Origin of the sequence: Winogradskyella pulchriflava, from assembly GCF_042434315.1 — a bacterium.
Classification (GTDB): domain Bacteria; phylum Bacteroidota; class Bacteroidia; order Flavobacteriales; family Flavobacteriaceae; genus Winogradskyella; species Winogradskyella pulchriflava.
On sequence record NZ_JBHLTQ010000007.1, the window covers coordinates 173,015 to 230,685 of the forward strand.

A 57,671-nucleotide genomic window follows, 5' to 3' on the forward strand; every position below is an offset into this window, starting at 1 on the left:
TACTATCTGGAATAAAACTAACCTTAGTTCCTTTTCTACGTGTTGTTTCCTCTAAAAACTCTTCATCCTTTAGCTCGCCTAATTCAAATTCTGCTGAAGCTGATTTTCCATCACGCGTAGATTCAACTCTAAAATAGGTGGACAACGCATTTACCGCTTTTGTACCAACTCCATTAAGTCCAACAGACTTTTTAAAGGCTTTAGAGTCGTACTTACCACCAGTATTCATCTTAGAAACCACATCAACGACCTTACCAAGCGGAATACCACGTCCATAATCCCTAACAATAACACGCTCGCCTTGTATTGAAATTTCAATGGTCTTACCAGCACCCATTACAAACTCATCAATAGAGTTATCCAGAACTTCTTTTAGAAGAATGTATATACCATCGTCTGGCGACGAGCCATCACCTAACTTTCCGATATACATACCTGGTCGCATTCGGATGTGTTCTTTCCAATCGAGTGAGCGTATATTATCTTCAGTATAGTTTGTTTGTTCTGCCATATAGATTAGGTCGGAATTTTTGATGAAACGCTAATATAACACTATACCTTAAAAAATGAAATACGGTTTACGTAAAGTAATTAACAAGTTATGAGAAGTCAAACTTGAAGTTTTCCGACTATAGCTTTTCATTTTGAATGTTCTAGGGATTCTTGATGGAAATCAATATTACGAGATAAATCAAAGCAGGTTTTTAAATCTGCATTGATTAGTGTATTGATTTCTATTGTTGGTATATCAAGATTAAATAGAAATCAAGTTTACAGATAAACGCTTATACGAATAAACGTTATTACACATTAAACAAGAAATGCATCACATCTCCATCCTTAACAATGTAATTCTTTCCTTCTACACGCATTTTACCAGCTTCTTTTACTTTGGCTTCGCTTCCGTATTGCACATAATCGTCGTAAGCAATGACTTCTGCTCTAATGAAACCTTTTTCAAAATCGGTATGAATAACTCCAGCAGCTTGTGGTGCACTAGCGCCAACACTTACGGTCCAAGCACGCACTTCCTTAACTCCTGCAGTAAAATAGGTTTGTTGATTTAATAACTTGTAAGCCGAACGAATTAATTTTGCCGAACCTGGTTCATCTAAACCTATGTCTGCTAAAAACATTTGGCGTTCTTCATAATCGTCCAATTCGTTGATGTCCGCTTCCGTTCCTACAGCTAAAACTAAAACTTCTGCATTTTCGTCTTTAACAGTTTCTCTTACTTTTTCTACGTAAGCATTACCTGTTGTTGCAGCACCTTCATCTACGTTACACACATACATTACAGGCTTATCGGTAATAAATTGCGAAGGCTTTACATAGTCTGCATAATCTTCATCAGAAAATTCCAAAGCTCTCACCGAAGTACCAGCTTCTAAGCCCTCTTTTATTTTAAGCAACACAGCTTCTTCTTTCTGCGCTTCCTTGTTACCCGTTTTTGCAGCACGCTTTACTTTGTCTAGCTTCTTCTCTACCGTTTCCAAGTCTTTTAATTGCAATTCCATATCAATGGTTTCCTTATCTCTGATAGGATCTACAGAACCATCAACATGTACAATATTATCATTATCAAAACAACGCAATACGTGTAGAATAGCGTCAGTTTCTCTAATATTTGCCAAGAATTGATTGCCTAAACCTTCACCTTTACTTGCTCCTTTTACCAAACCAGCAATATCCACAATTTCTACCGTTGCAGGCATAACACGCTCTGGGTTTACCAATTCTTCTAGTTTTGCCAATCTTGGGTCTGGCACATTCACCACACCAATATTAGGCTCAATGGTACAAAACGGAAAGTTAGCACTTTGCGCTTTGGCATTAGATAAACAGTTAAATAAGGTTGATTTTCCTACGTTTGGTAATCCTACAATTCCAGCTTTCATATTCCTATCCCTAGCCCTTTCCAAAGGAAAGAGAACTCTTAAGGGTAATTAAAATTAAACAATTAAAATCCTATCGTAACCTCCTTGCCTTTGTGAAGGAGTGAGGATGGGATTTTTGCGAGTGCAAATGTAATTAATTAGTGGAATAGTTGAATCATTATTTTTTGAAATGATCTTTCTGTCGCTTAAGCTTATTTTGAAGTATTCTGAAAAGTATTGAAACTAACGAAATTAATCCCTTACACTCCATATTTCATGAATAGGATCTCCTTTACTTGACAATCCTGAGTGATGCCATTTACCATCGATTAATTCATAATTAAATTTTAGACTAAGTCCAACTTTGGCATCATCTCTCGAAAAGAATTCAATATTTTCTACATAATCACCATCGTTGGTAGTATAAGTACCACCTCCAGTGCCCATAAATTGTTTGGTCTCTGTATTATAAGCTATCCATTGAAAACGTGTGCCAGATAAAATTTTCATGGTTTTTCTGGGACGATTGGTATCGCGCTCCTGCGTTTCGCCATTTCTAATTCTACCAGACATTAACCATGCGCCTTGCAATTCTCCAGGTGCACCACTATCTATTCGTTTGTAAGTATGGTCTCCAAAACCCTTTAATTGCTCCTCTGAAACCGTAACATTATAACTAGATGCTGTACCTACAAGTTCAGCATTTTCGGTGTTAAACTCAGTGGTTTGTGTTAAAGTTTCTCCGTCCATATTCCAAGAACCACCTTGGGTATTGATAAATTTATCTGTAGTAGTGTTATACGTACTTATGGCAAGGTAACCATCCGCAAAAATCACAACGCTTTTTATCTGGTCTCCATTTTTAGCTGTGGAAACGGTTTCCCACGCTCCAATAAGACTTTGTGCGTTGACAACAAATGACATTAAAGTAAAAACGAATACTATGCTTAATCTTTTCATAACTTGATTTTTTAAACTTGAAAACATCCTTTAATAGACTTATTATTAGTGGTTTTAGTATTGAATAAGAGCATAACCAAATTTAAATAATTTAAGTTGTATTGGCAATTTGATTTGGAAGGATTTAACATAAAGGACAAGATTGACACTTTGCTCCTTGGTATTAGGTAAATAGTTGAAAATAAGGTTGTTTTAGGCTTGTGCTTATTGGTTTTGGCTATGAGTAGTGCGTGGTTTAGCACTTAACTTTGCAAGTACGCACCAAACTGAAAATCCTCACGGATTTTCAGAAGTAGGCGATAACAAGCAATTACTTATAGCCATTGTTGTGCCTAGTTAATTTCAATGTTATCAAGATTCACTTTTGTCTTCTTTATTTTTTCAACAATTTCTGATTGATTAATATAACCATCAAATAGTTCTAGATAATTTTCAGTAGTTCGAAAGTGAGTTTGTAGTTCTCTGATGTTTCCTGATAGGTTATGAGTATTTATAATGCTATTTATAAAAGCTCCTTTATTACTAAACTTACTTGGTTCATAATTAGTTTTTGATACTATTTCTACTAATTCATATATAGCATTGTTAATGACTTCGTTAGTTACTAGTTTAAAGTCTCCTTCCAACTCGTCATCGATTAGTTTGTAAAGCAGGTAAACTATATATTCTTCACCTACATTCAATAAATTATCAAATTTTGTAGAAAATTCAGAATCTACAGAGTCTTGACTTTTTCTATATTCCGACTTAAAAATTTCTATTAATGAATAAACAAAAAACAATTGACTATAGAAAGGTGAATCAATATCACCTTTTAAGATTTCATATAATTGGTGTTCCGATTTATTTGTTGCTTGAAAAACCTCTTTATACATAAGTTTTGGTGCACTTAATGCAATGTGTGGTGATTCATAAAACGCAGAATACCACAAGGGAATTAAGGATGTGTTGTGAATTGTTTTGGTAAGTGTATCACTATTGTTTACGAATACTTCACCTCGCTTAGTTATATATCCAATCCCTTTATTTTCGAAAAGCTCTTTCGCATAAATGTTGAATTTCTTATTACTAATTTTGTCCCTAAATCCAATTGCACTTTGCGTGTTGGTCGCATCAGTAATTAGTTCAACGAGTTCAGGATCTTCAGTTTCATATAAACGAATAGTAATGTAAACATCATCAAGTATGTTCTCGTCTTTTAAGTATTCTTGATAAAGAATATATGTAGTTTGTAGACCATTAACAATTACAGGATTTTTGGTTGGTAAATTATAAGTTCCTAACTGCGGATTGTAAGGTAAAGTAAACTCATTACAGATAATTGTTATTCCGTTATTTAGGAAAGGAAAATAAACGTTTTTATCACTGTTTATTGTTTCGAGTATTTTTTCATTCGTTAAATTCTTTTTACCTAAAAAGCCCCTGATATTTTCTGCAAATATTTTTTCAAATGTGTCATTTTTCGATTTCTCAAGGTCAAGTAATTCACATAATTGTTTTGCAGGAATTCTGAAAATAGCTGCTTTTACTTGATAAATAGAAAAACTAATTAAACCCTGATTGTCTTTTTTAGAAGTTATATTAGAGTTTTCTGGTTTAAAAACAAAATTGATTTGTTTTCTTTTGTTAAGAGATGTGACTAATCTCCTTATTTTTTTATACAAATCATTAGAATCCCAAATTTCAAATTCATCTTCAATATGAAAATTATCTGTCAACATTTTATTTGAGGCATATTTAGAGTCATCATATTTTCCGTTGTAAACAAAATATTGCTTACAATCTATCATCTTACCAGAAGTAATAATATGGCTAAACCTTTCTATTGATTTGTCAAGTCCTGATATATGCAGTTTATTTGATTTGTTTCCGTTGAAAAATATTTCTCTAAAATCATTTCTAAACTTTTCTATTTGATTTTGTCCAACTTTTTTTGAGTTTTTACATTGAAAAATATGCATTGTATAGTTACCATAATCTTCACTGAAAAAAATTCCATCAATACCTCCGTCTTCGTTCCCTTTAATTAATATGTTGTCATAAACTTCATCAAAACTTCTGTCTAGAATTGCAGAAATGGAAAAAACTTCAAACGCATCATCTAGGTTGATGTTGAATTTTTTAGATATTTTATTTAAATAACTATCGATAAAAAGTTTACAGTTCATATTTTTTTTCTAATTAGGCACAACGTTCATGGATATGAATCCGTTTCAATGATTTATATCCACCGTTACTGAAACTAGTTCAGCACAAGTAAGCGAAGTTAAACTTTTTAAAACAGAAAATCAATACGTAGAACTACGCAATTCATCTAAGGATTGCCTTCATTAGCTTTTTCCTTTTATTCTTTTTTAAACTATTATAGCACTAGTAGTTACTAGAATGTTGCAATATTATGTTACAAAAAATGTATTCTAAAATTATAAAAGTAGGAAAAACACCATCTTAACTGTTTCATATTTAGAAAGATGTAACGCAACCCTTTTGCCTTTTACACATCTTATGAGTATATTAAACCAATTAATCCAATCATAATGAAAAAATCAATCTCACTTCTATTTGCCCTCATTCTTATTGTTGCCTGCTCTAAAGATAAGCCAGATGGTGAGGCTTCTGGAGATTATAGCATCTCAGGAAAGTTTGTAACACCAAACGGTTTAGACGCAGTCTCTAAAGCTAATGTAAAACTGTTTAAAGATGATGTTCTAGTTAAAGAAGCTTTTACTGATAGTGAAGGTAAATTTACACTTAGCGAACTTGCAAAGGACGATTACGAGCTTACCATTTCTAAAGGTGCATTTAGAACCTCTACAATGGTTACACTTGCAGATCTTATTGATGCGTTGACTTTAGATTTGGATAGTATTCCAATTTCAGAATTGCCTTCTATTGCTGTAGTAACAGGTAGTTGGGACCACATTGAAGACGTGCTATACAATATTGGTTTGGTAGATCCTGTAACACAAGAACCACTTTTTGATATCATTGACGGATATGATGTTTCGGATCGTAATTCTAACCACAATCATCATCGTGAAAACGCAACTGCAAATAGAAACAATCCATTCCTACAGCCAAACGTAGATTTTGGATTTGGAGATTTTATTGAGTCACCAGCACTTTTAGCTAATTATGATATTATATTCTTAAACTGTGGACTTAATGAGTCTAAAACAGACTATAGCAACAACCTAACCGATTATGTAAACAATGGTGGATTACTCTATGCTACGGATTGGGCTTACACCTATTTAAATGACATTACAGTTGGTGGCAATCAATACATGAGCTTTTATGACCCTTATAAAAGCGGAAGTTCACTTTCTACTGATGCTCAAATTCTTAATGAAGACCTTATAGACTGGATTGCACTTAACTTTAATATTCAAATTCCAAACGGTACAGTAACCATTGATGAGTTTTTAGGAGGTTGGCAAGTTGTAGATACTTACGACCAAGCTACAGTACTTCCTTGGCTTTACGGACCTGTTGAATATGATGGTATAAGCGAAGACAAGCATTTAGCTTACACGTTTTTACATGGAGATGGCGGAGTATTATATTCTTCATTTCATACTGAAAATAACACAACAGACGCTACAACCGTAGAACGCTTAATGCAATATATGGTGTTTGAATTGGCAGATATGAAAGTACCTGTTGAATAAATTGATTTTTTAAATTACAACAAATAAAAAACCCGAAGTGAAAGCTTCGGGTTTTATGTTTTATAGATTCAGTATTAATGAAGCTCTTCACAATAAAAACCGTGCATACCTAACAATCCCAAAACTGATTCTGGCTGTAGATGGCTGGTTTCTACTCTAAGAATATTATCACAATCATCTAAATCGAAATTAAAGACATCACTTTTCTTCATTAATTTATTTAAAAGTGGATTAAGCTTTCTTACCTCTTCATTATTTGAGATAGACGTCTTAAATACTAATACTGTTTTCATTTATCCTGAATTTATATAATTTAAAAAACTAAAAACTAGTCGCGTACAAAAAACAGTGGTGGCTCAATGCCTAGAGAACGAAGATACACGTAAGCTTGTGCTCTATGGTGTATTTCATTATCAATAAAGTAAGAGATTTGTGAATACACTGTACCTTCGTATTGGCCAAACAATGTAATGGTTTCCTTAAATTGCTCTGGTTTAATTTTTGCCCAAAGCTCATTAATTGCTTCAGTAGCCTCATCCCAAAGTCTTAGAAACGTTTCTTTTTTGTTATCGTGTTTAAAGTCTTCATCAAAGTGCTCCGAAGTACCATGAACAATTTCCTTAAGTCCTGGCTCTGCAATCGCTAAAAGTTCCATTACCATTTTGTAGAAAGGACGCATACCACCAATAGTATGATTAAAAAAAGCCTCTTCTGGAAAAGCCTCAATCGTACGACGCGTTACACGTCTGTGACCTTGCCAATGCTCTAATAATTCTGTTGGCGAAATAATTTGAGATACACTAATGTTTGCTGTAGTTTCCATAATATTTTGATTTATTAATTATTGATACAGCAAATGTAAACGCACCTTGTGACAGCAGTATGTCAGTAGTAATTTTGAATACTACAATTTATTTTAAATCAATTCATTTACAGCGTATTAACCAAATAATTAAAACTCTGTTTTTACCTACTGACAAAGGGTTGTCACCTAGACTTTAGTTCTTTGTAGTAATCAACCAATAGCATTAAAAAAAGTGTAGTGCTATGATGAAACTGAAGAACCATTTAAAAAAACAAATAAATCTTAAATCCTATCTTTGGGAAATATGTTATGCCATTATGAGTACAGACACCATTAAACGATTCGATCGTATTGTTGCTATCCTAGTACAGTTGCAATCTAAGCGTATTGTTAAGGCTCAGGAATTAGCCGACAAATTTGATGTAAGTCTACGTACCATTTACAGAGATGTTAGAACGCTTGAAGCCTCTGGTGTTCCTATTATAAGCGAAGCTGGTGTTGGCTATTCTATAATGGAAGGTTACCGCTTACCTCCTGTAATGTTTACAAGAGAAGAAGCGAGCAGCTTTGTCGCTGCCGAAAAATTAATGCAAAACTATGTGGATAAATCCCTTGGCAGTTACCACGAGTCTGCCATGCTGAAAATAAAATCTGTATTAAGAGGCAGTGAAAAGGATTGGATTTCTACGTTAGAAAATCAAATCACTGTAGATCCTTCGCAGGAATTATTTAATAAAGATTTGCCCAATGCCTTAGAAATTTTGTTTGAAAGCATTGCAGAACGCAAGCAGTTTTACTTAAAATACCATTCCTTACAAAGCGAACATCCTTCTGAGCGACATATAGAACCTGTAGGTTTATATCACGAAAATAATTTTTGGTACCTCTTAGGTTTTTGCCATTACCGAAATGATTACCGACAGTTTAGAACCGACAGGATGCTAGATATTAAAAGAACTGCTATTCCATTTACTAAAACGCATGGTAACTTAGAGGACCATCTAAACAAATCTCAAACTGAATTACCCAAGACTAAGGTTGTGATATTAGTGGATAAATCAGTAGCTAGGTTTATTAGCAACCAAAAAGCAAGGCATGGTTTTATATCAGAAAAAACTATTGGCAATCATGTAGAAATGACTTTTATGACACCTTATGTTAAAGACGGTTTTGCAAGATGGTATATTATGTTTGCTGATTATGCGGAAATCGTTGAACCCGAAAGTTTAAAACAGGACATTAAAGCTATTTTAAAAAGAGCTGCTGAGCGACTTTGAATAAACACCACTTAATTATTTAATATTTCAACCAATTCAATAGCACAACCCCAAGCCACAGTAAATCCTGCACCTCCATGTCCATAATTATGAAAAATATTGGGAAAGTGTTTGTCAAATTCAAAACGTACAGCACTTCTTTTAGGTCTTAAACCTACAATTTCTTCAATAATAGTTGGTGCTTTTTGAGATTGACTAATATTTAAGAAACGCTCTTTTATTAATTCAGTATCGTTAAGATCTACATTGATATTCCAATCATTATCATAATCTGTACCACCAAGAATGCAGTCTTCACTCCTATTAATAATGTAGCTTAAAGCCCCTTTTTTAGTTGAATCTGCATAAGACGGAATATTCATTTTTTTACAACGTAAAATTTGTCCACGCATGGGTTGTAAATCCTTGTCGTTGCATAATTGCTTAGCACCTAAGCCAGTACAGTTAACAACTAACTCATCTAATGCTGCTGCTTCTTGAAGGCTAGTGACTTTTTTTTCTTTAAATACACCTCCATTATCTAAAAAACGTTGAAACAAATAAGGTAAATATAACTGTGGTTCAGCCAGCGGAACGATTGAAACAAAAGCTTTTCGTATACCTTTCGGCAACTCAGAAGATGAAGCTTCTTTAACAGATGCTTTAGGTAACTGATGTACCCAATCTGTATTACTATGATCATTATAGCTAGTAATAAAGGGTATAAAAGCAACTCCATTACCATCTTTTACATCATCTTGATAGGTTTTATAAGCAAGAGCTGCCCATCGATTGGCTTTTTCTTTTGGTTGTATCTCAAAAGGAAACCAAATTGCACCTACTTTATGAGATAAGGTATTTTTAAAACTTTCTTTAGCTACAATGGTTACCTTAAGTTTATTTTCTTGTAGTTTAATCGCAGATGTTAAACCAATAATACCACAACCTATGACTGTAGCAGATTTCATAATTTAACTGCACTTTTTATGGCCTTTCCAGGAAATACTCCAGATTGCATTTCACCATTTTCTATAAGAATTTCACCATTTATAATTACATAATCCATTCCTGTAGATTTCACAAAACCATCACCATAAGTAGCATTATCTCTAACCTCATTAACATCAAAAAGTAACAAATCAGCATAACATCCTTTTTGAATTCTTGCTCTAAGTTTCATATCTGGAACTATAGATTCTATGACTCCAGCTGGCATTATAGTCATTTTCTTAATAGCAGAATTAATGTCTAACAATTTGTCCTCATTCACATATTTCCTAATTGTTTTACAAAAAGTACCAGAAGATCTAGGATGACCAGTTGGTGAATAACCTCCACCATCACTTGCAATCATTGAAACTTCTGATGCCATCACTTTATCAATCCAGCTTTCCTTCATCATGTGTACAATTACAGATCCTCCTTGTTTTCTATAGAATTCGAACGTTTCTGGAGTTAGGCGTTCATTAGTTGCTACCCATTGCAAATCTTCGTAAGTACAACCCAAGCGCTCTTGCCAACCTTCATTAAAAATTGCAGAACCTATTTCTGTGTTTCCAGCTGTATATGGATATAATTCTGTTGTAATTGAAAACCCTAAAGCCTGAGCTTTTTCGATTGCTTCTAAACAAAAATCAACATCCTTCCTTGCCATACTGGTAAGATGACAAATATGCAACTGCGTATTGTTTAATATCGCATCTGAAATAGCTTGTTGAAAAGCAATAGCACCACCTTCTCTAACATGAGAAAAAACTGGGACATTAATTTCACCTGCATAAGCATACACATCTGTAATTTCTTCTATAGATGCATTAGGCAAATAACCAACAGGAATACCAATACCTATAGCTCCGTGAGTAATAGCTTCTTTTAAACGATTCCGAAGATTAATAAACTGGTGTTCTGGTAAAGCTTGTTCAGCAACAGAGTCCTGAAGTTCTTCATAAATAGTCTCATAAACTCGATCACTATTGGCAATAGTCTTATTTCTATAAGCCAGTTGGCAAGCGGAAGCTCCATAATTTAATAAGGCGTTACCTTTTCTAGCTTTATAAAATTGTGCCAAGGTGTCCACACCAATTTCTAACTCTAAAGCCGTTGTAACACCATCAAAAGCCTGATATTCATTTTCTTTATTGGTTTGTCCATGAGCATGAAGGTCAATAAATCCTGGTGATAATATTTTACCTGTGCCATCAATCACTTTTTTACCAATAAGCTTATTCTTACTTATTTCTGCTATTTTATCATTATTAATAGCAACGTTCAGAAAAGCATCTGTTTCAGTTTCAGGATCAATAACTCTAGCGTTTTCTATAACAATATCATAAGTTATCTCTTTATTGTTATGACAAGAAACAATAGAAAAAAGTAATGCAAATAAAATCTGAATTTTAAATCTCGTCATTATTTTTTAGGTTATAAATGTTGTATAAATCTGAATATTAGCTCTTTTTATTTTGAAAATACAAATAGAAAGCCTTTTAAGCGACATAAAAATAAGTTAAAAAAATCGAATTAAATACCTATATGAGAATCAGCAATAAGCATAAAAAAATCCCAAGCTATTAACTTAGGATTTCTGTTTTACTATAAATAAATCGTTGTTTATTCATCAGGATGCATAAAGCGTTGCTTACCAAGTAATTCTTCTTCAGTTTCCACAACATCTTCATCAGGCACGCAACAATCTACTGGACATACTGCAGCACATTGTGGCTCTTCATGAAAACCAACACACTCAGTACATTTATCTGGTACTATATAATAAATTTCGTCACTTATAGGCTCTTGGGCTTCATCTGCATCAACTTCTTTACCGCTTGGTAACACTAATTTTCCTTCCAGGCTTGTTCCATCTTTGTAGCGCCAATCGTCAGCACCTTCGTAAATAGCAGTATTTGGGCATTCTGGCTCACAAGCTCCACAATTAATACATTCGTCTGTGATTATTATTGCCATAGTTTAATTTTTCTTTTTATTGCGTAATTTTGCAATTGCAAAAATAACGCCAAAACCTCGTATAACCAAACCCATTATGGATTTACAGCAAAGAATTAATGCATTCGCAAAATTAGGTCAGTTTTTATCTCAATTTAAAAATGATAACATCATTAAAGACGAATCTGTAATTGCCAATGATTTGTTTTTTGATGGCTTTAAACATCAAATAAAATTGGCCAAAGAACATAACGGTTGGTTTACTCAAAATAATATTTTTTTCAGCTTAGAATCATGGTCTAATTCATTGACAAACAATAACCTTAATCAATGGACTAGCAAGTATAACTTTAACATAAAAAACCCTAAAACCATTGCCATAATCATGGCAGGAAATATTCCCTTAGTTGGTTTTCATGATTTTTTATGTGTACTTATTTCTGGTCATAATGTGTTAGTGAAGCAATCTTCAAACGACAAACACCTGCTTCCCTTTTTGGCAAAGTATATGGAAATTGTGGAGCCAGAGTTTAAAGGCAAAATATCATTTACCGAAGAAAAACTAGAAAACTTTGATGCTGTCATAGCAACAGGTAGCGATAATACAGCACGTTATTTTGAGTACTATTTTAAAGATAAACCATCCATTATTAGAAAGAACAGAAATTCTGTCGCAATCTTAACAGGAAACGAATCAGCAGAACAACTAGAAGCATTATCCGAAGATATCTTTAGATACTACGGCTTGGGTTGCAGAAATGTATCAAAGCTTTTTGTTCCAAAAGACTACAATTTTGATGCCTTCTTTAATGCCATATATAAATGGCACCCAATTATTAATGAAGCCAAATACGCTAATAACTATGATTACAACAAGGCAGTGTATTTAATGAGCGAATTTGATATGCTAGAGAATGGTTTTATGATGGTTAAGGAAGATGAAAGCTATGCCTCGCCTATTGCAACGCTGTTTTATGAATATTATGAAAGCATAGAGGATTTGCAGAAAAAACTCCAGATAGATTCAGATAAGATTCAGTGTATAGTTGCCCATGGATTTTCTAATAATGAAATTAAGTTTGGCGAAACCCAAAAGCCTCAACTTTGGGATTATGCAGATAACGTTGATACTGTTGAATTTTTGTTGAAAATTTAGCCTAAAAATTATCATTTTCGTAACAAATAATACCCAATTAATTAGCACCTTTGTAGCTGCTTAAAAATAACTATATCATGAAGAAACATAATTTTAGCGCAGGTCCGTGTGTATTACCAAAATCTGTAATGGAACAAGCTGCTGCTGCAGTATTAAACTTTGACGAAGGCTTATCTCTTTTAGAAATTTCGCATCGTAGCAAACCATTTGTAGATGTCATGGAAAACGCAAGGTCTTTAGCATTAGAGTTATTGGGTCTAGAAGGTAAAGGCTACAAAGCTTTGTTTCTTCAAGGTGGTGCAAGCACACAGTTTTTAATGGTTGCTTTAAATCTTTTGGAAAAGAGAGCTGGATATTTAAACACAGGAACTTGGGCAGATAAAGCTATTAAAGAAGCTAAAATATATGATGATATCTACGAAGTAGGTTCTTCTAAAAGTGCTAACTATAACTATATACCAAAGGGTTACGACATTCCTGAGGATTATGATTACTTCCACTGTACATCTAATAACACCATATTTGGAACACAGATGAAAAGTTTCCCTAACTCACCAATACCAATGGTATGTGATATGAGTAGTGATATCTTTTCGCGTCAATTAGATTTTTCACAATTTGATTTAATCTACGCTGGAGCACAAAAAAATATGGGTCCTGCTGGTACAACCTTAGTGGTTGTAAAAGAAGACATTCTAGGTAAAGTATCGCGTAAAATTCCTTCAATGATGGATTACAAAGTGCATATCAGTAAAGGCAGTATGTTTAATACTCCACCTGTATTTGCAGTTTATGTGTCTATGTTAACTATGCAATGGTTAAAAGATTTAGGTGGTATTAAAGCCATTGAAGAAGAAAACGAAAAGAAAGCTAGACTTATCTATTCTGAAATTGATTTAAATCCTTTATTCAAAGGTTACGCTGTAAAAGAAGACCGTTCTATTATGAATGCTACTTTTACTCTAGAAAACGAAAATTTAAAGGAAACTTTTGATGCCATGGTCAAAGAAGCAGGTATCAATGGTATTAATGGTCACAGAAGTGTTGGTGGTTATAGAGCATCAATGTACAATGCATTAACCCTAGATAGTGTTAAGGCACTTGTAGAAGTAATGAGCGAGCTAGAAAGTAAAGCATAAAACCCATCCTCAATCCTTCCCAAAGGGAAGGAAGACGAGACAGAAATGAAAAATAAATATTAACAATAAAATTGCCCGAACAGTTCCCTTTCCTTTAGAAAGGGTTAGGGATAGGAATATGAAAGTATTAGCAAACGATGGAGTTTCTCAAAGTGGTATTAACGCATTAGAAGCTGCAGGTTATGAAGTAATTACCACAACAGTAGCGCAAGAGCAATTAGAAAATTACATAAACGAAAATGAAATTTCGGTTTTATTAGTAAGAAGTGCTACCACAGTAAGAAAAAATATAATTGACAACTGCCCTAGCCTAAAAATTATAGGTCGTGGTGGTGTTGGTATGGATAATATTGATGTTGAATATGCACGTAGCAAAGGTTTACATGTAATTAATACTCCAGCAGCATCATCGCATTCTGTTGCAGAATTGGTATTTGGTCATTTTTATGGCTTAGCACGTTTTTTACACAACTCTAACAGAGATATGCCGTTAGAAGGTGATGCTAACTTTAAAGGTTTAAAGAAAGCTTACGCAAAAGGTACTGAGCTAAAAGGTAAAACTTTAGGTGTTTTAGGCTTTGGTCGTATTGGACAGGCTACAGCAAAAGTTGCTTTAGGTGCAGGAATGAAAGTTGTTGCCTTTGACCCTTTTATGGAGAAAGCAGATTTAGAGTTAGAATTCTTTGATGGACAGAAAGTTAATTTTGAAATTAAAACAATTTCTAAAGAAGAAGTCCTAAAACAAGCAGATTTCTTAACCTTACACGTACCAGCTCAAAAAGATTATGTTATTGATGAAGCTGAGTTTAACCTTATGAAAGATGGTGTCATTTTAGCTAATGCAGCTCGTGGTGGAGTTATAAATGAAGTGGCTTTAGTGAAAGCTATAGAAAGTGGAAAAGTTGCTAGAGCGGCTTTAGATGTTTTTGAAAAAGAACCAAAACCTGAAGTTCAGTTATTAATGAATCCTGCTTTATCGTTAACACCACATACAGGTGCAGCAACCAATGAAGCACAAGACAGAATTGGTACAGAACTGGCTGAACAGATAATTTCTATTCTTGGTTAGATTCCTGCCTATACAGGAATAACAGTTTTAAATGATTTTCATAATTAAAAATTTTTGAATAATCTTTTAAAAATGTGACCAAATCGAATAAAATGAGTCCTACTATTGTGGGACTTTTTTTGTACCTTGAAATGCTTAATTTTATTAATCTTAATTATATATAACAAATGGCAGGAATTTTAGACTTATTAAACAGTGATTTAGGAAAAACCATTATTAGCGGTGTTTCTGGTTCTACCGGAACTGATCAAAACAAAACAAGTAGTGTTTTAACTATGGCATTACCTGTACTTATGAAAGCTATGGAGCGTAATGCTTCTACTCCAGAAGGAGCTCAAGGTTTAATGGGTGCATTAAATAGCAAGCATGATGGTAGCATATTAGATAACCTTAGTGGTTTATTTGGTGGCGGAGTTGATGAGGAGGTTAAAACCGATGGCGATAAAATCCTTGGACATATCTTAGGTCAAAAAAAACAAGGTGTTGAGCAAATTATTGGTCAAAAAGCTGGTTTAGATGCTGGCTCTGTTGGAAATATCTTAAAAGTTGCTGCACCAATCTTAATGGGTGTTTTAGGTCAACAAGCTCGCCAAAACAATGTAAGCTCTCAAAGTGACTTAGGTGGTCTTCTAGGTGGATTACTTGGAGGTAGTGACACTAGAAATGAGCAAAGCTTCTTAGAAAAAATACTTGATGCAGATGGAGATGGAAGTGTTATTGATGATGTTGCAGGCATGGTACTTGGAGGAGCAAAGAAAAAAGGTGGTCTAGGTGGTCTTTTAGGAGGTCTATTTGGAAAATAAAATTCTTACCTATTTAACTATACAAGCAGTTCTTATGAGCTGCTTTTTTTATTGCATAATCTCTCGAATTAAGATTAGGTTTACTCAATCAAACATAACATTTACGCATTATCATTTTCATACTATTTAGATAATGATTTGGTTTGTAGTGTTAAATGAAAGCAAAATCAACACATAACAGTCAAATTTTTAATATCTTTAGTATTATGAAAAAGATTATCCCATTTATTATCCTTATTGCACTTATTGCTAGTTGTAAATCGTATAACAGCAGTCAAATCATAAATAATGGAAACGATAACAGCTTAGTAGAAAATGACACAGTTTCTATTAGCAGTGACGAATCAGATTACGAAATTATTATAATAGAACCAGGTTTTAATGCTTGGTTAGCAGGTACAGCACGACCTAGAGGATTTCATTCGCAACAATATTTAGAGTCACGAAATGCTATTTTGGTACAAGCTTGGAACCAGAGAAATTTACAACCACAACAGTATGACCCAAACCTATATGAGTTACGTATAGATTATGACACTCACACCGATTATGGCTACGAGGTTAATTACAAGCTTTATAACTATTTTCTATATTTTCAGATAAAATATAATCAACGTTTGTCTGCATTTGCTCCAAGAATTTAGCTTAAATTTGCAGCACTTTTAGAGTGCTATGGAAACATTTAAAAAACAATGGGAAATACAACACAATTGGCAGTTGATATTTCCCTTTTTAGGTTTAGTTGGTTTAGGGTATTCTGCTTTTAAGGTATCAAATGCTTTTTTAAAAGACTATAACATAAGTTATACAATTGTTGCTACAATTCCTGTTTTTTATAGCTTATTAAGACTCACCTTATTCATATTTAAGAAACTAGAAAAAAAATGGATATTAGACTATAAATGGGAAATGATTCGTGTATTTATAGTATTTGCCATTACAGGTTCTTCTTCTTTATTTATTGGTAAACCGATAATAAAACTTTTCGGAATTACTAAAGAAAACTTAAACCCTCCTGTTTATTGGTTTTTATATATTATTATTGGGCTCATATTTTATCAAATTCTATTATTGGCCTTTGGTTGGCTTTTTGGTCAATTCAAGTTTTTCTGGGAATTTGAAAAGAAAATGTTACGAAGATTTGGATTAAAACAGTTTATAGATTGAATTACAAAACACTATTGTCATCAATTTTTAAAACACTAGCTATTATACTCGTGCTGGCTGTTCTGTTACCTTCTGTAGTAAAGTTAACGCACGCCTTTAATCATCATACTCATGAGGTTTGTAATTCGGACTCAACACATCAAACTCACTTTCACGCATCTGACTTAGATTGTGATTTTTATAAGTTTAAATTATCCACACAGTATTACACTAAATTATCTCCAATAACCTTAGTGTCTATTAATAATAATTTTAAAATCACTGCTTCTCAATATGAGTTTGTTAGCGATTTTCAAAAACTACAAATAGCACTTAGAGGTCCTCCTCAATTGATTTAATAACACAAAGTTCAAACTTTTTTTAATTATTAAATCATTACAATGAATCGATTACTATTTATTGCATTGTGCTTATTTAGCGCAAGCATATATTCACAAAATATTATTAACGGAAACGTATTAGACAAAAACTCAAATACTCCGCTTCCATATATAAGCATATATCTTCCTGAATTAGAAACAGGAACAACAACCGATGAAAATGGCGAATTTTCATTAGAAATTACTAACGGAACTTTTAAAGTCATTGTTTCCGCAATTGGCTACGAAACAAAATCATTAATTATAACAACACCTCTAGAAGCGAAATTATCAATACTATTATCAGAATCTGCCATAGAAATGGAAGAAATAATAGTCTCTACACCTTTTCACAAATTGCAAAGTGAAAATGTGATGAAAGTTGAGCAGAAAAAGGTAAAGGAACTCAATGCGTCTGGTGCACCAACACTTGCAGAAGGCATAACAAACATTGCTGGTGTAGAAAGCATTAGTACTGGTAATAGCATAGGAAAACCTGTAATTAGAGGTTTAAGCTCTAATCGTGTGTTGGTTTACACACAAGGTGTACGACTAGAAAACCAACAGTATGGTGATGAGCACGGGTTAGGTATTAATGCTGCTGGTATAGAAAGTATAGAAGTTATAAAAGGACCTGCTTCTCTACTCTATGGAAGCGATGCGCTTGGTGGTGTGCTTTACTTAAATCCAGAGCGTTTTGCCGATATGAATACATCTGCAGCAGATGCCTCACTAAATTATTTTAGCAATACAAAAGGTTACTCCACAAATGCTGGTTATAAATCGTCTGCAAATGGTTTTAAATTCTTGTTTAGAGGTAGTTTAACAGAACATTCAGATTACGAAACAAAAAAGTACAACGTAACAAATACACGTTTTAGAGAACAGGATTTTAAAGCAGGTTTTGGGTATCAGGCTTCAAAATTTAAAACTGAGTTTCGTTATAATTTAAATAATGCTAAACTGGGTTTACCAGAAGAAATTGGTGAGCAATCTACCAACAGAACACCTCTACTACCATATCAAAATATTGATAACCATATTTTTAGTTCAAAATCAACACTGTTTTTTAAAAATTCTAGCTTAGATGTTGTCTTAGGTTACGTTTACAATAACAGGAAAGAGTTTGAAGAACATCACCATCATGACGAAGATGAAGATGAGGATGATCACGAAGACGAGCACGAAGAAGAAGAGCATGATGAGCACGATGAAGCGGCACTAAACATGAAACTAAAAACATTTAACTACAATGTAAAGTACAATTTACCAAAGCTTGGCAAGTTCGAAACCATTGTAGGTGTTCAAGGTATGAACCAAACAAATACTAATTATGGTGAGGAAGTATTAATACCAAATGCAACAACAAATGATTTTGGAGTTTTAGCTACATCACATATTCATTTTGAAGCTGTAGATGTTCAGTTAGGTGCACGGTACGATTATAGAACTATTGAAATTGAAAATTTTGCTGATAAAGATTTTAATGCTTTTAATGGTGCAATAGGATTTAAAACTAACATATTCAATAAAGTAACTGCAAGATTAAATTTAGCTTCGGGCTTTAGAGCTCCAAACTTAGCTGAACTAGGCTCTGATGGTACACACGAAGGCACTAACAGATATGAAATTGGAAATTTAGACCTAAAAAATGAACAAAATTTTCAAATCGACTTAGCTTTAGAGTATAAAAATGAACATTTAGAGTTGTACGCCAACGCTTTCTATAATAAGATTAATAACTATATCTTTTTAGCTCCAAATGGTGAGTTTATTGATGATGATCCTGTATTCTTATATCAACAAGAAAATGCAAATCTTTATGGAGGTGAATTGGGATTGCACTTACATCCGCATCCATTAGATTGGTTGCATTTTGAAAGTAGTTTTGAAACCGTTACTGGTAAACAAGACAATGATGAATACCTACCACTCATTCCTGCAAATTCTCTAACGAACACAGTTCGTGTAGAGCTTAATTCCAATATAATTAAAAAGAGTTATGCATTTGTAAAGTTGCGTTCAACTTTTGCACAAAACAATGTAAACACGTTTGAAACCACTAGCGATGCCTACAATTTATTAAGTGCTGGTATTGGTGGCACATTCAAGGTATTTAATAATGAGATGGATGTAATGCTTTCTGCAACAAATCTTTTAGATACTGAATATATACATCATTTATCCAGATTAAAACCAGATGGTATTCTAAATATGGGAAGAAATATAAATATTGGAATAACTTATAGTTTATAGAAAAAAAGCACTCAAATGAGTGCTTTTTTTATGTTTTAACAACAGGCTTCTCTTTTTTAAAAACATAAGTATATAACCACATTAATGTAAATGTTGGTATAACATCAAAACCTGGTAACGCCTCCTCTACAAAAGTTATGACTCCTGCAATTTTTCCTGTTCTCCCTGCATACAACTTAGTCATTAACCAAGCGGAAACAGGTGCCCAAATGACATCAGAAAATTCACCTATTCCTGGTATTAAAAATGATACAAAACCAAGCGCATCAAATAATAAGCCCAGTAAAAGTTTTTGGTATTTTTTCATTAATATTTTTTATTTAAGAATAAAGCAATAAGCATTCCAAAGCATAAATTTCTGACAGTTCGTCAAGTTATATCCTAATATCCAAGGGCTTTTTAACTTTTAATTAAGAGCGTCTATAGGCTTCAAAACTTAGTTTTGTAGTGTTAAAGTGTAACAAAAGCAATTTTTTTATGTCCTTAACACTATACTAACTATCATCAATCAATTATGTATTTCCGTTCAACCGCATTGATTCTATTGCTATTTTTTAATTGTAAAATTTGCAACTCACAAGACGCAGTACCTAAAGACAAAAAATCACTATCCATTGCTCGTACCGATATTGCACCCAAAATCGATGGTATCTTAGACGATGCCGCATGGCAAAATGCAGATGTAGCTACTAACTTTATTTCTTTTAGACCAGAAATTGGTGATACACGTCCACCAGAGGAACGAACGGAAATTAAAATGACCTACGATAACCAAGCTATCTATGTTGCTGCATATCTTTATGATGACCCTGCAAAGATTATGAAGCAGCTTACAAGTAGGGATAATTTTGGGCAAAATGATTTTTTAGGCATTATAATTAATCCAAATAATGATGCACAAAATGATACAGAGTTTTTCATTTTCAGTTCAGGTCAACAAGCAGATGCCATTGCAAACCCAACTATTGGTGAAGATTTTGGATGGAATGCCGTCTGGGAAAGCGCTGTAAAGATTGTAAATGATGGCTGGATAGTAGAAGTAAAAATCCCATATAGAGCTTTACGATTTGCAGACCAAGAAGAACCAACTTGGGGTTTACAATTTCATAGACAGTTTAGGAGAGAACGCTCACAATACACTTGGAATCCTGTTGACCCTACAAAAGGAAATATTGGGATTTACCACGGTGAATTAAAAGGATTAAAAGACATTAAACCACCTGTAAGGCTTAACCTCTACCCTTTTTCAACCGGAATAGTTAATAATTACGATGGCAATACAGATACAGATTTAACATTTGGTATGGATGTAAAATATGGACTTACAGATAATTTTACATTAGATGCTACACTTGTCCCAGATTTTAGCCAAGCTGGTTTTGATAACGTAACGCTAAACCTTGGTCCTTTTGAGCAGACATTTTCTGAGCAACGTCAATTTTTTACCGAAGGAGTCGATTTATTTTCTAAAGGCAATTTGTTCTTTTCTCGACGTGTTGGTAACAGACCAAGTGGTCGACTGAACTTAGCTGACGATGAAGTAGCCAATGTGCCACATGAGGTTAAGGTATTGAATGCTATAAAAGTTTCTGGGCGAACTAAAAAAGGTCTAGGTATCGGTATTTTTAATGCCATTACAGAAAAAACTGAAGCTACCATTACCAATACAACAACTAATGAAAAACGAAAAGAAGTTGTTGAGCCTTTTGCTAATTATAACATACTTGTTGTAGACCAACAATTTAATGGCAACTCATCAGTTAGTTTAATTAATACTAACGTTATGAGAGAAGGCAATTTTAGAGATGCTAATGTAACGGCATTAGTTGCCAATTTACAGAATAAACGCAACACTTATAGAATTATTGGTGAAGCAAAAATGAGTAATGTTAACCCTCAATTTGATGACAATGAAACAGGTTATAGTACATTCTTTTATATAGGAAAATCGCATGGTAATTTCCGTTATAGTTTTGATCACAGTTTTGCTGATACCAAGTACAATATAAATGACCTTGGTCTTATTTTTAGAAACAACTACAACAACTTTGGTGCAGATGTATCCTATAGGATTTTTGAACCTAAAGGAAACCTAAATAATTACAGTGTTAATGCTTACATTAATTATAAAAATCTTGCCAATCCAGGAACATATACTGGCACTAATTTTGGCGCAGAGTACAACGCGCAAAACAAAACTTTAAACAATTATGGAATTTGGTTAGATATAGAACCTGGTAAACAATACGATTATTTTGAATCTAGAGATGGCAGATATTTTATCTATGAAAATATTGTAAGTACAGGTGGTTATTACTCTTCAAACTATAATAAAAAATTTGCCTACGATGTTAATGCAAATATGTTCAAGATATTTGAAGATGGTAGAGATTTATTTGGATATAATTTATTCTTAAGTCCTAGGTTTAGATTTAACGATAAGTTTTTAATGGTGTATAGCGTAAATCTAAATGTATCTAATGGCTCAAGAGGCTATGCTACACGAATAGATGACCAACCTATATTTGGAGAGCGTAACCGCAAAGGATTAACCAATAGTATTTCTGCTAATTATACATTTAACCCATTTAATACAGTATCATTAACGTTTAGACATTATTGGGATACTGTAACTTACGATAATGAATTATTTACTTTATTAGATAATGGACGTTTAACTACAGCATCTGGTTATACGGTAGATACAATAGATAACAGCCCTAATATTAACTTTAGTACTTGGAATATAGATTTAAGCTACTCATGGCAATTTGCACCTGGAAGCTTCCTTACGGCTTTATACAGAAATCAATTGTTTAATTCCAATACAATGTCGATGGATAACTACTCAGAAAGTTTAAACACCCTTTTTGATCAACCAATGCAACATACACTATCTGTACGTTTACAATACTTTATAGATTTTAATGGTATTAAATCTGTCTTTAAACGTAACAAATCTGCTTCCTAACATTGTACATTAAAGCATTAAGTATTATTTTCACGCTTAATGAGCAAAACCATTATTTCAGCCAAGCAAATTAAGAAAGCCTACAAAGATCTTCAAGTCTTAAAAGGTGTAGATATAACTATTTCTGAAAGTGAAATAATCTCTATTGTTGGTGCTTCTGGAGCTGGTAAAACTACATTATTACAAATCTTAGGTACATTAGACAAACCTGATTATACAAAGGATACCGAGTTAATCATAAATGGCCAATCCATAAAATCGTTGAACGATAAAGCCTTGGCCAAATTCAGAAATAAAAACATAGGTTTTATATTTCAGTTTCATCAATTATTACCAGAATTTACAGCATTAGAAAATGTTTGCATTCCTGCTTTTATAAACAATACACCAAAAGCCGAAGCAGAAAATCGAGCTAAAGAACTACTCGATTATTTAGGGTTAAGTGAACGTATTCATCATAAACCAAACAGCATGTCTGGTGGTGAGCAGCAACGTGTTGCAGTAGCTAGAGCCTTGATTAATCAACCAAATATCATTTTTGCCGATGAACCTTCAGGAAATTTGGACAGTGAATCAGCCGAGCAACTTCATAAGTTATTCTTTAAGCTTAGGGACGAGTTTAAACAAACTTTCGTAGTTGTTACTCATAACGAAGAATTAGCTGATATGGCTGACCGAAAACTCTCTATGGTTGATGGAAAAATAGTGACTTAAACTTGTCAATTCTTATCGTTAACATAGCATTAAATGTTTGTTAATATCTGTTTAAGTTTTTATGGTTTTTAAAACCATAAATCATTATTTTCGCTATCCCTAAAAACATAATTAAATGACAGTGACGGAGTTCGAACCTATAATAGAAGTTTTAGAAGAAGCTTACGAAATTCCACATCTTAATGCTACAAGAAAAATCTCAGCATTATTACCACATGATTATTACGAAACAGACAAACGCTATCCAGTACTTTATTTACAGGATGGACAAAACTTGTTTAATCCTCTAGCTCCCTATGGAGATTGGGCTATTGACAAGTCTATGGCGAAATTGGCAGAGGAAGGTCTTGGTGATCTTATAATTATTGCCGTAGATCATGGTGATGATGAACGCATTAGCGAATACTTACCTTATTATCATCCACGTTTTGGAGAAGGCAAAGGCAACTTTTACATTCAGTTTATGATTGAAAGGCTAATCCCTTATATCAACAACCACTACAGAACCTTGACAGATTTTGAACATACTGGTATTGGTGGTAGCTCAATGGGAGGACTAATTAGTCTGCATGCAGGTCTTCAAAATCCAGGCGTATTTGGTAAAATGATGATTTTTTCACCAAGTCTTTGGATTTCAAAGACGATTTTTAATCACACGAAGACTTTTAAACCTCTTGAGAAATCAAAAATCTATCTTTACGCTGGTGGAAAAGAAAGTAATGAACACTTACCTAATGCCCAAAAGTTAGGAAGTATCATTACCGAGAGAATGATTAAAGGTTACCATATCGATTTTCACTTTTCTATTAACGAAGAAGGAAGCCACGCTGAAGTTCATTGGCGCGAAGAATTTCCAAAAGCCGTAAAATGGCTATATTTTAATTCATGATTATGACTTATAAGCACACTAAAACATTAGATAGATCAAAAGATTTCATTCTACCATGCAGAAAAGATCAACTTGATGCTATAAAAGATTTCTTACCAATTGATAAGCCAGATTTTGATGGTAGCTTTTCAACCTATCAATTACTTTATGGTAGTACTGGAAACAGAATTTATCTTTTAGGTTTAGGCGAAGAAAAACATAGTGTGCAACTAGAAAACACTTTTCAAAAGGTAGCTTTTGAGACAAAAAAATATTGGGACAAAACGATTCAAGTTTATGCCGAAGACCTAAATGAAGATGAAATTAGAAAAGCGGTTATTGGTCTAGAAATGGCTCAATATGAGATTGGTGAATTCAAATCTAAAAAAGAAAAATCAAAGCACACATCAGTAACGTTTGCTTCAAATAAATCCATTAAAAAGATTTTGGACGAAGGAAAATATACAGGTGAAACCATCAATAAAATAAAAGCTTTAGTAGATGCGCCACCAAATATTAAAACACCTGAGTTTTTAGGTAATTGGTCAGAGAAATCCTCAAAAGAAGCCAATTACAAATGCACGGTTTTAAAACACAAACAACTCGAAAAACAAGGTTTTGACGCTGTACTCTCTGTAGGTAAAGGCAGCGTGAATAAACCTGTAGTTATCATTAACGAGTACAACGGAAAATCGAGCAAAAAAGTAGATATTGCATTGGTCGGTAAAGGTATAACTTTCGATTCTGGTGGGCTTTCCATCAAACCCTCAACCAACTTGCATTACATGAAAAGTGATATGGGAGGTGCTGCAGTAGTTTTAGGAGTTGTGGAATTGGTAGCAAAACTGAAACTGAAAATTAATATTGTAGGCATTGTTTGTTCTGCCGAAAATGCTGTTGATGCTGAAAGCTATAGACCAGGTGATGTTATTAACTCCTACTCTGGCAAAACCATTGAAATTATTGATACTGATGCAGAAGGTCGTTTGGTTTTAGCAGATGGATTAAGTTATGCTGTAAAGAAAATAAAACCCGAATATCTTATCGATTTAGCCACCTTAACAGGAAGTGTAGTACGAACTTTAGGTTACTATGCAGCCGGAATGTTTACTAATAACGAAAACATGGCAAAGACAACTTCTGACCTAGGTTATAAAGTTCACGAGCGTGTGTGGCCACTACCAATGTTCGAGGATTACGAAAGTGATTTACATAGTGATGTTGCAGATATTAGAAACTTTAGTGGAAATCCGTTAGCCGGAGCAACAAATGCAGCTAAATTTTTAGAAGCTTTTACCGAAGACCATAAAAATTGGATGCATCTAGACATTGCTGGAGTTTCTTTTGGTTCTTCACCTTATGCAAAAATGAAAAGTGCTTCAGGTTATGGAATTCAATTAATCACTGAATTTATTAAGTCTAAAGCTTCAAAGTAATTTTAGTTTTTGTAAATTGATTGTTATTATATTTATAACCAATCAACTGTAATTACTATGGCTAATCGACCACTAAATTTTCTTTGTATTTCTACCTATTTTAAAGGTCAAGATTTTCTTAAAAGCTGTAAGGCCGAAGGCAATAATGTCTATTTACTAACAAAGAAAAAATTAGAACACGATCCATGGCCATGGGAAAGCATTGACGATGCATATTATATTGAAGAATGGAATCAGAATGATGTCACCAAAGGTATAGCTTATAAATTTAGAACCATAAAGTTCGATCGCTTTGTAGCGCTTGATGATTTTGATGTAGAAAAGGTAGCACTCTTACGTGAGCATTTTAGAATGCCAGGTATGGGAAGAACAACAGCACATTACTTTAGGGATAAACTCGCCATGCGTGTTAAAGCTAAAGAAGAAGGTGTTAATGTCCCTGAGTTTACAGACCTTTTCAACAACGACACCATTAATGCTTATGCGGATAAAGTGAGCCCTCCTTGGTTAATAAAGCCAAGAATGGAAGCTTCGGCAACAGGAATTAAAAAAATACATAGTAAAGACGAATTGTGGCAGGTTGTCAATGACTTAGGTGATGAGCGCGACAATTATTTAGTAGAAAAGTTTGCTCCTGGTGATGTTTATCATGTCGATGGTCTTAATGTGGATGGAAAAGTAGCTTTCTCTAGAGTTAGTAAATATCTGGACACACCTTTTGAAGTTGCTCATGGTGGTGGAATTTTTAGGTCTGCAAGTTCAGAAATTGGTTCTAAGGTTGAAAAAGGTTTACAAAAAATGAATGCTGATGTCATGAAAGCCTTTGGAATGCAATTCGGTGCTTCGCATACAGAATTTATTCAATCTAAAGCCACAGGAGAATTGTATTTCCTTGAAACTTCTTCTCGTGTTGGCGGAGCTAATTTAGCCGAAATGGTAGAATACGCTTCTGGTGTGAATCTTTGGGCCGAATGGGCAAAAATTGAAACCGCTAATCTTAGAGGTAAAAAATACAAACTTCCGAAAATTAACAATCAATATGCTGGTATTGTGGTGTCTTTAAGTCGCTTTGAACATCCTGACACTTCAAGTTTTACTGACAAAGAAATTGTTTGGAAAATGGACAAAGCTTGGCATATTGGCTTAATTGTAGTTTCAGATTCCAGCGAACGTGTTTTAGAGTTGTTAGATTTATATACACAACGTATTGGTAAAGAATTCCATGCGAGTTTGCCTGCGCCTGACAAGTCGGAATAAGGTTGTTTGGTTCTAGCTGTTAGCTTTGAGACTATCCCTCAAAAAAACCAGTACTACCACCAACCCAAGTTTTATCCTTGTTATACTTTACACCAACCATTTCACCTTTGCTTAGACGTATAAGGTTACTTACAATTTCGGTTTTGTTGGTTTTAGAGTTGTGGAGCATCATCATTCTAATTTCACATTTTGCTGGCACATCCATGGTTTCAATAACAGGTGCATACGCTACTTTTTCCTGTAATAAGTAGTTAGATTTGTTAGTGATCCTATCAATCATTTCTCGCGTAACATGTATCTGCACTCCAGCACCAGCAAAGGAATACAACGGTTTTAAAACGTAATTTTCTAAATCGGTTGGAATTTCTTCTAACTTATCTAAATAGTACGATTTTGGCACATAATCACCCTTTAACAAAGGCATAGTATATTTACTTATTCTGTAAAACCAATTGGGATGACCAATCCATTCTGCATCAATTTCATCTTGAAAACTAAATTCGGTTTTAAGGTCTGTACGTTGGTGTAGTTCATCAAAAATAATACGGTTGTATATTTTTAAAACTTCTACTTCTGCTCCATTATCATCTAAATAAAAGAGTGTTTTTCCTCTTTTCTTAAGTTGGGTTATGCACAACACTTTGATGCCGAGTTTTGCTGCTGTAGCATAAAAATCTATAGCTGTAGCTTGTTGGTCTGGTTCAATCTCTAACAAAATTACTTGTTTAGGATCTGTGTCTCCAACTATTTCACGTTTTAAAAGTTCCACATATTCATCAGTGGTCATACCATTTAAATGCTGTGAAAAATCTTTTGGAATTGATTCACCAAAATACTCACGATACTTGCTACCTAACAATTCCTGAAAAAAATACAATGATGGAAATCCTTGTAATTCAATAAGTTTAGGCACAAGGCTCTCATTAGCATCTTTACAAATTCCGAAATCTAACTGTATGAATTTTGAATGCTCATCTTCATTGGGAACAATAGTATTCTCGTCGAAAAAAGCACCATCAGTAAGTTTTTTAAAGTTAGGTTTGTTAATAATACTCATGATGTCCTCACAAGCTTCAACCAACTTTGTTTTCAATTCCTTTGGAATAAAAACAGGAGTTTCAGCAATCTTAAATGGCACCTTATAATTATATGAGGTATTAACATCAGCTAGTAAGGCTTGATATTTTTCTTCAGAATAATTAGAATTATATGTCTTACGATGGTTATATATCATCTTTAAAAATTATGACATTATGGGTTGCTTTCTCTGCTTTAACGCATTTTTTATAAATCCTGGCAAAATGGTTTCATAGGTCATAACCAACTTATCTGGATCATCAACTCTATCCATCATTTGGTTATATTTTTTTTCACCAAAACTTTCTATCACTACTTTTTTGTTTTCTTCGAGCTTAAAGTAGGCTTCCATACTTACAGGATCTGCTTCTGGATGAAACTGTGTACCCACAAATTCTTCAGAAAAACGAACAGCCATAATAGCACGCTCTAACTCTACATGAGTTCTAATTTTTTCTAAACTTAATATGGTGGCACCATGCTTTTTAAAGACCGTTAATTTTGGTTGTATTAATTGCCAATCTCTAGAATCAACTGCATAAAACGGATCGTTTAAGTCTTTTAAAATAAGGTCGTTATGTCCTTTTTTGGTTTTATGCACGCGCAAAATCCCAAAGGAAGTGCTTCGTCTTGGTTTTAGTTCACCTAGTTGAAAATAATCGCAAATAACCTGAAACGAATAGCATATAAAAAACACATGTTTCTTTTGATCCTTTGAGGTAGTTTTATTGAAATCCCAAAGGTTTTGCATTAACTTCAAATACGGTTGTCTCCAGGCTTCCTCTTCTAATGGACTTCCTGGACCACCACTTGAAATATAAATATCGTAAGTCGTATCTGGAATTTCACCCTTAGTCCTTACGTCATAAATTTTGTAGTCAATATCACTATGAAATGTTTGAACAATTTCTGAAATACAGCGTAACCCTTGATTGGGTTCGCCATTATTCATATCTAAAATAGCCAATTTCACTTTTTCTTTCATCATATTTTAGTAGGTTAATCAATATCTAAAGTCGTTTGTTCTACAATGTAATCTACTACTTTAGTGAGGTCTTGTGTTTTATTAAATATTTCTAATTGACGATCTGCTCCTGTGCCGTTCTTCATCATGTTTTTAACATTCTCAACTTCATTTCTAGAGCCAAGATCATCTACGACATCGTCAATAAAATCGAGTAATTCTTGCATTAATACTTTGGTATCAACTTCGATTTGTTTACCAAAATCTATCATTTTACCATCTAATCCATAACGACTCGCTCTCCATTTATTTTCGTTGATAAGTGCTCTATGGTACGTAATGAAATTTAAATTCTGGGTTTTTAACTTATAAAGTTTAGCAACCAATGCTTGTATTAACGCAGCAATGCTCAAAGTTTCCTCATAGGTCATTGGTACATCGCAAATGCGAACTTCTAATGTTGGAAAAACAGGATGGATACGAATATCCCACCAAATTTTCTTAGGGTTATCAATACAGTTGGTCTTTACCAAAGTATCAATATAGTTAGTGTACTGCGCATAGTTATCAAAAATACCAGGAATTCCTGTTCTTGGAAATTTATCAAACACCTTAGATCTAAAGGATTTAAAGCCTGTGTTTCTACCTTCCCAAAATGGTGAATTGGTTGATAAAGCATACAAATGCGGTAAAAAATAGCGCATTGCATTGGTAATATGAAGTGCTAAGTCCCTATCTGCAATCCCAACGTGTACATGTAATCCAAAAATTAAATTAGAACGAGCAGTATCTTGCAATTCGTTAATAATTTGATCATAACGAGGATTTGGTGTCAACAATTGTTTTTGCCACGCAGAAAATGGATGTGTACCAGCTGCTCCAATATTAAATCCTAAATCATTAGCTATACTAGATATTGATTTACGAAGATGTTTTATCTCCTTTCTAGCGTCTGTAATGTTATGGCAGATATTGGTACCAACTTCTACTACAGCTTGATGCATTTCTGCCTTAACTTGCTCACCCAATACTTTGGCAGCCTCTACAACAATTTTTTGGTCATGAGATACAAGCTCTCTCGTTTCTGGACAGATAACTTGATATTCTTCTTCAATACCTAATGTAAACTCCATATTTTATGAATGGTTCATTTAAAACTAACTATTTTAACCCATTAGGTTATACCTCTACTTCTTTGTAGATTTTGACTTCATCGCCGTTTTTTTGGCTGGAGCTTTTTTAGTCGCTGCTTTTGTCGCTGTTGTTTTCTTGCTTGCTACCGTTTTAGCTTTAGCTGCTGGCTTTTTTGCCGCTACCTTAGTTGCTGTAGTTTTTTTACTTGCAACTGTTTTAGTCGGAGCCTTTTTTACTGTTGCTTTCTTGGCTACAGCTTTTTTGGCAGGAGCTTTTTTAACCGCTGCTTTTGGTGCTGCAATTTGATCTTTTACAAAAGTTCCCCAAGTAAGGTTCATTTTACCTTTTTTGTATTGTTTTGCTTTTTCAATAGCCATATTAGCAGCATTCTCAACAATCCAATCAAAATTTTCCTGTCCTACAGAATGAATATCTGCATCTGGCGCAGGATTACAAAAATCAATAGCATAAGGTACACCATCTCTAACCGCAAACTCTACGGTATTGAAATCGTAACCCAAAGCTTTATTTAGTTTGATACAGTAGTTTTCTACTAAATCTAATATTTTCTTATCCACAGGTGGTCCGTCAATAACATATCTTAAATGATGTGGATTTCGAGGTTCATATTGCATAATATGTACATTGTCTGTACCTAATACATAACATCTGAAATATTCCGTGAAATTAATTTCTTCCTGAAGCATCATTACTAGATTTTCAGTTTCACCATGCTTTGCCCATAAATCATCAGGATTTTCAACACGATAAACACTTTTCCATCCTCCACCATCATGTGGTTTCATATAGGCAGGAAAGCCTATAGTATCAAACATTTTTTCCCAATTAAAAGGAAATTTCATGTTTCTAAAAGAATTTTCATCTGTATCTGGCGGACGATGCGATGTCGGCAAAATGAATGTTTTAGGAACTGGCACTCCAATAGATTCAGCCAATGCATTGTTAAAAAACTTTTCATCTGCACTCCACCAAAATGGGTTGTTGATTACAGCAGTACCAGTAATAGCAGCATTTTTAAGATATGCTCTATAGAATGGTACATCTTGGGAAATTCTGTCAATAATTACAGCATATTCATCAGATTTTGCTTGTTCAACAGCATCAATAGATACAGCTTCAGCAATCATATCCTTAATACCTTGCTGCTTAATTTTTTCATTTACACGATCGATAAATGCCCAAGGAAAGGTGTTTTCTTGCCCAAATAATATTCCTATTTTTCTCATAATATTTTAGTTAGTTGATAGTTGCTTGTTTTTGATTTTAAAGTTTAGATAAATAATGTGGAAACATTTGTTTCCATATTGGCCAATCGTGTTCTGCCCATTTACGCTCATCATACCAAAAAGGTATGTTTTTATCTGATAATATTTTGGCTAACCTCTTGTTTGCATCCAAACAGATATCCCATTCTCCTACTCCAAGAACAATCTTCATATTCCATAAATCTGGATGATTAGAGTCTGGTAAGTAATCTACAGGATTATTAAAATAAACATTATCGTCGTAATGACCATCTACAAAAGATTTTATATCAAACGAGCCACTCATGCTAAACATATGGCTTACGCGTTCTGGATGTCTGAATGCAAAGTTAGCAGCTTGGTAGCCACCAAAACTAGGTCCTGCCACACATACCTTTTGCAATCCTTTTTCATGGCATATTTTATTTACAAGTTCGTTCATTACAAACTCATCATACCATGCGTGGTTTTTAGCACGGTCTGCAGGATGAATATTCTTATTATACCAACTTAATTCATTAATACTATCTGGACAGTAAATTTGCACCAAGCCTTGCTCTACAAACCATCTTACAGATTCTACAAGTCCCATATCTCTACATTCATTGTGTTTGCCCATCGTAGTTGGGAATAAAATCACAGGATAGCCTGCATGGCCAAAAACAAGCATTTCTATATCCTTGCTAAGTGTTGGTGAATACCATTTGAAATGTTCTTCTTTCAATACTTTAATTATTAGTTGGTTAATTTAAGATTTAAGTATGCAAAATTATACTATTCCATTCAATCTGTGCAAGTTATTACAGCAAATACAGACTTAATTTAAGGAATATTATTAACTATATCGTTTTCGGAACAAAAAAATTAAATAGGCAGCTTTAAAAAATTGAAAATCACTGTTTTTTGATGGGATTGTTTTATGATTTTTTGGAGTATTTTGTTATGCTAAAAGATTGAGTTTCCTAGTAGAAGTTTAGTCATATTGAGTTATGCACGTTATTTGAGTAGTTGTTTTACTCATTTTTAAATTCAGTTAGTAACTCTTTTTCAATTTTAGATAGATATTCTTTATCAATAATTGTAATTCGAACCTTATATTCATGGTGCAGTTTTGTTATACCCAAGAAAGAATCTTTGTCTTTTTCATAAGGTTCAAGAATTTGTTCTTCAATGATTAATTTAATTTCTTGATTTCCAGTTTTAAATCCATTTATACCAAAAAATGGATTTAAAGTTCCATTGCTAAAAGTATCAATTTTGATTTTTGAATTTTGATATTGGTTTGTCACAATTACCGATAATAAATACTCATGATTTGGTTTTTTATTCCGCTTATATTTAGTAATCCTTCCAATATGCTTTCCAAGAGATATTGTATCAGGTATCTTAAATTCAAATAAATCAGTTTGCTTTGTTAAAGCATTAATTTTAGTTTTCTCATCAGTCTTTTTCTTTTTTATCTGGCTACAAGAAAATAAGAAAAAAATTAATAAAATAAGATTAAAAATCTTTCTCACGAATATTCCTTTTAATTACACACAATTTTAATAATACAAGTCCTATTACAACAACTTATACCAACCCTCAAGCAAAGTTAGTTTTTAGAAGTCATAAAGCCAATACGTTCTTTATTTTAACGCTTCATAACTTATTAACGTTCATACTTTAAAACTATTAAAATAAAAGCCAATTTTCAATTCTAAAAGACTAACAAAATCAGTAATTTTGCAATGCTATAAAATTTAGATTTCTTATGACTTACAGAATAGAAAAAGACACTATGGGCGAGGTTAGAGTACCTGCCGATAAACTTTGGGGAGCGCAAACAGAACGTTCTCGTAATAATTTTAAAATTGGTGCACCTGCATCTATGCCTTTAGAGGTAGTTTATGGTTTTGCATACCTTAAAAAGGCTGCAGCCTATACCAATTGTGAGCTTGGTGTATTAACAAAAGAAAAAAGAGACTTAATAGCACAGGTTTGCGATGAAATTTTGGAAGGCAAACACGATGACCAATTTCCTTTAGTCATTTGGCAAACAGGTTCTGGTACGCAAAGTAACATGAATGTTAATGAAGTAATTGCTAACCGCGCACACCAAATTGCCGGACATGTTATTGGTGAAGGAGAAAAGACAATTCAACCAAACGATGATGTCAATAAGTCGCAGTCTTCAAATGACACCTTCCCTACTGGTATGCATATTGCAGCCTATAAAAAAGTGGTAGAAACTACGATTCCTGGTGTTATTCAATTGCGTAATACTTTACATAAAAAATCTATTGAATTTAATACTGTTGTAAAGATTGGTCGTACGCATTTAATGGATGCTACTCCACTGACTCTTGGTCAAGAATTTTCTGGTTATGTATCGCAATTAGATCATGGATTAAAAGCCTTACAATCTACATTATCGCATCTTAGTCAATTAGCATTAGGCGGTACTGCTGTAGGAACAGGACTTAACACACCAGAAGGTTACGATGTTTTAGTTGCAAAATACATTGCAGAATTTACAGACTTACCATTTGTAACCGCAGAAAATAAATTTGAAGCTTTAGCAGCACATGATGCTATTGTAGAAACGCATGGAGCATTAAAGCAACTTGCTGTTGCTCTTAATAAGATTGCCAATGATATAAGAATGATGGCTTCTGGTCCACGTTCTGGAATTGGAGAAATTATTATTCCTGCAAACGAACCTGGAAGTTCTATTATGCCAGGAAAAGTAAATCCAACACAATGCGAAGCTTTAACGATGGTTTGCGCACAGGTTATGGGTAATGACGTAGCAGTTACCGTTGGTGGTACTCAAGGTCATTATGAACTTAATGTTTTTAAGCCTATGATGGCTGCTAATATTTTACAATCTGCACAATTAATAGGTGACGCTTGTGTGAGTTTTGATGAAAATTGTGCTGTAGGTATTGAACCTAACCACCAAGTCATTAAACAATTGTTGAACAATTCATTAATGTTGGTTACTGCTCTTAATACCAAAATCGGATATTATAAAGCTGCAGAAATCGCCAATACAGCACATAAAAACGGAACAACTCTAAAAGAAGAAGCAATTAACCTAGGTTATGTTTCTGCTGAAGATTATGATGAATGGGTAAAACCAGAAGACATGGTTGGTAGTTTAAAATAGCGACAAAATGCTATTTTTTATCGATAAAATACGTAATTCGAATATAATTGATATCTTAGTACTTAATAAAAACTAAAACTATGAAAAAAACTTTACTCGCTTTATTTTCAATATTTTTCCTTATCAATTTGACAAATTCTCAAACAGTTTGGGAAAAATCAATGACAAATATTGATGATGCAACCGGTAACAACCCATATACAATTGCATCAGACTTTATAGATGGCGATGGCAATTTAGATATTTTAGTTGGTACTGATACCGATCATATCTTAGTATGGTACAAAGGTAATGGTGACGGAACATTTGTAGAACAACCTGCTATTACTAATACCTTAGTCAATATTGTTGGAATAAAGCTCTTTGATGTAAATAATGATACTTATAAGGATATCATTGCAGTAGGTTTTGGTAATTACACAGGTAGTTATGGAGCAAACTCAAAACTTGTGTGGTTTACAAATGATGGCTCAGGGAATTTTGGCGCAGAACAGTTAATTACTGATGCTTATTCTGGTATGAGCGGACTCTTTATTGGAACTATAGATTCTGGTAGCACACCTGATATTGCTGTAACAGCTTTAGTTGACAACCACGTTTTATGGTTTTCTAATGACGGCTCTGGAAACTTTACTAGTCCCACAACAATTGACAATACACTTTCTTCACCAGGCGTTATAAACATGAAAGACATTGATAGTGATGGTGATTTAGATGCTGTGATAGCGACAGCAGCCTATAGTGGTGATGTAATTGAAATTTTTAGAAATGACTTGATTCCTGGAGGTACTGTAGCTTTTACAAAAGATGCAACGTCTGTTGCAACAGGAAAAGTAGGTATTTTCAATGCTAACTTTGTGGATTTAGATGGTGATTCAAATTTAGATATACTTGCAACCGAAATTTCCTGTGGATTTTGTTCTCCATCAACTGGGAATTTGTATTGGTATGAAGATAATGGCGCAGGATTTACCGAAATAGCTTTTAATCCTTCATCTAGTAATCCATCAGTCGCACAGGTTAAAGATGTAGACAATGACAATATAGATGATATCGTTCTAAGCCACGGTGCTTTAGCTGGTTCTATTGATTTAGTTTGGTATAAAAATAACGGAAGTGGAAGTTTTGGACCAGAACAAACTATTGATAACACACTAGAACAAGTTTTTGTTTACAATATTGCAGATTATGACAATGATGGAGATTTAGACATTGCAAGCTGTGAATATGGTTCTGACTCACTAGCATATATTGAAAATAAATACGAAACTCTAGAAATAAATGATTTTGATAAAACCGGAATTAAGATTTTTCCAAATCCAACAAAAGATTTTCTGAATTTTGAAGGTTTTAATACGGCATCAATCCAAGTATCTATCTATGATATTTTAGGGAAACGTGTGGCACAAAAAACCTTAAATAATGGTGAAGCCCTTAATGTTTCTGAATTATCAAATGGAATTTATACTTTAAAAATAAATAATGAATTAACTTCAAAATTCATCAAAGAGTAAATTTCTCAACAATAAAATAGTATCAAAACGCTAGTTTCATTTTACTAGCGTTTTTTTTTATTCAAAAAAATGATAATATTTACAAAAAGCTAACTTTATGTCTATACTTATAATCAATATTAAGCAACTCCTTCAAGTTCACGATTCTAATGTAACCATTGTAAAAGGTGAAGCAATGAAAACGCTCCCAATTATTGAAGATGCTTATGTGTATATAGATAACGATACAATTATTGAGTATGGGAAAATGGAAGATTGTGATGGTATCGAAGCCGAAACAACGATTGATGCTACAGGCAAAATTGTGTTACCTTCTTGGTGCGACTCTCATACACATATTGTATATGCAGGTAATAGAACCTCTGAGTTTGTAGATAGAATTAATGGATTAACCTATGCAGAAATTGCAAATCGTGGTGGAGGTATTTTAAACTCGGCCAAATTACTTCAAAATACTTCTGAAGAAGATTTATATAACCAATCTACAAAGCGTATGGAAGAACTCATAAAAATGGGAACTGGAGCTTTTGAGATTAAAACAGGTTATGGACTAACCGTTGAAGCCGAACTTAAAATGTTACGTGTTATAAAACGTATAAAGCAAGAGAGCTTGGCAAAAATCACTCCTACACTATTGGCTGCACATGCCATTCCTGAAGCATATAGAGCTAATAAGGATGCATACATAAAACTTATTACAGAAAAACTTATTCCACAAGCTTCGGAATTAAATATTGCAAATTTTATTGATGTTTTTTGTGAAGAAGGTTATTTTGATATTGACGACACTGAAGCCATTTTAAAAGCTGGATTAAAACATAAGTTTAGACCAAAAATCCATGTGAATCAATTTAATATTCTAGGTGGCATTGCTTTGGGAGTAAAATACAATGCGTTATCAGTAGATCATTTAGAAGAACTTAACGAAGCTGATATCGAAGCTTTAAAAGGAAGCGATACAATTCCTGTGGCATTACCAGGCTGCTCGTATTTTTTGAGTATTCCGTATACACCTGCGAGAAAACTTATTGATGCTGGATTACCATTAGCCATTGCTACAGACTATAATCCTGGTTCAGCACCAAGTGGCAATATGAATTTTGTTGTTAGTGCTGCTTGTGTAAAACTGAAAATGACACCAGAAGAAGCCATTAATGCAGCAACAATAAATGGAGCTTATGCTATGAGAATAAGCAATATGTACGGTAGCATTACAAGAGGAAAAAAAGCAAACCTAATCATAACCAAACCTCTAGATCACTATAGTGAAATCCCTTATGCTTTTGCGCATAACCCTGTTGAGCAGGTGATTCTAAACGGACAACTTAAAAACATAAAAAATCCGGAAGAGAACTTCCGGATTTAACTATCAATCAATCAATCAAATAATCAATTCTTATTTCAGAACGAATTCTGAAGAAGAAATCAACTCTTTATCATTAAAAACATTTACTTTATAACGTCCTTCCTCAAATTTTGAATCATTTGGTACAGAGACGTATTCGCAAATATTTAAGTTTCTATTTTCGTAATTAAAACGGCTAATTAAACTATAGTTTAAAACTTGATCTTCAAACTCTAATTGGTCATTAGAACCTAACACATTGTTTTTAGGATCAATTACCTGAACATATAGTTCCTTATCACCTGCATCTGCTAATGCATTCTTTGCAACAGTAAAGCAGATTTTAAGTTTATCACTTCGTCTTGCACGCTCTGTTGGTATTTGCTTACCACTACTTCTTTCAATAACACCCATACCTACTAAACCAACAGTTTGTAATGCAGATGCATCTTTAACAACTGTAGCCAATTCTGTGTTTTGTACTAAAAGAGAATCTGTAAAAACTGTACGCTCTGCTAATTGTACTTGAGTACTGTCTAAAGATGTTGCTAAGTACTCGTTTTCAACTTTTAAACGATCGTTCTCGGCAAGTAAAATATCCATTTCCTCTTGTAAAGCAGAAAATTTCTTTTTGTATCTCCATAAGCTATTTACGCTATTTTGAGATACTTTTAAAGAGTCCATTAGGCCTTGAATACGCTCTCTTGCAGCTACTAAATCTTGATTTTTAATTTCGCTTTCAGCAATAGCTTCATCGTATTGTTTAGCCATATTGCTTAAATCGTTCATTACTTGTTGCTTTTCAGTAACTAAGGTTTTTTCTGTTTCTTTCTTATCGTTATATAATTTAGAAGCCATAAAAGCAGTTCCTAAAAATAAAACCAATAAAATACCTAATCCAACTTTTAATCCAGTACTTGTTTTTTGTGAACCTTCCATAAATTGTGTGTTTTTTAAGTTATTGTTAATACTTATTTTTTTAATTTAATTTGAGATTAAAATAACTAAATAAAGCTGTACTTTTATTCTAGTATTATAAATTTTCCAAATGCAAAATCTTAAACTATTTACAGAAAAAGAAAAACAACATCTTTTAAAGAAACGTAAAGGTGAATCAAAATTTGGAGAACATATTCAGTTATTACCTAACCTCACTAACATATACGATGATATTGTTAATTTAGATGTTAAGTATGTAATTTTTGGTATATCTGAAGATGTTGGCGTTTATGCAAACTATGGAAATTCAGGCACTTACAAAGCTTGGGATGCTGTAATAAAAGTTTTGTTAAATATTCAAAGTAATGGCTTTACAAATGCAAAACAGGTATTGGTATTAGGTCATTTAGAGTATCCTGAAAGAGAAACCATGACAGCTTTAGATGCGTCAAAAAAGAAGCATATTAATGGAGCACGAACATTTGTTGAAACCATAGATAAGGATGTAACGCATATTGTTTCTTCTATTGTTAAGGCTGGGAAAATTCCGATCATTATTGGAGGTGGACACAACAACGCTTACGGCAATATAAAAGGAAGTGCTTTAGCTAAGAACAGTAAGATAAACGTTATAAATTTTGATGCGCATTCCGATTTTAGAGCAGAAGAAGGCAGACATAGCGGCAATGGTTTTAGTTATGCTTTTGCTGAAGGTTTTCTAAAGAGTTATTTTGTTTTTGGTTTGCATGAAAACTATTCGTCAGATAACCTTCTTAAAACATTAAAGAAAGTAAAGCATATAAAATACAATACTTACGAAGCTATTGAAGTTAGGAATGAGTTAGATTTTAATTCTGAATTAGATGTTGCTTTAAACCATATATCTAGCAAAAATTTCGGTATAGAAATAGATTGCGATGCCATTGAAAACATACCTAGCAGTGCAATGACACCAAGCGGATTTAGTGTAAAACAAGCCAGACAATTTGTAAACCACTTTGGACAGCACGAAAACACCTGCTATTTGCATATATGCGAAGCAGCACCAACAAACAAGACTGCTACTAAAGTTGGAAAACTCATCACATACCTTATAACAGATTTTATAAGAGCACATGGCAATTAAAATTATTGACTACAATCATAACTACGCTAAGCACTTCTACGATTTGAATATAGAATGGTTGCAAACATTTTTCTACGTAGAACCTTTTGACGAAGAAGTTTTAAGCAAACCAGATATTTACATTATTAATAAAGGTGGTTATATCTTTTTTGCTATGAAAGCAGATAAGGTGGTTGGCACTGTTGCCCTAATGCCCACTGAAGAAATTGGTATTTTGGAATTAACCAAAATGGCCGTATTACCAGAAGAACGTGGCCAAAAAATAGGTCAGCAATTATTAGAGCATTGTGTAGATTTTGGAAAAACAAAAAAACTAAACGGACTACTACTCTACTCTAACACTAAACTAGAAAACGCCATACACCTTTACAGAAAATACGGTTTTAAGGAATTGGATTTAGAAAAGGATAGTCCATATAAGCGTAGTAATATTAAGATGTTGATGGAATATTAAACATTTAATTTTCAATAGCCTTCAAAGAATCTAACTTACGCTGCAGTGCTTCAATTTGCTCAGAATTATCATTAACCTTTGGAATACGCATTATAGAGTCCATTTGTTGTTCTAAAATGTCTTCATCTTTTGGTGTTTCGTTATAATAATAACCAATGCCTTCACTTGCTCTCCATGCCTCATTGAGTTGTTTATACACTTCTTCATCCCAAGTGCTTGGATGTTTAACATCTATCCAAATTACATCTCTATATTCGCTATCAATCAATACTAAATCTGGTGTTGCAGAACCATCAAATTGTTGTGCGTCTGTGGAACTTATAGAAGAAATTGTACCTAAGAAAAACATACGTTTTCTACCGGCAATATCTTTTATATAAGGTCTAAATTCAACTGGTGTGCTGGCATTCCAATCGTATTCTTTACGTGATTCCTTTACTTTTAATGGCATTGCAGATACACCTGCATAACCTTGTTTTTTTGAAGCATGATCGTAATAATACATTTTATCTGTTCCGTCTGCAGGAATAAATACACTGTAGCTTAAACTGGTACGCTCATCACCTACTGGCTCTAAACCAAACCAATGATACAATCCACTATAAGCATCAGAATTTGAGCCTGAAAAATCAAAATCGGTTACATAAGGTTGCTGATTTTGGTCTTTTGGCATAACAGGAATTTTCACCGCAGTTTCCATGTTCCAAGGCAATGGATCACTAAATCCACCTAAAAATTTTAAAGATTCAGCTTGTAACTGAGACACCTCTTCAGCTAAGGTATTTTGCTTTGTTAAGAATGGATAATTTTTAATCTCATCTGGATGTACAAATGTGCCTTTCCCAATGGTAATACGTTCTATATAATCATTAAAATCGTGTTCGCCACTATCAATTATCATTACACCACCAAAGGTTGGGTATGGAAAAAAGAAGCCTTTCCATTTTATTAAACTTACCACTTCTACCCAATTGCCGTCATCATTTTTCATGTAAAACGTATCACTTGGTTCATAATTAAACAACATCCAAGGGTTAAAGCGTTGCACAACGGCATTGTAGGTATTTCTACTGAATTTTAAGGACTCGCCAATTGAAAACGTAACATCTATACGGTTTTCATTAGAAAACCTAGGAAATGGTGTTGTACTGCTTACAGCAAATACTTCCTCTGTGTTATCACTAATACGCTGCATAACGTACTTTTCGCTAGGCTGTATGGCCATAGTCCATTTATTCTCTGTGCCAATTCTTACCAAATGTGGCAAGGATACATCTTTGGTTTCACCAACACTTTCATTTGCCATTGAGTATATGTTTCTCAAGGGTTGAATACGTTCATTCTGTGTTAATGGAAGTTCATTAATTTCAACTTTATTTAAGCTATTGAAGACATTGTAAGTTTTCATATAGTCGTATAATCCTTGATTCCAACCAAAAAAATACAGCACTCCAAAAAATATAATCAATAATCCTAAAATACCTAATCGTGCACCTGTGCTTGCGGTTTTTCTAAATTTTCTTAAACCTAATACCAAGATTAAAACACTTAACAGAATTACGAAAATATACTTTCTTAAGAATAGTAAAACGGGTTGGTAGTCGTCCCTAAAAAAGAATAAAAGGATGAGTAATAGTAATGCTACAAAAATGGTAATTCGTTTTTGCTTTGCTCCTTTGTTCCAGTATGATTTTATCATAGTAAGTATTTGTCATTGCGAATCCCGAAGCTTCGGAATGTGCAATTTGTTTGTTATTAGTTAAAGTTTCGATTAAAAGATTACTTCGTCATTTCAATACTCGTAATGACACTTACATAAGACCCTTATCTTTCAATCGGTCACGCGCACTTTTTTCATTCATTTTAGCTTTAGGCTCCTTTTCAATTTCCTTTTTAGCTTCTTCAACCACTTTTGGTTCTTTTGCCTTTAAATCTTCTATAAAGTCTTTTCCTTTCTCAACGACATCATCGACCATATCTCCAATAGAATCACTTTTCTCTTCAACAACTTCAGATGTTTTAATAACAAAATTAGCCACATAAGTCCCTAAAAGTGTTCCTACAGCAAATGAAGCAAAAGCTGAAACACCAGGATAACTACTAAATACTGAGATTGGTGTCAGAAATTCTACTATCAAAGCTGCTACTAGAACCAAACTTACAATAAAAATAATACGAGGTAAAAGTGGTTGCCTAAAAACAAATCCTTTGGGATTATCAGGACTCATTTGAAGCTCTTTACTATTTACTATTTTATTCACAAATCGATAAACACTATTACTGTTAGATTCTCTCCAGTAGAGAAATATTCCGAATAAAATGGCTGCTATAAATATTACTAGTTCTATTCCCATAATGTTGTGTTTAAGGTTCTTATAAAATTAGTCTAAAATTCTTAAATATTGTTACTTATACGCTCAATTACCCAATCTTTAAAGGAATCGTCCCAAGTCTCATAACTTTTATAAAACTGCTCTTTATCATACCAATACAAGAATAATACATCCTTTGGTGCGATATTGATTAGTAGTTTGTGTATTAAATCTCTATGTTCTGCGGATAATGATGAATGAGGTTGATGTAAGGCAAAGTATAAAGATTGATTTACCATATCTTCAATTTTATAGGCATTGCTTCGTTCAAGTTTTTCGAGGTACAACTCCACACCCATAACCTGTTTACGAGCGTTAATATCTATTTTATTGAGGTAACTTTTAAATAACGATTTACTATCTAAAATCTCCTTTATAGGATGCTCCGTTTCTTTCAGCAAACTAAATAATTCGAACTTTTTAATGCGTTCGTAGTTTGGTGTGGTTACCATATACTCTAAATCGCACTGAATTATAATATGGTCTTTGAGTTTATCCATTAGTTCTGGTTGCGCTATATGATAAATCAGCACATCGTGTATAGTATCTTTTATGGCTTCTTTATAAACCTCTTTATTTTCAAAAATTACTATAGGTTTAATGAAATCCCTAAGTAGATAGACACCTTCAAAAGCACGTGTGTAAAATGAACCTGTGGAAAAATGCAAAGGATGTAAACTTAAATCCCTATTGCGTAAATCACCATAAGTTTTAGCCGAGTCTAATAATTGCTGATGTAAGTTTTCGTCTATAAAATTATTTCCAGTTTTAAACTTGTCAACGAGCATTAACTGTTCTCTTTGTTTGTCTTCAAGATTATCTATCAATCTGAAAGTAATATTTACATCATCATATTTTAAAACATCTAACGGCTCGTAAAACACATCAATATTTTGATCAAAATCGATACAAATAGCTGAATCCCTAGTAATATCATTAATCTTTTGCCCATGAGTTCTAAACACATGTTGCATCATCTCTCTATCGAAAGAATGAAACGGTAAATACACAGGCTTCCCTTTTTGTAATGGCGAAATAATAATGCCATGTGGATTGGCATCTCCATGGTTAAGGTATTGTGTGTTTTTCTTTTCTTCTGCTACCTCAGGACTCCAACCTACTCCATCAATAGAAAACGATTTGAGTTTGGTTTCTGTAAAACCTAATGTTTTAAGGCATTTATTATAACGCTCAACCAATTTTCCGCTTACAGGAATGAGCTCACTTCTATATAGATTTGCTTGTTTTAATTTCTGCATTTTAATCTATCAACTTATTAATTTGAGCGTATTGCACCAACATAATAGTTTTTGCATCAATAATCTCTTCATTTTTAACCATCTCAATAACTTGCTTAAATGGTAACTCTATCACTTCAATTTCTTCATCTTCGCTATCTAATCCTCCACCTTCATTAATCTTCATTGCATCACTATATTCTGCAACAAACAAATACATCTTTTCAGTTAGTGCACCAGGTGACGTATATGCTGAAAGCACCTGTTTTGCGTTAGTAATTTTATAACCAACCTCCTCTTCTGTTTCTCTAATTATGGTCTCTAAAGCATTATCATTATTATCAATCGCACCAGCACAAGCTTCTATTGACATGCCATCATTCTTATCATTCTCATAGGCTGGCATCCTAAACTGCTTGGTTAATATTACAGTTCCTTTATCTGGATTGAACAACAATATTGCTGTGCCATTTCCGCGATTATAAGTTTCGCGTGATAAACGTTTCCAATTACCATTTTTGAATTGGTAATCGTAATCAATTCTATGCAATGTTGCCCATTCGTTTGAAAGGATTGTTTTTTTTATGTTTTTTAGGCTTTTCATTTATATATCACTCCTACAATACTCGTTCTCGTAATGACGACTATCGTATCTCATTTTTATTTCTTCCCAAACTGCTCTCTTGCTTCAGTTTCAATATTTAATTGATTTACTCTAGCATCAACTTTTCGTTTAAAGTCGGTATCTGCAATTGTTGCTACATTATCTAAATAACGAATCACTTCTTGTCGTCTAATATCTGAGAAATTCAAACCTTTCATATTCGCTTTCATTAATTCTTGAAGCATATTAAACTTGGTCTCATAATCCTTTTTGAAATATTTATCAGGATTTTCAAACCAATCTTCTTCCAAATCAAAATCTGTTAAACGCAATGAAATTGCTGATTGAATGTTACGCACATCTCTAGAAGAGAAAAACGGAAATATCTTCTGAATTTCTTTATACAATGCAGCGTAAAACATATGGTCTGTGGTTTCGTGAAGCTTTTCAACCTTATCAAAAGTTTCGTGCACACGTTCTTCAGTTGGCTTTTCTACTAAATTGAGAATGTCTCCCATACTTTTTGCCAAACCTTGGTCTGCTAAGTATTGATATACCTCAGGATCATTCATATTTATGAAATCTGGCATGGTCTTTTTTAACTTATTCCACCAAATGTAATCCTGATCTACAAAGTCGTGCTCTGTACGTGCACCATCAATTTTAAATCGACCTTGCACACGAGAAATGACCGCTTTATCTAACATCTCTGGTAAGTTGGTAAATAAACCAATGGAGCTGTTTCCATAATTAACAGCGTAAGCTCCTTCCGTATATCTTAAAAATACGCCTATTACTTCCTTTACACCAGCAGAAACACCTTGTGCTGTACGTTCTTGCAGATTATTTTCTGCATCATCAATTGGTGCGAAAATTAATTTAGTAGGATCTTGCAACGGTTTCATCCATTCAACCATTTTTTCGGCAGAACCACCTTGAAATGTACTAATCAAAGTATCTGGCATTGGATGAAATAAAAACGGAATATCTAAATTATCTGAATGTTCCTTTAATCGTGTTGCAATAGCTGCAATGAGCATACTTTTTCCTGTTCCAGGAATTCCGTAACCCATAAAAACTGGCATAAAACCTCCTAATTCTTGAAACGGATTTTTCTTGGCTTCAAAATCGTAGCTTAACATACGTTCTGTTAAACGACGTGCAAAATGCTTTGCATCTCTGTTACCAACAATTTGTTCGAATTGTATTTTATTGAACTCTACACTTTTTGCAGTGCCTTGAAACACATTTTCCCAACCGGAAACTGCAAAATCGCTATTTTCTAGCTTGTAGGTTCTGTCTGCAATGGTTTCGGTGTATTCTAAACTGCTTTTACGCAATTGAATTTCGTCAATTAAGGCTTCAAAATAAACGACGGTAAAGTCTATAACATCCTTATCTGATTTGATTATTTCTTGATGCCCTAAATACTTATCGTAATAAAACAGTTGACATGAAATTCCTTTTAAAGGTGACATAAACGACACTTCTGGAATACCTGCGAATTTCTGTTTCATTACAGATAAATCATCGGAAGCATGCGGTTTTAAATCGTGTAATACCTTATAAGCTGTAGCAAACAACATGAATGCTGTTGCGGTGTGCATTTTACTTTCGTATTCTCTTTTCCCTGAACTATCTAAAGCCGATTTGTTTTCGCTTAACGTTGATAAGCCTGAAGCATCGTAAAAGCTATCTTTTATCCAAATTCCAAGTGTTAATGCTTCTTGTACCGCAAATAACGTATGATTTAGATTTACTGGAAGTGCTACTGACTCTGGTAATAATCGTTTTTTTAAGGCTAAAATCGTCTTAGAAACCGAAGTTACATTAACATTACTTCCATTATTAGCTCTTGACAAATACAAAAGAATAGATTCGTCTTTACCATCGTTATCTCTGTTTTTGGCGCGTTGGCTTTGTTCCCATTGAATTGATTTCAAATAAGATGTAGCTTCATCGCGAAGCATGTCTAGTTCGTTTTGTTTTATTGGAAATGTTGAGTTGTGTTCCATTATTTAGTATTCAGTCATCAGTCTGCAGTAAGCAGTCAGATATAGTTCTTATTTAAATTTTTCAGGATTCTGTATCACGTAATTGATGAGCTTTTCTATTTCTTCACTTTTATGTTGAAACTATTGTTTCCTTTCTTGACTGCTCACTGCGTACTGAAAACCTACTTATTTTTTAATTCAGAAACTTGAATAGGTGCCAAAGCCAACTTATTCATAATTTCTGGTGTTTTATTATATAGTAATTGTATAATTCTATGTGGTGCAAAGACAAACCTTTGTCTGAACATTGGATTCCACCGTTGAAAGGTTTGCTTACTAAAAAAACCACCTTCTTTAAATTCGCTTCCAGAACTTAGTTCATCAATTTTAAATGAAATAGCATACGATTCCAAAGGAATTTCCTTGTTGGCAATACTCTGCAAAATAGCATGTGTTACTTTGTTTTCGTCCTTTGCAAACACATTATGTATTGGTCCTAAATCAACACGTTTTATGAGCTTAGGAAACACTTTTGGTAAACGTTTATCTATTGCGTAAGCCATGGTGTCTAGTGCCATTTCTCTATCCGAAGTGTTTTTTAATACGGTATAGATTTCAGATTTGTAGTCTTGTACATCTCTACCATCGTAATTAAAATACATGTAGCAAATAAATGGTCTGTTGTGAGACACATCGTAAAAGCTCCAACTTACCAAATGCTCTGCTGCTGAACCTTCTGGTGCTTTAATAATTTTACCTTGAACAAAGCGATTGAAGATATATTCTTTCTTAGCAGATGTATAATAGACAATTGATGATGCCTGAAAAAGTTTGCGTTTGGCAATTGGTTCTTTTTTTCGCATTAAGGTGTCTAAAAACTCTTCTTTAAGCGTTTCTACATCTGTAAGCTTTCCTAAGTAATCTTCTCGTAATCCTAAATCATTAAACAAATAACGAAACTCTAAATAGTTTGGAAAACCTGAATCGGTTAAATCTACCTTCATATTCTCTTCGTCGTCATACATGTATTTTACACGCATGGCTTCGACAGAATACAACAACAAATCACAGTATTGTTTAAATAACAACACTTCTTGTTGGTTTAGTATTTGCTTTACTTGTACAGCAACTATCAATTCTTTTAGCGTAAAGTCTATCATTTTATGATAGAACACATATTGCTCTTTGGAATCTAGTATGGCTGAATCTAGAGGTGTTACAATCATGTCTTTAGTAATAAGTATTTAGTACAAAGTGTAAAGCAAACAAGTTCTATTAGAAACTTAAAAACTAATGACTTGTTACTTTATACTTATTACTGATTTTATCCGAGCAAATCGTCATCATTAGCTTTTGGCTTTGGCTCACCTGCTGGTTCACCACCATCTGAAGGTGCGTTCGGATCTGCTTTGTAATATTCGTCAAAAATTTCTTTCATATCAATACCATAACGATCTGCAAAGTTCTTTTGAATTTCTTCGTCTTTTGCTCTAATATCCTTTAAAGCTTCAGCATAACTTCCGTAAACACCTTGCATTACTTTTTCGTGTACAGGAATGTTATCCATCATTTCTTGACGTGCTTTAGCACTTGCAGTATGCATTGCAGCTAAAGTTTCACCAATATGCTCATCTGTTTTAACACCTAAATGTTCCAAAATTGCAGCAAATTCTTGGTCTGTACGTGCTTTTAATGCCACAACATAACCATCGTAATACTTTAATCTTTCGTCGGTATCACTCTTTAATTTAGCACGATGAGTTTGTAAGTTACTACGTAAAGAGGTTAATACTTTTATTGTTAAGTTGTGCTTGTGAACAAAGCTATCTTTAGAAGCCGCTAATGTTGTATAAGCATTTTTGAGTCCTTCTAATTCTTCAACTTTTTGCTCTAATTGTGTTACTTTTTCTAAAGCCTCAGAATATTCAGTAGATTGCTTATCAGCAACTTCTTCTAAGGCTTGTCTTGCCTGTTTTAACAAAGCATATTGCTCTTCAAGCTTAGCTTCTACTTCTTTCTTCTTTTCTAATGCTTTAGTGTGGTTGTTACTTGCCTCAACAATTGCTGTTTTTAGGCTTTCTTCAACTTCTTTAATTTCGAGCTCTCTATCTTTTAAACGTTTGATTGCCGCTTGACTCTTAAATGACAATTCATTTAATAAGGTTTGCACATCTGCAGTCTCAATACGTTGTTGAAACATTGCTTTTGCCTTATTATCTGCAGCATCGCGTTCTTTTTGAGCTGATTGCAACTCTTGTTCTGCATCTCTAATTTTGCTTTTTCTTCCCCAAAGGTTATTCCACCATGTATCTGGCTTATTTTTGGCATCTTCAAGTTCAACCTTAGCACGCTCTAAACGCTTAACAGCATCGTCAATAACTTTTTGTTCCGCTGCATTTAAAGCAGAGAAACCTTCGAACATAATACCCACTTCATCTTGGTAATCTGTTAAGTCTTTAATGGCATCTAATAGTGTAGTTCTATCTTTTTCTGCCATATCTACAACATTATCTAATGTTGCATTTAATATTTTCTGACGACTTTCTGGATCATCTTCTTGAGCCAATTTAGACTTCATTTGGTCTATGGCTTTTCCCCAGTTAACATCGACTTTTTCAGCTTTTTCTTGTGAGTTGGTTTCTAATAAATCAAAATCATCAGACATATTTGTAGTGTATTTAGTTGAACAAATTTCGGATAAGCAATTTCGGTATTTTTTTATGACTATAAAAACTTTGCTTACTAAATTATGAGTAGTAATTGTTATAAAATTGTTACAGCATTTTAATTATAAAAGCTTCTTCAATATCTTTATAGAAAACACAACGTATATGAAACTATCTAAAATTGCGCTTTTATTCTTTATTGTTATACTAGCATTAAATTGTAAAAACGAAAAATCTAATACTGAAGTAGTGACCTCGAAAAAAGAGGTGACAATAAATATGTCCAAAACGAATGTGGATGTAAAGCCCATTTCGCATGGTACTTTAGTTCTAGAAATTGAAGACCAGACTATCTACATTGATCCTACAGGTGGACAAGACGCATTCAAAGATCAGAAAAAACCGACCTTAGTATTAATTACAGATATTCATGGTGACCATTTAAGCATTGAGACTTTAGAGGCTTTAGACATAAATGAAGTGACTCTTATTGCACCTGCTGCTGTAGCAGAAAAATTACCAAATGACATTTGTGAAACCATCGTAACCCTTAACAATGGAGATTCATATGATTTTGAGGGTGTGAAAATTGAAGCCATTCCAATGTACAATTTAAGAGAAGAAGCATTAAAATTTCACCCTAAAGAAAGAGGCAATGGCTATGTAATTACCATTAATGAAGAACGCATATACATTTCTGGTGATACTGAGGACATTCCTGAAATGCGTAACTTAAAAAATATTGACAAAGCTTTTGTATGCATGAATTTACCATACACAATGACGGTAGAAAGCGCCGCAAGTGCCGTGTTAGATTTTAAACCTAAAAAAGTATATCCTTATCATTACAGAGGTACCGAAGGGTTAAGTGATGTAGAAAAATTTAAGTCGTTGGTTAATGAAGGAAATACGTCTATTGAAGTATTGCTATTGGATTGGTATTAATTTTATTAATATGTTAAAATTTTGACTGTTAATAAGTTTTAAAAACGCTTATTTTGCCGAAAAACAGTGCTGTTTGTCGGACTTTAACAACTTTTAATCGATGAAATTTAACATAAAATGTTGTAAATAATTTAAAATTAAGTGATTATCATTTAGTTTTTTTCTATATTAGCACCATAGAACCCAATTCTAAACCGTAAAAAAAATGTCTATCAACCTGCTCTCTAAGGCTTTAGTAGTGACTACCACTCAACTTACTATGATTTTAATAGCCGTAGCTTCTATATTTCTTGTTTTTATAATCATTGCCATTATAAAAATGTACAAATTAAAATCAGAGAATAAAAAACTAATGCAAACTAATGCTTTTAGAGATTATGAAGAATCTGGTGATGAACTTGCTAGCGGACACTTGTATGGTGACAATTAAAATAAACAATAGATATACAATAAAAAAGCCAGCAAAATTGCTGGCTTTTTCGTTATAATGGTATTTATATTACCTAACTAACTTTTTATACTTAATTCGTTTTGGCATTAAATCACCACCAAGACGTTTCTTCTTATTTTCTTCATAATCGCTAAAACTTCCTTCAAAGAAATAAACTTGAGAATCGCCTTCAAAAGCTAAGATGTGTGTACAAATTCTATCCAAAAACCATCTGTCGTGACTAATAACCACAGCACAACCTGCAAAGTTTTCCAAGCCTTCTTCTAACGCTCTTAATGTATTAACATCAAGGTCGTTAGTTGGTTCATCTAAAAGTAATACATTACCTTCTTCTTTTAGTGTCATTGCTAAATGCAAACGGTTACGCTCACCACCAGACAGCAATTTTACTTTCTTATTTTGTTCACTTCCTGAGAAATTAAATCGACTTAAATAAGCTCTAGAATTTACTTGTCGTCCTCCCATCATTACCAACTCTTGCTCATCACTAAAGTTTTGCCATATCGATTTTTCTGGATCTATATTAGCGTGTTTTTGATCCACATAAGCAATCTTAGCAGTTTCACCAACCTTAAATTCACCTTTATCAGGAGTTTCTTCTCCCATAATCATTCTAAAAATTGTGGTTTTACCAGCACCATTTGGTCCAATAACTCCAACAATTCCAGCTTGTGGTAGATTAAAGTTTAAGTCATCATACAATAACTTGTCGTCATAGCCTTTAGCCACACCAATAGCTTCAATAACATTGGTTCCTAGACGTGGTCCATTTGGTATGTAAATTTCAAGCTTTTCATCAAGTTGCTTTTGATCTTGACTCATTAATTTATCATAATTCTTCAAACGTGCTTTTTGCTTAGTTTGGCGACCTTTTGCTCCTTGACGAACCCACTCTAACTCTCGCTCTAATGTTTTTTGGCGCTTAGAGGCCGTCTTACTTTCTTGAGCTAAACGTTTAGATTTTTGGTCTAACCAAGATGAATAATTCCCTTTCCAAGGAATGCCTTCACCTCTATCGAGCTCTAAAATCCAACCTGCAACGTTATCTAAGAAATATCTATCGTGCGTTACAGCTATAACTGTTCCTTTGTATTGTGCTAAATGATGTTCTAACCAGTGTACAGATTCAGCATCTAAGTGGTTGGTAGGCTCATCTAATAATAAAACGTCTGGTTCTTGTAATAACAAACGACACAATGCTACACGACGACGCTCACCACCAGAAAGCACACCAATTTTTTTATCACCTTCAGGAGTACGCAAGGCGTCCATGGCAATTTCTAGTTTGGTATCTAGTTCCCAAGCATTAGCAGCATCAATTTGGTCTTGTAATTCTGCTTGACGATTCATAAGCTTCTCCATTTTATCTGGATTGCTATATACCTCCTCTAAACCAAACTGGTCGTTGATACTGTTGTATTCGTCAAGTATAGCAACGGTTTCAGCAGCGCCTTCACGCACCACCTCCATAACCGTTTTATTATCGTCTAATTTTGGTTCTTGCTCTAAGTAACCAACAGTATAGCCTGGCTGAAACACAACATCTCCTTGGTAATTATTATCAACTCCTGCTATAATTTTCAACAAGGTTGATTTACCAGTTCCATTAAGACCTAAAATCCCAATTTTAGCTCCGTAAAAGAAACTTAGATATATATTTTTTAATACTGGAGTATTTGCGCCTTGAAAAGTCTTTGTAAGACCTGACATCGCAAAAATTACTTTTTTATCGTCACTCATATGTTTGGTAATTAGTTGTTAGTTGTTGTAGATAGTTGGTAGATTGTAGTCATTTAGAAACGAATCTATTATCTATATTTTATCTGTTATGTTATAAGCTGAATTCTTAGCTTTTCTAAACTCTACCTTTTAGTGCATTAAACACCCACGCATTTGCAAAAAAACCAATACCAACAGCTGCAAATCCCCAACCAGCTACATCGTCATATCGGAATGCACCAAGTGCTATTAATCCTAATCCTACAATTATCATAATAGTGGTAGCCCATGCTAATACTGTATTTTTATTCATCGCCATAATCTAATTCAATTTAGTTTTGTTAGTTAGTTGAAACACAAATATCGCTATTTTAAATAAAAAAAGCATCACAAATTGCGATGCTTCTACTATAAATTATTTTAAAAATATTATAAACTAATCATAGGTACTTCAATAAATAACAGCTCGCTCTCTGGTTTAGACATGATGCTGAAATTTTCAGTTTCAGAAATTCCAATAGCGTCTCTAGTCTCTAAAGTTTTATCTTCAACATTAACCTCTCCAGAAATCACCATCATATAAACTCCGTGATTTTCACTTTTTAGTTTATAATTATAAGTTTCGTTTTCGGATAAATCAATACGTGATAGTCTTGCATCTTGATGAATTTTTAAACTGTTTTCATCTTTATCATCAAAAGATGTAACTAACGTTTGAAGCTTTCCTTTTCTGTCTTCAGCTTTGAAAGTTTTCTGATCATATCGAGGCGCAACACCTTGCTTTTCTGGTATAATCCAAATTTGAAACAGGCTTAAATATTCATCTACAGACCCATTAATTTCTGAATGCTGTACTCCTGTTCCTGCTGACATCACCTGAACTTCGCCAGGAACAACAGGTTGCCATTCGTCATTCATATTATCGCGATGCTTTAAAACACCTTTTAATGGAATGGTAATAATCTCCATATTATCGTGTGGATGCGTACCAAATCCCATTTTTGGAGCAATGATATCATCATTTAATACTCGTAGTGCACCAAAATGAACTTTTTCTGGTTGGTACCAACTTGCAAAACTAAACGAATGATTTGCCTGTAACCAACCATGGTTAGCAAAACCTCTACTATCAGCTTTGTGCATTATTGTTTTCATTTTAATTTCCTTTCTATTTATTATTAATTATAAATGCATTAGCGCATTTTATCTAGCAGATTGCTTAATTGCTCTGCTTCTTCTTCATTTAAATTTTTAAGCAATTCATTATTTAAATTGTTAGGAATTGATTCTAACAGTTCATTTCCTGCAGATGTAATTGTGATTTCTACAACACGTCTGTCATTTTCTGAAGGCAAACGTTCAATTAGTTTTTTAGCACAAAGCTTATCCATTAATCGCGTTGCATTTGGCGAACGTTCTAACATTCTATCTTTTATTGTCTGTACTTTTAAAGGCTCATCGGCACCTCTCAGAATTCTTAAAATATTGTATTGCTGTGGAGAAATCCCAAAGTCTTTAAAAAATTCATTTTGACAACTCGTAATCCAATTGGCTGTATAAATAATATTAAGTAATGCTTTTACTCTATTATTTGGAAACGTAGAATTGATATCTTTTGCTAAATCGCCCATATTAAAATCTTACATCATTATACTCACTTCGTTTCTTAAAAACTGCATTTGCAAATGGGCAAAGCGGCATAATTTTAAGGTTGTTTTTTCTCGCATAATCTACTGCAGTTTCTACCAATTTGTAACCAACTCCTTGTCCTTTTAAAGATTCATCAACTTCTGTATGGTCTATAATGATTTTATTAGCACCTGCATGAGTGTACGTCATGTGAGCCTTTTCAACACCATCTACCAAATAATAGAAACGTCCTTTGCTTTCTGCCTTTTCGTGATTTATGTTCATGACTATAAACTTTGTTTAAATTGTTTCACTTGCTCTATCAACGCTTCATTAAGCGCTTCATTAGTTATTTTACCATCAGAAAAGTTGTTATTAAATGATGGCAAAGAAAATTTACCAACAATATTAGCATTATGTCTAGGAAAACGATCTAAGGCCATACCCAAAACAGATGCACCACCTCGTGCTCCAGGAGATGTTGCCATTAACAACATTGGCTTAGACAAAAATGTTTTTTGTTCTACTCTAGAAGCCCAATCAAATATATTCTTAAAAGCTGCTGAATAAGCTCCATTATGTTCCGCTAAAGAAACCACAATACCATCAGCACTTTTTAATTTAGAAATAAAATCTAAGGCTTGCTCTGGAAAACCAGAAGCTTTCTCCCTATCAGAACTATAAATCGGCATTTCAAAATCATTTAAATCTAGAACCGTTACCTCTACACCATCGACCAATGATGCAGCATAGGTTGCTAGTTGTTTATTTATCGATGTACTACTATTACTTCCTGCAAATGCTATAATTGTTTTCATATACTCTTGTTTTTTGGTATAACAAAGCTACGAAATAAATATTTATTTTCCTAGGAATATATTACCGAGGAAATATATTTAACTTAAATTAACAAAAAAAGTGTCCGAAGACACTTTTATAAAACTTGAAATATAGGTTTATTATAATTTGACGACCTTTCTACTCACACTTCCTGAATTGCTTTCAAAAACAAAGTGTAAGACTCCATACCATTCACTATTTAAAGTAAAGTTTAACACTCTCTGTCCGCTATTAATGTCTTTACTAAATAATCTTTGACCTAAATCATTATAAATAGTTACCGAAAAAGGCTCTTCGATGTTTTTTAAATTAAAAGATACTTCATTAAGTGTTGGATTAGGATAAGGTGAAGAAATACTATTTAAGGCCAATTCATCTACAGATAATGTATTTACTTTTGTGGTCCAATATCCAGCTGGTGCTACCAAAGGTCTGGTTAGTTGCTTTCCAGATACTGCTTCTGCCTCAATGTAATAATCGATATCTGTTACGCTAGCAGCAGGTGGAAGATTAACTGTCCAGTCATCTCCACTTACATGACTCATTGTAGCTTCATTAAACGTAGTTGTACCTTCTTCCCTCCAAAATACTTTAGCTGTGCTAATTCCAGATACATGTTTAATCATAGCATCTATAGTCACAGTTGAGCCCATAGAGACATTGTCCACAGGCTGATGAACTATCCACAAAGGATCAGCAACACCAATGGTATGAGTGATACAGTGTATAGCACCACTTAAAGAAATTAAATTCTCACCAGAATTATCTACATCAATGCCTACCACATTATATCCAGGCATTAATTCTTGATACTTAGCTAAAGCTGGTCCATCTACTTCTGGTCTATAAACTGGTACTATAATCGATTTATTTAAAATCAATGAGTTACTATATGTACGGTAATAACCACCTGAGTCTGGATAAAGCCCAGAAGTACTTGGTGGTGCGTCAACCCACTCTACTTTATAAGGAGTACCGAAAGGAGATTGAAAATTGTTTAATACATATTGAATATTAGCTTCGATTTGAGGACCATCTGCGACACCATCAGGATATTTGCTAACCAGTAATGTTTCTTCATCCAGTAGCTTCATATGCATATCTATATGATGAATACCATCATAGGGCAATATTGGCATTTTTATGTAATTATTAATTCCCATATAGTTCTGCATAATATTGTCTATTTCAGTTTCAGATTTTGCTGTTACACCATATGGGTTGCCAGGTTCATTTTCCTCGAGAATAAGCTCGGATGCAAAAGCATTTCCAAGACCATCAGACATGAAGTTTCCTCCTGTATTGACTAAATCATTAGTACCAGAAATTGTTTCATAAATCGGAATACTCAACATACTGGCATGCGATACTGGCATAGCATCATCATAAGGTCTTGGTCGGTTGTAAATCCAATCAACTAAGGCACGCTCACCGACATCATTAGAATAAATTGTATTCCCTGCATAATCTCTCATCCAAATCGTATTTGATTGAACATTTAAAAAGGAAACATTTGTAAGATCTACACCATTAGAGCTTAAGTAACTAGACACACTTGCCTGATTTTGGGTTGCAATAATGACTTTACACTCAGACACACCTACTTCAACAATCTGGCGTAAAATATTTTGATAGTTTGAGGTCCAACGTATTACTAAGTATTCCACTTCTTCCCATTCTGCTGCTGTTCTTACAGAACCAGTAGGAGCTTGAGTAACGAGAGCACTTTTAAATTGATAGTTAGATACAATAGACTTTTCAGTCTCTGTAAGCCCTTTAGGAAGAAGTGTTTCTTCCTGAGCAAATGTTTGGCTAAACATGGATAAGATGAATGCAACTAGAACTAGTCGCTGTTTAATAGGTATCATAATTGGTTAAGTTTATTTAATTGGGGTTGGTTATGAGCAGGAATATCTTTTACAAATAGAGCACTGCATTTATGTTTATTACGTCAATAATTTTAAATTTTGTAACAATTAACAGTACAAGTATATGAAACCCGTCGTTTAAATGCAAATTTTATCGACAAAATGCATTTTATAGTTAAATGGTATAGATGTCCATAGTTTAATTTTATTACAATTATTAGTATCACCTTAGATTTTTGCAGAACTAGAGTTAGATTTTAAATGATAATGTTTTGTAAATTCGTACCAAACAAACTATGCTCAATGGATATTAATTTTAATAAAAACGAAGATCACAATAAACTACTCCTTTCTGACCTAAAAAAACGTTTAGCGAAAGTTAAACTTGGAGGTGGACAAAAAAGTATTGACAAACATCACAGTAAAGGAAAAATGACCGCTCGTGAGCGTATTAATTATCTTTTAGATCCAAAGGCCAAATCAATAGAAATTGGTGCTTTTGCAGGAGAAGATATGTACGAGCAGTATGGTGGTTGTCCTTCTGGTGGAGTGGTTATAAAAATAGGATATATTAAAGGAAAGCAATGTATTGTTGTTGCTAATGATGCTACTGTAAAAGCAGGAGCTTGGTTTCCAATAACTGGAAAAAAGAATTTAAGAGCCCAAGAAATTGCTATAGAAAACCGTTTACCAATTATCTATTTAGTAGATAGTGCTGGTGTGTTTTTACCTATGCAAGATGAAATATTCCCTGATAAAGAGCACTTTGGTCGCATCTTTAGAAATAATGCCGTTATGAGCAGCATGGGAATTACCCAAATTGCTGCAGTAATGGGAAGTTGTGTTGCAGGTGGAGCCTACTTACCTATTATGAGCGATGAGGCTTTAATCGTTGACAAAACCGGAAGTATTTTCTTAGCAGGAAGTTATTTAGTAAAAGCTGCTATTGGTGAAACTATTGATAACGAAACATTAGGAGGTGCTACAACACATTGTGAAATTTCTGGTGTTACAGATTATAAAGCCAAGGACGACAAAGATGCTTTGGATAAAATTAAGAATATAGTCGATAAAATTGGTGATTTTGATAAAGCCGGTTATAATAGAGTTAAAGCTGCAAAACCAAAAGAAAATCCGGAAGATATTTATGGAATACTTCCAAAAAGCAGAGCTGACCAATACGATATGAAAGAAATCATTAAGCGTTTGGTTGATAATTCTGAATTTGAAGAATATAAAGAAGGCTACGGAAAAACTATCATCACAGCCTATGCACGTATTGATGGATGGGCTGTCGGCATTGTTGCCAATCAACGTCAGCTAGTAAAAACTAAAAAAGGCGAAATGCAGTTTGGTGGGGTTATATATAATGACTCTGCAGATAAAGCCACACGATTTATTGCCAATTGTAATCAGAAAAAAATTCCATTGGTTTTTCTACAAGACGTTACTGGTTTTATGGTTGGTAGCAAGTCTGAACATTCAGGAATTATAAAGGATGGTGCAAAAATGGTAAATGCCGTTAGTAATTCTGTCGTACCAAAATTCACGATTGTTATAGGTAATAGTTATGGAGCAGGAAATTATGCTATGTGCGGTAAAGCTTATGACCCAAGGTTAATTGCTGCTTGGCCAAGTGCAGAGTTAGCTGTGATGAGTGGAAATTCTG

General features: G+C 33.6%; 53 protein-coding genes and 1 pseudogene (2 of these 54 running past the window's edge). 23 read left to right on the forward strand and 31 right to left on the reverse strand.

The features are described 5' to 3' along the window. From ACFFGA_RS14285 to ACFFGA_RS14300, 4 genes are all read right to left on the reverse strand, one after another. Positions 1-511, reverse strand: partial view of a DNA topoisomerase IV subunit B gene (locus tag ACFFGA_RS14285; protein ID WP_386065008.1) — the 5' end (the start) only. Its footprint begins 1,349 nt before the window's first position; only the first 511 of its 1,860 coding nucleotides appear in the window; it begins with the start codon at positions 509-511; the stop codon falls past the left edge of the window. A gap of 292 nt (positions 512-803) precedes the next feature. After that, positions 804-1,898, reverse strand: a complete 1,095-nt coding sequence (gene ychF / locus ACFFGA_RS14290; RefSeq protein ID WP_386065009.1) for a redox-regulated ATPase YchF — start codon at positions 1,896-1,898, stop codon at positions 804-806. A 231-nt stretch (positions 1,899-2,129) separates the two neighbouring features. After that, positions 2,130-2,837: a DUF4488 domain-containing protein gene (locus tag ACFFGA_RS14295; RefSeq protein ID WP_386065010.1), complete on the reverse strand. Its 708-nt coding sequence runs from the start codon at positions 2,835-2,837 to the stop codon at positions 2,130-2,132. A 332-nt stretch (positions 2,838-3,169) separates the two neighbouring features. After that, entirely contained in the window at positions 3,170-5,005 is a 1,836-nt protein-coding gene (locus tag ACFFGA_RS14300) for an AIPR family protein (RefSeq protein WP_386065011.1), read from the reverse strand. Positions 5,006-5,374: 369 nt separating this feature from the next. Here ACFFGA_RS14300 and ACFFGA_RS14305 point away from each other — a divergent pair, with 369 nt between their 5' ends. Beyond that, the gene (locus tag ACFFGA_RS14305; protein WP_386065012.1) at positions 5,375-6,508 is read left to right on the forward strand and encodes a carboxypeptidase-like regulatory domain-containing protein; all 1,134 of its coding nucleotides are present in this window, start codon (positions 5,375-5,377) and stop codon (positions 6,506-6,508) included. A gap of 74 nt (positions 6,509-6,582) precedes the next feature. Here the strand turns inward: ACFFGA_RS14305 and ACFFGA_RS14310 are convergent, their stop codons facing one another. Both ACFFGA_RS14310 and ACFFGA_RS14315 read right to left on the reverse strand, forming a co-directional pair. Further along, positions 6,583-6,801, reverse strand: coding sequence for a hypothetical protein (locus ACFFGA_RS14310; protein ID WP_386065013.1), 219 nt, complete (start codon positions 6,799-6,801; stop codon positions 6,583-6,585). A gap of 35 nt (positions 6,802-6,836) precedes the next feature. Then, positions 6,837-7,331, reverse strand: coding sequence for a DinB family protein (locus ACFFGA_RS14315; RefSeq protein ID WP_386065014.1), 495 nt, complete (start codon positions 7,329-7,331; stop codon positions 6,837-6,839). Positions 7,332-7,630: 299 nt separating this feature from the next. Between ACFFGA_RS14315 and ACFFGA_RS14320 the strand changes: the two genes are divergently transcribed. Continuing rightward, complete coding sequence (locus tag ACFFGA_RS14320; protein ID WP_386065186.1) at positions 7,631-8,590, forward strand: helix-turn-helix transcriptional regulator; 960 nt, start codon at positions 7,631-7,633, stop codon at positions 8,588-8,590. An 11-nt stretch (positions 8,591-8,601) separates the two neighbouring features. Here ACFFGA_RS14320 and ACFFGA_RS14325 read toward each other — a convergent pair whose 3' ends face one another. From ACFFGA_RS14325 to ACFFGA_RS14335, 3 genes are all read right to left on the reverse strand, one after another. Then, entirely contained in the window at positions 8,602-9,537 is a 936-nt protein-coding gene (locus ACFFGA_RS14325) for an FAD-dependent oxidoreductase (protein ID WP_386065015.1), read from the reverse strand. Further along, entirely contained in the window at positions 9,534-10,979 is a 1,446-nt protein-coding gene (locus ACFFGA_RS14330; protein ID WP_386065016.1) for an amidohydrolase family protein, read from the reverse strand. The genes ACFFGA_RS14325 and ACFFGA_RS14330 overlap by 4 nt, the downstream gene beginning before the upstream one ends. Before the next feature lie 200 nt (positions 10,980-11,179). Beyond that, positions 11,180-11,533 carry a 4Fe-4S dicluster domain-containing protein gene (locus ACFFGA_RS14335; protein ID WP_386065017.1) on the reverse strand — a complete coding sequence of 118 codons (354 nt, stop codon included), beginning with the start codon at positions 11,531-11,533 and terminating at the stop codon, positions 11,180-11,182. A gap of 76 nt (positions 11,534-11,609) precedes the next feature. Between ACFFGA_RS14335 and ACFFGA_RS14340 the strand changes: the two genes are divergently transcribed. From ACFFGA_RS14340 to ACFFGA_RS14375, 8 genes are all read left to right on the forward strand, one after another. Continuing rightward, on the forward strand, positions 11,610-12,668 hold the full coding sequence (locus ACFFGA_RS14340) for an acyl-CoA reductase (protein ID WP_386065018.1): 1,059 nt from the start codon (positions 11,610-11,612) through the stop codon (positions 12,666-12,668). A gap of 77 nt (positions 12,669-12,745) precedes the next feature. Continuing rightward, positions 12,746-13,807, forward strand: coding sequence for a 3-phosphoserine/phosphohydroxythreonine transaminase (serC, locus tag ACFFGA_RS14345; protein ID WP_386065019.1), 1,062 nt, complete (start codon positions 12,746-12,748; stop codon positions 13,805-13,807). Between the two features lie 118 nt (positions 13,808-13,925). Then, on the forward strand, positions 13,926-14,876 hold the full coding sequence (locus ACFFGA_RS14350) for a D-2-hydroxyacid dehydrogenase (RefSeq protein ID WP_386065020.1): 951 nt from the start codon (positions 13,926-13,928) through the stop codon (positions 14,874-14,876). A 167-nt stretch (positions 14,877-15,043) separates the two neighbouring features. Beyond that, a complete protein-coding gene (locus tag ACFFGA_RS14355) occupies positions 15,044-15,679 on the forward strand; it encodes a DUF937 domain-containing protein (RefSeq protein ID WP_386065021.1) in 636 nt (211 codons plus the stop codon). A gap of 206 nt (positions 15,680-15,885) precedes the next feature. After that, the gene (locus ACFFGA_RS14360; protein WP_386065022.1) at positions 15,886-16,323 is read left to right on the forward strand and encodes a DUF6146 family protein; all 438 of its coding nucleotides are present in this window, start codon (positions 15,886-15,888) and stop codon (positions 16,321-16,323) included. Positions 16,324-16,351: 28 nt separating this feature from the next. Further along, a complete protein-coding gene (locus ACFFGA_RS14365; RefSeq protein WP_386065023.1) occupies positions 16,352-16,846 on the forward strand; it encodes a DUF6787 family protein in 495 nt (164 codons plus the stop codon). After that, positions 16,843-17,184, forward strand: a complete 342-nt coding sequence (locus ACFFGA_RS14370) for a hypothetical protein (protein WP_386065024.1) — start codon at positions 16,843-16,845, stop codon at positions 17,182-17,184. Before ACFFGA_RS14365 ends, ACFFGA_RS14370 begins: the two co-directional genes overlap by 4 nt. A gap of 42 nt (positions 17,185-17,226) precedes the next feature. Further along, entirely contained in the window at positions 17,227-19,461 is a 2,235-nt protein-coding gene (locus ACFFGA_RS14375; RefSeq protein WP_386065025.1) for a TonB-dependent receptor, read from the forward strand. Between the two features lie 28 nt (positions 19,462-19,489). On the opposite strand, the gene ACFFGA_RS14380 is transcribed toward ACFFGA_RS14375, so the two are convergent. Beyond that, complete coding sequence (locus ACFFGA_RS14380; RefSeq protein WP_386065026.1) at positions 19,490-19,768, reverse strand: hypothetical protein; 279 nt, start codon at positions 19,766-19,768, stop codon at positions 19,490-19,492. Positions 19,769-19,975: 207 nt separating this feature from the next. Between ACFFGA_RS14380 and ACFFGA_RS14385 the strand changes: the two genes are divergently transcribed. The 5 genes from ACFFGA_RS14385 to ACFFGA_RS14405 all read left to right on the forward strand — a co-directional run bounded on the left by ACFFGA_RS14385 (position 19,976) and on the right by ACFFGA_RS14405 (position 26,707). Further along, positions 19,976-22,432: a DUF5916 domain-containing protein gene (locus tag ACFFGA_RS14385; RefSeq protein WP_386065027.1), complete on the forward strand. Its 2,457-nt coding sequence runs from the start codon at positions 19,976-19,978 to the stop codon at positions 22,430-22,432. Positions 22,433-22,483: 51 nt separating this feature from the next. Continuing rightward, positions 22,484-23,146 carry an ABC transporter ATP-binding protein gene (locus ACFFGA_RS14390; protein WP_386065188.1) on the forward strand — a complete coding sequence of 221 codons (663 nt, stop codon included), beginning with the start codon at positions 22,484-22,486 and terminating at the stop codon, positions 23,144-23,146. A gap of 115 nt (positions 23,147-23,261) precedes the next feature. Next, positions 23,262-24,035: an alpha/beta hydrolase gene (locus ACFFGA_RS14395; protein ID WP_386065028.1), complete on the forward strand. Its 774-nt coding sequence runs from the start codon at positions 23,262-23,264 to the stop codon at positions 24,033-24,035. Between the two features lie 2 nt (positions 24,036-24,037). Beyond that, positions 24,038-25,450, forward strand: a complete 1,413-nt coding sequence (locus ACFFGA_RS14400) for a leucyl aminopeptidase family protein (RefSeq protein WP_386065029.1) — start codon at positions 24,038-24,040, stop codon at positions 25,448-25,450. 57 nt (positions 25,451-25,507) lie between these two features. Further along, complete coding sequence (locus ACFFGA_RS14405; protein ID WP_386065030.1) at positions 25,508-26,707, forward strand: ATP-grasp domain-containing protein; 1,200 nt, start codon at positions 25,508-25,510, stop codon at positions 26,705-26,707. 31 nt (positions 26,708-26,738) lie between these two features. Here ACFFGA_RS14405 and ACFFGA_RS14410 read toward each other — a convergent pair whose 3' ends face one another. The 6 genes and pseudogenes from ACFFGA_RS14410 to ACFFGA_RS14435 all read right to left on the reverse strand — a co-directional run bounded on the left by ACFFGA_RS14410 (position 26,739) and on the right by ACFFGA_RS14435 (position 32,664). Continuing rightward, positions 26,739-27,941: a hypothetical protein gene (locus ACFFGA_RS14410; protein ID WP_386065031.1), complete on the reverse strand. Its 1,203-nt coding sequence runs from the start codon at positions 27,939-27,941 to the stop codon at positions 26,739-26,741. 9 nt (positions 27,942-27,950) lie between these two features. Beyond that, the gene (locus ACFFGA_RS14415) at positions 27,951-28,772 is read right to left on the reverse strand and encodes a type 1 glutamine amidotransferase (RefSeq protein ID WP_386065032.1); all 822 of its coding nucleotides are present in this window, start codon (positions 28,770-28,772) and stop codon (positions 27,951-27,953) included. Between the two features lie 11 nt (positions 28,773-28,783). After that, positions 28,784-29,881 (reverse strand): carboxylate-amine ligase, encoded by a 1,098-nt coding sequence (locus ACFFGA_RS14420; protein WP_386065033.1) that lies wholly within the window; start codon positions 29,879-29,881, stop codon positions 28,784-28,786. A 297-nt stretch (positions 29,882-30,178) separates the two neighbouring features. Next, a pseudogene (locus ACFFGA_RS14425) lies at positions 30,179-31,132 on the reverse strand (ATP-grasp domain-containing protein); the annotation flags it as partial. Positions 31,133-31,166: 34 nt separating this feature from the next. Beyond that, complete coding sequence (locus tag ACFFGA_RS14430; RefSeq protein WP_386065034.1) at positions 31,167-31,871, reverse strand: esterase family protein; 705 nt, start codon at positions 31,869-31,871, stop codon at positions 31,167-31,169. Between the two features lie 289 nt (positions 31,872-32,160). Beyond that, positions 32,161-32,664, reverse strand: a complete 504-nt coding sequence (locus ACFFGA_RS14435; protein ID WP_386065035.1) for a hypothetical protein — start codon at positions 32,662-32,664, stop codon at positions 32,161-32,163. A gap of 236 nt (positions 32,665-32,900) precedes the next feature. Between ACFFGA_RS14435 and fumC the strand changes: the two genes are divergently transcribed. The 3 genes from fumC to hutI all read left to right on the forward strand — a co-directional run bounded on the left by fumC (position 32,901) and on the right by hutI (position 37,178). Then, the gene (fumC, locus tag ACFFGA_RS14440) at positions 32,901-34,298 is read left to right on the forward strand and encodes a class II fumarate hydratase (protein ID WP_386065036.1); all 1,398 of its coding nucleotides are present in this window, start codon (positions 32,901-32,903) and stop codon (positions 34,296-34,298) included. An 80-nt stretch (positions 34,299-34,378) separates the two neighbouring features. Then, a complete protein-coding gene (locus ACFFGA_RS14445; RefSeq protein WP_386065037.1) occupies positions 34,379-35,812 on the forward strand; it encodes a T9SS type A sorting domain-containing protein in 1,434 nt (477 codons plus the stop codon). A 97-nt stretch (positions 35,813-35,909) separates the two neighbouring features. Continuing rightward, the gene (hutI, locus tag ACFFGA_RS14450) at positions 35,910-37,178 is read left to right on the forward strand and encodes an imidazolonepropionase (RefSeq protein ID WP_386065038.1); all 1,269 of its coding nucleotides are present in this window, start codon (positions 35,910-35,912) and stop codon (positions 37,176-37,178) included. A gap of 30 nt (positions 37,179-37,208) precedes the next feature. On the opposite strand, the gene ACFFGA_RS14455 is transcribed toward hutI, so the two are convergent. Next, positions 37,209-38,096, reverse strand: coding sequence for a DUF8428 domain-containing protein (locus tag ACFFGA_RS14455; protein WP_386065040.1), 888 nt, complete (start codon positions 38,094-38,096; stop codon positions 37,209-37,211). A 109-nt stretch (positions 38,097-38,205) separates the two neighbouring features. Between ACFFGA_RS14455 and ACFFGA_RS14460 the strand changes: the two genes are divergently transcribed. Both ACFFGA_RS14460 and ACFFGA_RS14465 read left to right on the forward strand, forming a co-directional pair. Continuing rightward, on the forward strand, positions 38,206-39,222 hold the full coding sequence (locus ACFFGA_RS14460; RefSeq protein ID WP_386065042.1) for a formimidoylglutamase: 1,017 nt from the start codon (positions 38,206-38,208) through the stop codon (positions 39,220-39,222). Beyond that, complete coding sequence (locus ACFFGA_RS14465) at positions 39,212-39,676, forward strand: GNAT family N-acetyltransferase (protein WP_386065044.1); 465 nt, start codon at positions 39,212-39,214, stop codon at positions 39,674-39,676. The genes ACFFGA_RS14460 and ACFFGA_RS14465 overlap by 11 nt, the downstream gene beginning before the upstream one ends. A gap of 4 nt (positions 39,677-39,680) precedes the next feature. On the opposite strand, the gene ACFFGA_RS14470 is transcribed toward ACFFGA_RS14465, so the two are convergent. The 7 genes from ACFFGA_RS14470 to ACFFGA_RS14500 form a co-directional block, all read right to left on the reverse strand. Further along, complete coding sequence (locus ACFFGA_RS14470; protein WP_386065046.1) at positions 39,681-41,375, reverse strand: hypothetical protein; 1,695 nt, start codon at positions 41,373-41,375, stop codon at positions 39,681-39,683. A 112-nt stretch (positions 41,376-41,487) separates the two neighbouring features. Continuing rightward, a complete protein-coding gene (locus ACFFGA_RS14475; RefSeq protein WP_386065048.1) occupies positions 41,488-42,030 on the reverse strand; it encodes a hypothetical protein in 543 nt (180 codons plus the stop codon). A gap of 41 nt (positions 42,031-42,071) precedes the next feature. Beyond that, on the reverse strand, positions 42,072-43,307 hold the full coding sequence (locus ACFFGA_RS14480) for a DUF6638 family protein (RefSeq protein WP_386065050.1): 1,236 nt from the start codon (positions 43,305-43,307) through the stop codon (positions 42,072-42,074). A gap of 1 nt (position 43,308) precedes the next feature. Continuing rightward, positions 43,309-43,890, reverse strand: a complete 582-nt coding sequence (locus ACFFGA_RS14485; RefSeq protein WP_386065052.1) for an NUDIX domain-containing protein — start codon at positions 43,888-43,890, stop codon at positions 43,309-43,311. Between the two features lie 56 nt (positions 43,891-43,946). Beyond that, the gene (locus tag ACFFGA_RS14490; protein WP_386065054.1) at positions 43,947-45,905 is read right to left on the reverse strand and encodes an AAA family ATPase; all 1,959 of its coding nucleotides are present in this window, start codon (positions 45,903-45,905) and stop codon (positions 43,947-43,949) included. 161 nt (positions 45,906-46,066) lie between these two features. Then, positions 46,067-47,110: a hypothetical protein gene (locus tag ACFFGA_RS14495; protein WP_386065056.1), complete on the reverse strand. Its 1,044-nt coding sequence runs from the start codon at positions 47,108-47,110 to the stop codon at positions 46,067-46,069. A 98-nt stretch (positions 47,111-47,208) separates the two neighbouring features. After that, on the reverse strand, positions 47,209-48,549 hold the full coding sequence (locus tag ACFFGA_RS14500) for a microtubule-binding protein (protein ID WP_386065058.1): 1,341 nt from the start codon (positions 48,547-48,549) through the stop codon (positions 47,209-47,211). A 166-nt stretch (positions 48,550-48,715) separates the two neighbouring features. Between ACFFGA_RS14500 and ACFFGA_RS14505 the strand changes: the two genes are divergently transcribed. Together ACFFGA_RS14505 and ACFFGA_RS14510 are read left to right on the forward strand one after the other, a co-directional pair. Continuing rightward, the gene (locus ACFFGA_RS14505) at positions 48,716-49,495 is read left to right on the forward strand and encodes an MBL fold metallo-hydrolase (protein ID WP_386065060.1); all 780 of its coding nucleotides are present in this window, start codon (positions 48,716-48,718) and stop codon (positions 49,493-49,495) included. A 205-nt stretch (positions 49,496-49,700) separates the two neighbouring features. Next, on the forward strand, positions 49,701-49,925 hold the full coding sequence (locus tag ACFFGA_RS14510) for a hypothetical protein (RefSeq protein WP_386065062.1): 225 nt from the start codon (positions 49,701-49,703) through the stop codon (positions 49,923-49,925). Between the two features lie 69 nt (positions 49,926-49,994). Here ACFFGA_RS14510 and ettA read toward each other — a convergent pair whose 3' ends face one another. From ettA to ACFFGA_RS14545, 7 genes are all read right to left on the reverse strand, one after another. After that, the gene (gene ettA / locus ACFFGA_RS14515) at positions 49,995-51,686 is read right to left on the reverse strand and encodes an energy-dependent translational throttle protein EttA (protein ID WP_386065064.1); all 1,692 of its coding nucleotides are present in this window, start codon (positions 51,684-51,686) and stop codon (positions 49,995-49,997) included. Positions 51,687-51,801: 115 nt separating this feature from the next. Then, positions 51,802-51,984: a CAL67264 family membrane protein gene (locus tag ACFFGA_RS14520; RefSeq protein ID WP_386065066.1), complete on the reverse strand. Its 183-nt coding sequence runs from the start codon at positions 51,982-51,984 to the stop codon at positions 51,802-51,804. 110 nt (positions 51,985-52,094) lie between these two features. Then, positions 52,095-52,820: a pirin family protein gene (locus ACFFGA_RS14525; protein WP_386065068.1), complete on the reverse strand. Its 726-nt coding sequence runs from the start codon at positions 52,818-52,820 to the stop codon at positions 52,095-52,097. 38 nt (positions 52,821-52,858) lie between these two features. Continuing rightward, the gene (locus tag ACFFGA_RS14530) at positions 52,859-53,296 is read right to left on the reverse strand and encodes a MarR family winged helix-turn-helix transcriptional regulator (RefSeq protein WP_386065070.1); all 438 of its coding nucleotides are present in this window, start codon (positions 53,294-53,296) and stop codon (positions 52,859-52,861) included. Between the two features lies 1 nt (position 53,297). Next, on the reverse strand, positions 53,298-53,579 hold the full coding sequence (locus tag ACFFGA_RS14535) for a GNAT family N-acetyltransferase (protein WP_386065072.1): 282 nt from the start codon (positions 53,577-53,579) through the stop codon (positions 53,298-53,300). A gap of 2 nt (positions 53,580-53,581) precedes the next feature. Then, the gene (locus tag ACFFGA_RS14540) at positions 53,582-54,112 is read right to left on the reverse strand and encodes an NADPH-dependent FMN reductase (protein ID WP_386065074.1); all 531 of its coding nucleotides are present in this window, start codon (positions 54,110-54,112) and stop codon (positions 53,582-53,584) included. Positions 54,113-54,253: 141 nt separating this feature from the next. Then, positions 54,254-56,002, reverse strand: coding sequence for an agmatine deiminase family protein (locus ACFFGA_RS14545; protein ID WP_386065076.1), 1,749 nt, complete (start codon positions 56,000-56,002; stop codon positions 54,254-54,256). A gap of 303 nt (positions 56,003-56,305) precedes the next feature. On the opposite strand from ACFFGA_RS14545, the gene ACFFGA_RS14550 reads away from it, so the two are divergent. Beyond that, positions 56,306-57,671: the 5' portion of an acyl-CoA carboxylase subunit beta gene (locus ACFFGA_RS14550; RefSeq protein WP_386065082.1), read on the forward strand. The gene runs 263 nt beyond the window's last position; 1,366 of the gene's 1,629 nt are visible here — the first part of the coding sequence; it begins with the start codon at positions 56,306-56,308; its stop codon lies beyond the right edge, outside the window.

What these genes read in the sequence shown, in the direction of transcription:
- ychF (WP_386065009.1), bottom strand. Translation starts at nt 1,898, where the DNA reads ATGAAAGCTGGAATTGTAGGATTACCAAACGTAGGAAAATCAACCTTA.
- ACFFGA_RS14295 (WP_386065010.1), bottom strand. Translation starts at nt 2,837, where the DNA reads ATGAAAAGATTAAGCATAGTATTCGTTTTTACTTTAATGTCATTTGTT.
- ACFFGA_RS14300 (WP_386065011.1), bottom strand. Translation starts at nt 5,005, where the DNA reads ATGAACTGTAAACTTTTTATCGATAGTTATTTAAATAAAATATCTAAA.
- ACFFGA_RS14305 (WP_386065012.1), top strand. Translation starts at nt 5,375, where the DNA reads ATGAAAAAATCAATCTCACTTCTATTTGCCCTCATTCTTATTGTTGCC.
- ACFFGA_RS14310 (WP_386065013.1), bottom strand. Translation starts at nt 6,801, where the DNA reads ATGAAAACAGTATTAGTATTTAAGACGTCTATCTCAAATAATGAAGAG.
- ACFFGA_RS14315 (WP_386065014.1), bottom strand. Translation starts at nt 7,331, where the DNA reads ATGGAAACTACAGCAAACATTAGTGTATCTCAAATTATTTCGCCAACA.
- ACFFGA_RS14320 (WP_386065186.1), top strand. Translation starts at nt 7,631, where the DNA reads ATGAGTACAGACACCATTAAACGATTCGATCGTATTGTTGCTATCCTA.
- ACFFGA_RS14325 (WP_386065015.1), bottom strand. Translation starts at nt 9,537, where the DNA reads ATGAAATCTGCTACAGTCATAGGTTGTGGTATTATTGGTTTAACATCT.
- ACFFGA_RS14330 (WP_386065016.1), bottom strand. Translation starts at nt 10,979, where the DNA reads ATGACGAGATTTAAAATTCAGATTTTATTTGCATTACTTTTTTCTATT.
- ACFFGA_RS14335 (WP_386065017.1), bottom strand. Translation starts at nt 11,533, where the DNA reads ATGGCAATAATAATCACAGACGAATGTATTAATTGTGGAGCTTGTGAG.
- ACFFGA_RS14340 (WP_386065018.1), top strand. Translation starts at nt 11,610, where the DNA reads ATGGATTTACAGCAAAGAATTAATGCATTCGCAAAATTAGGTCAGTTT.
- serC (WP_386065019.1), top strand. Translation starts at nt 12,746, where the DNA reads ATGAAGAAACATAATTTTAGCGCAGGTCCGTGTGTATTACCAAAATCT.
- ACFFGA_RS14350 (WP_386065020.1), top strand. Translation starts at nt 13,926, where the DNA reads ATGAAAGTATTAGCAAACGATGGAGTTTCTCAAAGTGGTATTAACGCA.
- ACFFGA_RS14355 (WP_386065021.1), top strand. Translation starts at nt 15,044, where the DNA reads ATGGCAGGAATTTTAGACTTATTAAACAGTGATTTAGGAAAAACCATT.
- ACFFGA_RS14360 (WP_386065022.1), top strand. Translation starts at nt 15,886, where the DNA reads ATGAAAAAGATTATCCCATTTATTATCCTTATTGCACTTATTGCTAGT.
- ACFFGA_RS14365 (WP_386065023.1), top strand. Translation starts at nt 16,352, where the DNA reads ATGGAAACATTTAAAAAACAATGGGAAATACAACACAATTGGCAGTTG.
- ACFFGA_RS14375 (WP_386065025.1), top strand. Translation starts at nt 17,227, where the DNA reads ATGAATCGATTACTATTTATTGCATTGTGCTTATTTAGCGCAAGCATA.
- ACFFGA_RS14380 (WP_386065026.1), bottom strand. Translation starts at nt 19,768, where the DNA reads ATGAAAAAATACCAAAAACTTTTACTGGGCTTATTATTTGATGCGCTT.
- ACFFGA_RS14385 (WP_386065027.1), top strand. Translation starts at nt 19,976, where the DNA reads ATGTATTTCCGTTCAACCGCATTGATTCTATTGCTATTTTTTAATTGT.
- ACFFGA_RS14395 (WP_386065028.1), top strand. Translation starts at nt 23,262, where the DNA reads ATGACAGTGACGGAGTTCGAACCTATAATAGAAGTTTTAGAAGAAGCT.
- ACFFGA_RS14400 (WP_386065029.1), top strand. Translation starts at nt 24,038, where the DNA reads ATGACTTATAAGCACACTAAAACATTAGATAGATCAAAAGATTTCATT.
- ACFFGA_RS14405 (WP_386065030.1), top strand. Translation starts at nt 25,508, where the DNA reads ATGGCTAATCGACCACTAAATTTTCTTTGTATTTCTACCTATTTTAAA.
- ACFFGA_RS14410 (WP_386065031.1), bottom strand. Translation starts at nt 27,941, where the DNA reads ATGATATATAACCATCGTAAGACATATAATTCTAATTATTCTGAAGAA.
- ACFFGA_RS14415 (WP_386065032.1), bottom strand. Translation starts at nt 28,772, where the DNA reads ATGATGAAAGAAAAAGTGAAATTGGCTATTTTAGATATGAATAATGGC.
- ACFFGA_RS14420 (WP_386065033.1), bottom strand. Translation starts at nt 29,881, where the DNA reads ATGGAGTTTACATTAGGTATTGAAGAAGAATATCAAGTTATCTGTCCA.
- fumC (WP_386065036.1), top strand. Translation starts at nt 32,901, where the DNA reads ATGACTTACAGAATAGAAAAAGACACTATGGGCGAGGTTAGAGTACCT.
- ACFFGA_RS14445 (WP_386065037.1), top strand. Translation starts at nt 34,379, where the DNA reads ATGAAAAAAACTTTACTCGCTTTATTTTCAATATTTTTCCTTATCAAT.
- hutI (WP_386065038.1), top strand. Translation starts at nt 35,910, where the DNA reads ATGTCTATACTTATAATCAATATTAAGCAACTCCTTCAAGTTCACGAT.
- ACFFGA_RS14455 (WP_386065040.1), bottom strand. Translation starts at nt 38,096, where the DNA reads ATGGAAGGTTCACAAAAAACAAGTACTGGATTAAAAGTTGGATTAGGT.
- ACFFGA_RS14460 (WP_386065042.1), top strand. Translation starts at nt 38,206, where the DNA reads ATGCAAAATCTTAAACTATTTACAGAAAAAGAAAAACAACATCTTTTA.
- ACFFGA_RS14465 (WP_386065044.1), top strand. Translation starts at nt 39,212, where the DNA reads ATGGCAATTAAAATTATTGACTACAATCATAACTACGCTAAGCACTTC.
- ACFFGA_RS14470 (WP_386065046.1), bottom strand. Translation starts at nt 41,375, where the DNA reads ATGATAAAATCATACTGGAACAAAGGAGCAAAGCAAAAACGAATTACC.
- ACFFGA_RS14475 (WP_386065048.1), bottom strand. Translation starts at nt 42,030, where the DNA reads ATGGGAATAGAACTAGTAATATTTATAGCAGCCATTTTATTCGGAATA.
- ACFFGA_RS14480 (WP_386065050.1), bottom strand. Translation starts at nt 43,307, where the DNA reads ATGCAGAAATTAAAACAAGCAAATCTATATAGAAGTGAGCTCATTCCT.
- ACFFGA_RS14485 (WP_386065052.1), bottom strand. Translation starts at nt 43,890, where the DNA reads ATGAAAAGCCTAAAAAACATAAAAAAAACAATCCTTTCAAACGAATGG.
- ACFFGA_RS14490 (WP_386065054.1), bottom strand. Translation starts at nt 45,905, where the DNA reads ATGGAACACAACTCAACATTTCCAATAAAACAAAACGAACTAGACATG.
- ACFFGA_RS14495 (WP_386065056.1), bottom strand. Translation starts at nt 47,110, where the DNA reads ATGATTGTAACACCTCTAGATTCAGCCATACTAGATTCCAAAGAGCAA.
- ACFFGA_RS14500 (WP_386065058.1), bottom strand. Translation starts at nt 48,549, where the DNA reads ATGTCTGATGATTTTGATTTATTAGAAACCAACTCACAAGAAAAAGCT.
- ACFFGA_RS14505 (WP_386065060.1), top strand. Translation starts at nt 48,716, where the DNA reads ATGAAACTATCTAAAATTGCGCTTTTATTCTTTATTGTTATACTAGCA.
- ACFFGA_RS14510 (WP_386065062.1), top strand. Translation starts at nt 49,701, where the DNA reads ATGTCTATCAACCTGCTCTCTAAGGCTTTAGTAGTGACTACCACTCAA.
- ettA (WP_386065064.1), bottom strand. Translation starts at nt 51,686, where the DNA reads ATGAGTGACGATAAAAAAGTAATTTTTGCGATGTCAGGTCTTACAAAG.
- ACFFGA_RS14520 (WP_386065066.1), bottom strand. Translation starts at nt 51,984, where the DNA reads ATGGCGATGAATAAAAATACAGTATTAGCATGGGCTACCACTATTATG.
- ACFFGA_RS14525 (WP_386065068.1), bottom strand. Translation starts at nt 52,820, where the DNA reads ATGAAAACAATAATGCACAAAGCTGATAGTAGAGGTTTTGCTAACCAT.
- ACFFGA_RS14530 (WP_386065070.1), bottom strand. Translation starts at nt 53,296, where the DNA reads ATGGGCGATTTAGCAAAAGATATCAATTCTACGTTTCCAAATAATAGA.
- ACFFGA_RS14535 (WP_386065072.1), bottom strand. Translation starts at nt 53,579, where the DNA reads ATGAACATAAATCACGAAAAGGCAGAAAGCAAAGGACGTTTCTATTAT.
- ACFFGA_RS14540 (WP_386065074.1), bottom strand. Translation starts at nt 54,112, where the DNA reads ATGAAAACAATTATAGCATTTGCAGGAAGTAATAGTAGTACATCGATA.
- ACFFGA_RS14545 (WP_386065076.1), bottom strand. Translation starts at nt 56,002, where the DNA reads ATGATACCTATTAAACAGCGACTAGTTCTAGTTGCATTCATCTTATCC.